The 45,820-nt window shown below is 69.6% G+C and carries 47 protein-coding genes and 1 pseudogene; 8 read left to right on the plus strand and 40 right to left on the minus strand.

The window, feature by feature from the left end; genetic code table 11:
* From AC5WS8_RS35995 to AC5WS8_RS36010, 4 genes and pseudogenes are all read right to left on the minus strand, one after another.
* Positions 1 to 997, minus strand: a pseudogene (locus AC5WS8_RS35995) (hypothetical protein); the annotation flags it as partial.
* The gene (locus AC5WS8_RS36000) at positions 994 to 1,638 is read right to left on the minus strand and encodes a WhiB family transcriptional regulator (RefSeq protein ID WP_496107705.1); all 645 of its coding nucleotides are present in this window, start codon (positions 1,636 to 1,638) and stop codon (positions 994 to 996) included. The pseudogene AC5WS8_RS35995 and the gene AC5WS8_RS36000, both read right to left, overlap by 4 nt.
* Before the next feature lie 154 nt (positions 1,639 to 1,792).
* Complete coding sequence (locus AC5WS8_RS36005; protein WP_496107706.1) at positions 1,793 to 2,518, minus strand: zinc finger domain-containing protein; 726 nt, start codon at positions 2,516 to 2,518, stop codon at positions 1,793 to 1,795.
* A 2-nt stretch (positions 2,519 to 2,520) separates the two neighbouring features.
* The gene (locus tag AC5WS8_RS36010) at positions 2,521 to 3,408 is read right to left on the minus strand and encodes a helix-turn-helix domain-containing protein (RefSeq protein ID WP_496107707.1); all 888 of its coding nucleotides are present in this window, start codon (positions 3,406 to 3,408) and stop codon (positions 2,521 to 2,523) included.
* Between the two features lie 849 nt (positions 3,409 to 4,257).
* Here AC5WS8_RS36010 and AC5WS8_RS36015 point away from each other — a divergent pair.
* Genes AC5WS8_RS36015 through AC5WS8_RS36030 form a run of 4 tightly spaced genes read left to right on the plus strand, consistent with a single transcriptional unit; the run spans position 4,258 to position 7,926 of the window.
* Entirely contained in the window at positions 4,258 to 4,728 is a 471-nt protein-coding gene (locus AC5WS8_RS36015; RefSeq protein ID WP_229924139.1) for an XRE family transcriptional regulator, read from the plus strand.
* 35 nt (positions 4,729 to 4,763) lie between these two features.
* Positions 4,764 to 5,276, plus strand: a complete 513-nt coding sequence (locus AC5WS8_RS36020) for a hypothetical protein (protein WP_496107708.1) — start codon at positions 4,764 to 4,766, stop codon at positions 5,274 to 5,276.
* Positions 5,273 to 6,481 carry an MAB_1171c family putative transporter gene (locus tag AC5WS8_RS36025; RefSeq protein WP_451546040.1) on the plus strand — a complete coding sequence of 403 codons (1,209 nt, stop codon included), beginning with the start codon at positions 5,273 to 5,275 and terminating at the stop codon, positions 6,479 to 6,481. Before AC5WS8_RS36020 ends, AC5WS8_RS36025 begins: the two co-directional genes overlap by 4 nt.
* Positions 6,478 to 7,926, plus strand: a complete 1,449-nt coding sequence (locus AC5WS8_RS36030; protein ID WP_496107709.1) for an amidase family protein — start codon at positions 6,478 to 6,480, stop codon at positions 7,924 to 7,926. Before AC5WS8_RS36025 ends, AC5WS8_RS36030 begins: the two co-directional genes overlap by 4 nt.
* On the opposite strand, the gene AC5WS8_RS36035 is transcribed toward AC5WS8_RS36030, so the two are convergent.
* The 16 genes from AC5WS8_RS36035 to AC5WS8_RS36110 form a co-directional block, all read right to left on the minus strand.
* The gene (locus tag AC5WS8_RS36035; protein WP_451531596.1) at positions 7,904 to 8,425 is read right to left on the minus strand and encodes a P-loop nucleotide/nucleoside kinase family protein; all 522 of its coding nucleotides are present in this window, start codon (positions 8,423 to 8,425) and stop codon (positions 7,904 to 7,906) included. The genes AC5WS8_RS36030 and AC5WS8_RS36035 overlap by 23 nt on opposite strands.
* A 35-nt stretch (positions 8,426 to 8,460) precedes the next feature.
* Positions 8,461 to 9,096, minus strand: a complete 636-nt coding sequence (locus tag AC5WS8_RS36040; RefSeq protein WP_496107710.1) for a M15 family metallopeptidase — start codon at positions 9,094 to 9,096, stop codon at positions 8,461 to 8,463.
* A gap of 278 nt (positions 9,097 to 9,374) precedes the next feature.
* Entirely contained in the window at positions 9,375 to 10,202 is an 828-nt protein-coding gene (locus tag AC5WS8_RS36045) for an NUDIX domain-containing protein (protein ID WP_365889059.1), read from the minus strand.
* Between the two features lie 132 nt (positions 10,203 to 10,334).
* Complete coding sequence (locus AC5WS8_RS36050) at positions 10,335 to 11,408, minus strand: NUDIX domain-containing protein (RefSeq protein ID WP_496107711.1); 1,074 nt, start codon at positions 11,406 to 11,408, stop codon at positions 10,335 to 10,337.
* Between the two features lie 374 nt (positions 11,409 to 11,782).
* Entirely contained in the window at positions 11,783 to 12,397 is a 615-nt protein-coding gene (locus tag AC5WS8_RS36055; RefSeq protein ID WP_451531550.1) for a GFA family protein, read from the minus strand.
* Positions 12,398 to 12,584: 187 nt separating this feature from the next.
* On the minus strand, positions 12,585 to 14,909 hold the full coding sequence (gene fxlM / locus AC5WS8_RS36060) for a methyltransferase, FxLD system (protein ID WP_496107712.1): 2,325 nt from the start codon (positions 14,907 to 14,909) through the stop codon (positions 12,585 to 12,587).
* A gap of 50 nt (positions 14,910 to 14,959) precedes the next feature.
* Complete coding sequence (locus AC5WS8_RS36065) at positions 14,960 to 16,336, minus strand: phosphotransferase (protein ID WP_496107713.1); 1,377 nt, start codon at positions 16,334 to 16,336, stop codon at positions 14,960 to 14,962.
* The gene (locus tag AC5WS8_RS36070; RefSeq protein WP_496107714.1) at positions 16,333 to 17,055 is read right to left on the minus strand and encodes a class I SAM-dependent methyltransferase; all 723 of its coding nucleotides are present in this window, start codon (positions 17,053 to 17,055) and stop codon (positions 16,333 to 16,335) included. Before AC5WS8_RS36070 ends, AC5WS8_RS36065 begins: the two co-directional genes overlap by 4 nt.
* Complete coding sequence (locus AC5WS8_RS36075; protein ID WP_496107715.1) at positions 17,052 to 17,699, minus strand: HIT family protein; 648 nt, start codon at positions 17,697 to 17,699, stop codon at positions 17,052 to 17,054. Before AC5WS8_RS36075 ends, AC5WS8_RS36070 begins: the two co-directional genes overlap by 4 nt.
* Positions 17,696 to 18,928, minus strand: coding sequence for a methyltransferase domain-containing protein (locus AC5WS8_RS36080; RefSeq protein WP_496107716.1), 1,233 nt, complete (start codon positions 18,926 to 18,928; stop codon positions 17,696 to 17,698). Before AC5WS8_RS36080 ends, AC5WS8_RS36075 begins: the two co-directional genes overlap by 4 nt.
* A 191-nt stretch (positions 18,929 to 19,119) precedes the next feature.
* On the minus strand, positions 19,120 to 19,569 hold the full coding sequence (locus AC5WS8_RS36085) for an NUDIX hydrolase (RefSeq protein WP_006143061.1): 450 nt from the start codon (positions 19,567 to 19,569) through the stop codon (positions 19,120 to 19,122).
* Positions 19,566 to 20,957, minus strand: a complete 1,392-nt coding sequence (locus AC5WS8_RS36090) for an MFS transporter (RefSeq protein WP_496107717.1) — start codon at positions 20,955 to 20,957, stop codon at positions 19,566 to 19,568. The genes AC5WS8_RS36085 and AC5WS8_RS36090 overlap by 4 nt, the downstream gene beginning before the upstream one ends.
* 276 nt (positions 20,958 to 21,233) lie before the next feature.
* The gene (locus AC5WS8_RS36095) at positions 21,234 to 23,102 is read right to left on the minus strand and encodes an ABC transporter ATP-binding protein (protein ID WP_496107718.1); all 1,869 of its coding nucleotides are present in this window, start codon (positions 23,100 to 23,102) and stop codon (positions 21,234 to 21,236) included.
* Between the two features lie 577 nt (positions 23,103 to 23,679).
* Positions 23,680 to 24,777 carry a DNA-3-methyladenine glycosylase family protein gene (locus AC5WS8_RS36100; protein ID WP_496107719.1) on the minus strand — a complete coding sequence of 366 codons (1,098 nt, stop codon included), beginning with the start codon at positions 24,775 to 24,777 and terminating at the stop codon, positions 23,680 to 23,682.
* On the minus strand, positions 24,774 to 25,241 hold the full coding sequence (locus AC5WS8_RS36105) for an NUDIX domain-containing protein (protein ID WP_496107720.1): 468 nt from the start codon (positions 25,239 to 25,241) through the stop codon (positions 24,774 to 24,776). The genes AC5WS8_RS36100 and AC5WS8_RS36105 overlap by 4 nt, the downstream gene beginning before the upstream one ends.
* Positions 25,242 to 25,712: 471 nt before the next feature.
* The gene (locus AC5WS8_RS36110; protein ID WP_496107721.1) at positions 25,713 to 26,921 is read right to left on the minus strand and encodes a hypothetical protein; all 1,209 of its coding nucleotides are present in this window, start codon (positions 26,919 to 26,921) and stop codon (positions 25,713 to 25,715) included.
* A gap of 142 nt (positions 26,922 to 27,063) precedes the next feature.
* Between AC5WS8_RS36110 and AC5WS8_RS36115 the strand changes: the two genes are divergently transcribed.
* Positions 27,064 to 27,594 carry an NUDIX domain-containing protein gene (locus tag AC5WS8_RS36115; RefSeq protein ID WP_259297237.1) on the plus strand — a complete coding sequence of 177 codons (531 nt, stop codon included), beginning with the start codon at positions 27,064 to 27,066 and terminating at the stop codon, positions 27,592 to 27,594.
* A gap of 20 nt (positions 27,595 to 27,614) precedes the next feature.
* Here the strand turns inward: AC5WS8_RS36115 and AC5WS8_RS36120 are convergent, their stop codons facing one another.
* The 20 genes from AC5WS8_RS36120 to AC5WS8_RS36215 form a co-directional block, all read right to left on the minus strand.
* The gene (locus AC5WS8_RS36120; RefSeq protein ID WP_496107722.1) at positions 27,615 to 28,160 is read right to left on the minus strand and encodes an NUDIX domain-containing protein; all 546 of its coding nucleotides are present in this window, start codon (positions 28,158 to 28,160) and stop codon (positions 27,615 to 27,617) included.
* Positions 28,157 to 29,002 carry a class I SAM-dependent methyltransferase gene (locus tag AC5WS8_RS36125; RefSeq protein WP_496107723.1) on the minus strand — a complete coding sequence of 282 codons (846 nt, stop codon included), beginning with the start codon at positions 29,000 to 29,002 and terminating at the stop codon, positions 28,157 to 28,159. The genes AC5WS8_RS36120 and AC5WS8_RS36125 overlap by 4 nt, the downstream gene beginning before the upstream one ends.
* Before the next feature lie 60 nt (positions 29,003 to 29,062).
* On the minus strand, positions 29,063 to 29,992 hold the full coding sequence (locus AC5WS8_RS36130; protein ID WP_496107724.1) for a DUF2797 domain-containing protein: 930 nt from the start codon (positions 29,990 to 29,992) through the stop codon (positions 29,063 to 29,065).
* Between the two features lie 36 nt (positions 29,993 to 30,028).
* Entirely contained in the window at positions 30,029 to 30,721 is a 693-nt protein-coding gene (locus AC5WS8_RS36135) for a dTMP kinase (RefSeq protein WP_006143029.1), read from the minus strand.
* A complete protein-coding gene (locus AC5WS8_RS36140; protein ID WP_496107725.1) occupies positions 30,718 to 31,797 on the minus strand; it encodes a hypothetical protein in 1,080 nt (359 codons plus the stop codon). The genes AC5WS8_RS36135 and AC5WS8_RS36140 overlap by 4 nt, the downstream gene beginning before the upstream one ends.
* Positions 31,794 to 32,621, minus strand: a complete 828-nt coding sequence (locus AC5WS8_RS36145) for a hypothetical protein (RefSeq protein WP_496107726.1) — start codon at positions 32,619 to 32,621, stop codon at positions 31,794 to 31,796. Before AC5WS8_RS36145 ends, AC5WS8_RS36140 begins: the two co-directional genes overlap by 4 nt.
* Positions 32,618 to 33,247 (minus strand): GTP cyclohydrolase I, encoded by a 630-nt coding sequence (gene folE, locus AC5WS8_RS36150; RefSeq protein ID WP_496107727.1) that lies wholly within the window; start codon positions 33,245 to 33,247, stop codon positions 32,618 to 32,620. Before folE ends, AC5WS8_RS36145 begins: the two co-directional genes overlap by 4 nt.
* A gap of 56 nt (positions 33,248 to 33,303) precedes the next feature.
* On the minus strand, positions 33,304 to 34,047 hold the full coding sequence (locus AC5WS8_RS36155; RefSeq protein ID WP_496107728.1) for a 7-carboxy-7-deazaguanine synthase QueE: 744 nt from the start codon (positions 34,045 to 34,047) through the stop codon (positions 33,304 to 33,306).
* On the minus strand, positions 34,044 to 34,454 hold the full coding sequence (locus AC5WS8_RS36160) for a 6-pyruvoyl trahydropterin synthase family protein (protein WP_496107729.1): 411 nt from the start codon (positions 34,452 to 34,454) through the stop codon (positions 34,044 to 34,046). Before AC5WS8_RS36160 ends, AC5WS8_RS36155 begins: the two co-directional genes overlap by 4 nt.
* A gap of 59 nt (positions 34,455 to 34,513) precedes the next feature.
* Positions 34,514 to 34,981, minus strand: a complete 468-nt coding sequence (locus tag AC5WS8_RS36165; protein WP_496107730.1) for a DUF6082 family protein — start codon at positions 34,979 to 34,981, stop codon at positions 34,514 to 34,516.
* A 73-nt stretch (positions 34,982 to 35,054) separates the two neighbouring features.
* Positions 35,055 to 35,630 carry a DUF6624 domain-containing protein gene (locus AC5WS8_RS36170; protein WP_397908930.1) on the minus strand — a complete coding sequence of 192 codons (576 nt, stop codon included), beginning with the start codon at positions 35,628 to 35,630 and terminating at the stop codon, positions 35,055 to 35,057.
* Positions 35,627 to 36,199, minus strand: a complete 573-nt coding sequence (locus tag AC5WS8_RS36175; protein WP_165684228.1) for a carbohydrate kinase family protein — start codon at positions 36,197 to 36,199, stop codon at positions 35,627 to 35,629. The genes AC5WS8_RS36170 and AC5WS8_RS36175 overlap by 4 nt, the downstream gene beginning before the upstream one ends.
* Before the next feature lie 74 nt (positions 36,200 to 36,273).
* Positions 36,274 to 36,765: a LuxR C-terminal-related transcriptional regulator gene (locus AC5WS8_RS36180; protein WP_313895710.1), complete on the minus strand. Its 492-nt coding sequence runs from the start codon at positions 36,763 to 36,765 to the stop codon at positions 36,274 to 36,276.
* 128 nt (positions 36,766 to 36,893) lie between these two features.
* The gene (locus AC5WS8_RS36185) at positions 36,894 to 38,147 is read right to left on the minus strand and encodes an acyl-CoA dehydrogenase family protein (protein ID WP_496107731.1); all 1,254 of its coding nucleotides are present in this window, start codon (positions 38,145 to 38,147) and stop codon (positions 36,894 to 36,896) included.
* Positions 38,148 to 38,234: 87 nt separating this feature from the next.
* Entirely contained in the window at positions 38,235 to 38,876 is a 642-nt protein-coding gene (locus tag AC5WS8_RS36190; protein WP_397908927.1) for a GAF domain-containing protein, read from the minus strand.
* Complete coding sequence (locus AC5WS8_RS36195) at positions 38,876 to 39,508, minus strand: GTP-binding protein (protein WP_496107732.1); 633 nt, start codon at positions 39,506 to 39,508, stop codon at positions 38,876 to 38,878. The genes AC5WS8_RS36190 and AC5WS8_RS36195 overlap by 1 nt, the downstream gene beginning before the upstream one ends.
* A 7-nt stretch (positions 39,509 to 39,515) precedes the next feature.
* Positions 39,516 to 39,920, minus strand: a complete 405-nt coding sequence (locus AC5WS8_RS36200; RefSeq protein ID WP_355152121.1) for a DUF742 domain-containing protein — start codon at positions 39,918 to 39,920, stop codon at positions 39,516 to 39,518.
* Positions 39,917 to 40,432 carry a roadblock/LC7 domain-containing protein gene (locus tag AC5WS8_RS36205; RefSeq protein WP_061916021.1) on the minus strand — a complete coding sequence of 172 codons (516 nt, stop codon included), beginning with the start codon at positions 40,430 to 40,432 and terminating at the stop codon, positions 39,917 to 39,919. The genes AC5WS8_RS36200 and AC5WS8_RS36205 overlap by 4 nt, the downstream gene beginning before the upstream one ends.
* A 70-nt stretch (positions 40,433 to 40,502) precedes the next feature.
* Positions 40,503 to 42,020, minus strand: a complete 1,518-nt coding sequence (locus tag AC5WS8_RS36210) for a sensor histidine kinase (protein WP_496107733.1) — start codon at positions 42,018 to 42,020, stop codon at positions 40,503 to 40,505.
* A 182-nt stretch (positions 42,021 to 42,202) separates the two neighbouring features.
* A complete protein-coding gene (locus AC5WS8_RS36215) occupies positions 42,203 to 42,595 on the minus strand; it encodes a DUF6415 family natural product biosynthesis protein (protein WP_040896748.1) in 393 nt (130 codons plus the stop codon).
* 390 nt (positions 42,596 to 42,985) lie between these two features.
* Between AC5WS8_RS36215 and AC5WS8_RS36220 the strand changes: the two genes are divergently transcribed.
* The 3 genes from AC5WS8_RS36220 (at position 42,986) to AC5WS8_RS36230 (ending at position 45,690) form a co-directional block, all read left to right on the plus strand.
* The gene (locus AC5WS8_RS36220; protein ID WP_040896747.1) at positions 42,986 to 43,768 is read left to right on the plus strand and encodes an aminotransferase class IV family protein; all 783 of its coding nucleotides are present in this window, start codon (positions 42,986 to 42,988) and stop codon (positions 43,766 to 43,768) included.
* Between the two features lie 9 nt (positions 43,769 to 43,777).
* Complete coding sequence (locus AC5WS8_RS36225) at positions 43,778 to 44,695, plus strand: SUMF1/EgtB/PvdO family nonheme iron enzyme (RefSeq protein WP_496107734.1); 918 nt, start codon at positions 43,778 to 43,780, stop codon at positions 44,693 to 44,695.
* 494 nt (positions 44,696 to 45,189) lie between these two features.
* Entirely contained in the window at positions 45,190 to 45,690 is a 501-nt protein-coding gene (locus tag AC5WS8_RS36230) for an SAM-dependent methyltransferase (RefSeq protein WP_093593298.1), read from the plus strand.
* The last annotated feature ends 130 nt before the right edge of the window (positions 45,691 to 45,820 follow it).

Here is a 45,820-nt window from a genome sequence, read left to right on the forward strand (position 1 = left end):
TAGAGTCCGCAATCTTGGGGACCGGTCCCCTCGGGGCGCTCGGTCCCCGGTCCCTGTACGACTCGTGGGGGCCGGGGGGATCGGCTGCGGGGACCGGCGCCGTCGAGGCCGGATGCGAGGGGACGGCGGCTGCCCTCGCGGTGATGTGCGCCGGGGACCAGGGCGAGGGAAGCGGGACCGTGGCGAGCGCGAGTGCGTGCCGGCGCGCGGCGAGCTGGTCGAGCAGCTGTGCGCGCTGGCGGGCGTCGGTCCCGACCGAGGCCCTGCCGACCGCCTTCGACAGGCGCCGCGTCAGCCGCCGGCCGCGTCGGCTCTGCTGCTGCTCGGGTGTGCGTTCGGCGAGGCGGACGGCGAGGGCGACTGCGCGGGCGGTGGCCCGGTCCCGGGTGATCTGTGCGGCGTCGCGGTCGCGTGCGGCGATCCCGAGGCGGGACAGCAGCCGCTCGCGTGCTTCCCGCCCCAGGACGGCGATCAGTCCGTGGGAGGCGGCACCCGGGGTGCGCAGGCGCAGCTCGATCCCCATGGCGAGGTGCCACAGCATCGCCGCCATGACCGGCCCGACGAAGGCCCTTACCGTGCCGCCGATAGGACCGCTCTCGGCATAGGCGGGGATCACCTGCACTCCGGTGATCACCCAGACCAACGTGCCCGGAAGGCCGGGGGCGCCCTCGGTGGCCAGGTTCTGCCGTGCCATTAGCGCCGTCGCGAAGAGCGCCAGCTCGGCTGCGGCGAACATGCCGGCCCGCTCGGCGGTGCCGGCCATGTCGAGGTAGTCGGCGGCGAACCGCCAGCTCGTGTCCGCGGAGTAGCAAGTACAGCCGAGGGCGGCAAGAGCAGCGACCTTGACCGCCGGACCGCTGAGACGTTTCTGCGGGCGCGCGCCCCGGCGCCGGATCGTCCAGGCGGTCAGCACCAGCACGACGGCGGCAGGCACCACGGCGGCGAGGAGGAGAGAGAGGTCCGGAGCGGCGCCGAGGGACAGGAAGGGGTGGGTCATGCGGCCTTTCCGAGAGAGGCGTGCGCCGGAGTCGACGCTGCCGGGCGGGCTGCTGGCTGCTGTGTGCCGGGTGCTGAGGCGGGCGGGGGGCCGCCTGCTGCTGGGGCGGTCTTCTTCCGCTTCTTCTTGGGCCGCGGCACGCCGTAGGTGCGGTCGCGGTCGAACACCTTGTTGGCCGCCTGCCGGAGCAGGTCACGGGCGTGCTTGTGGCTGATCTGCAGGGCGGTGGCGAGCCGGTCGGGCCGCCAGCCGCGTACGTAGGCGTGGTCGATGACGACCTGCCGCTCGGCCTCGGTCAGATGCACGTCGCGTCCCAGGAAGAAGGACGTGACGCGTCGGTAGTCGAGGCGCTGGTGCAGTCCGTCGTGCCAGGGACGCCGCTCGGCCTCGGTGAGGCCACCCCAGATGCCCTCCTTGAGAACGTTTTCCAGGGCGAAGTTGAGGCAGTCGCTGCGTACCGGGCACCAGCCGCACAGCTCCTTCGCCTCGGCTATGGCTTCGTGGTCCCGCGGGAGCGGGAAGAAGACGGCGTCAGCGTCCTCGACGTCCATGCCGTGGCACGCTCCCTGGGTGTGCCAGCTGGTGTCTCCGATGCTGCGCAGGCCGGTGGCCGGCGCGTCGTGGGTGGTGATGTGACGCAAGGGTGGTCTCCGATGTGCTGCCGCGTCGGCCGGCTGGGCGGGCGCTGGGCGCGGCGTCGGGTGCCGGCTACGGCGCGCGGGCGTGCGCCGCATCCGGGGCGGGACGGTGATGTTGGGGTGGCGGTGCGCCGGGAGGCACGCGCCGATGCGCCGGTCAGGCCAGCGCGGGCTGCTGGACCTGCTCGCTCTGCTCGCTCTGCTGGGTCTGCTGGGCGGCGGCGAGGTCGACGCGGCCGGGGTGCGGGGTGGCGCGCGGGGCGGTCGTGCGTACGCCGTCGTCGGGGCCGATCCGGCGGCGACGACACGGCTCGCCGGGCTGGGCCAGGCACCACTCGCACTTGACGCTCAGGGCGTCGGGCAGTCCCTGCGCGACGGCGGCCTCGCGGGCTGCGCGGGCGGGCCGGTAGGGGGCGAGGGCGGCGCGGGCGGCGGGCGGTATGCAGGAGCCGATCTGCCGCAGCCTCGCCTCCAGCCTCGGGTCGATCCGGGCGCGACCGCTGGTGATGGCTCTGGCCTGGGCGGGCTGCGCGGTGCCGGCGGCGACGGCGCGGCGGGTGCCGACCAGCTCGGCGGTCCAGGCTGCTTGGTCGTCCGGGTCGGCGGACGGCGTGGGATCGGAGTGCCGGGCCAGGCGGTCGCGCCGGTGGCTCTCCCAGGGGCGGGCCACGTCCGCGGGCAGGATCTGGTACGGCGAGACTCGGATGTGCTGTCGGGCGGCGACGCGGGCGTCCCAGCCGTGCGGAGTGGCCATCGGCACGTCGCCGAGCAGCTCGTGCCACTGGGCGAGCTGGTCGCGTGCCTCGCCCTGGTCGGTGCGGATGGTGCGGGGGTCGAGTCGGCCGATGTAGGCCAGCAGGGCGGCGATTTCGCGGCGGTCCACGGCTACTGCTCCGTTCCGGTCGGCTCGTTCAGGGCGGCGAGGAGGGCGGCGGTGTGGGCCTCTGCCCGCGTCATGCCGCCGGGTTGGCCGGGACCCGTGCCGGGCACGGCGTAGAGGTTCGGGCGGCCAGGGGGGTGCTCCCGGGCGACCCAGGAGCGCCAGTCGGCAGCCCAGGCAGCCGCCGGCCTCGGCTTGAAGCCGGCCCGGTGGGCACGCCACTTCGCGTCGGCCGCCTGCAGGCCCTGCTCGCCGAGGCGGTCGAGGTGTCCCTGCTGGCGGGCCCAGGTGTGGGTGGCTGGGTCGACCTGCCACTCGGCAGCCGAGAGGACGGCAGCACCACCACTGCTGTACCTCCGGTTCAAATCCGGTTCACTACGGTTCTGTGTGCCGGTTTCCGGTACATCGCTGTGCCGGTTTCCGGTACGTCGAGGTGCCGGTTTCCGTCGGGACCTGCCGGATTCCGGTACTGCCGGTTTCCGGGCCCTCGCAGGGGATTCCGGCACCTCACGCGGGCGGATGTTGTAGCGCCGCAGGGCCGAGATCCGGAGCGCCGGGGTGGCCTCGGTCCCCTCCGCCGGCGTCTGGTCGGGGACCTTGTCGTCCACGGTCTCCGCCAGGACCTTGGCGGCGAGGGGGAGGCGGTAGACGGTGCTGCGCTGCGGGCCGGTGAGGTCTTCGAGCTGCTCCAGCTCACCGGCGTCGACCAGACGGTCGATGGCTTCGCGGACCGTGGAGACGGAGGCGCGGGTGCGCTTGGCCAGGCTCGACAGGGAGGCCCAGGAGACGCACTGCTCGTCGCCCACCCGGTCGGCGATCGACAGCAGGACCAGACGCGCCGTCCCCCGGCTGCAGCTGTGCTCCCACACCCAGTCGCGAGCTTCGCTGCTCATCGGCAGCTCCCGACGAGCGGGCGGGTCCCGCAGCTCGGCGGGGCCATGAACGTGCGGTCCGGCTCGGGGCGCTGAGGCGCCGAGGCGGAGATGGCTGCCGCGCAGGCCAGGCGAAAGGGCCTTTTGCGCAGGGCAGGAGACATGCGATACTCCCCTTTGCAGTGTTGCCACGCTGACGCGCCCCTTGGAAGGACTCAGCGTGGTGATGGTGGGCAATCTCCGCCCTTGCCGGGGCGGGTATGCCGCTTAGCGTTCGGCGTCCGTGAGTTACCGCTCCCGGGCGCCGTCGCTGTTTGTGGACCTTCGCGGTCCGGTCCGTCCTCGTGCTCTCCTCATGTCCGTCGCTGCGGGCGGGCTGCCCGGGGACGACGAACATACGCACGGACCCGTATCAAGATCCAGACTTGGTTCTTAAACTCTGTACTGGTTGCAGAGAGTCATCGGATGATCGTGTGCCGCAAGTGTCCGTACGGCGCGACCTGGGGCGCACCCCCGCGTCGAAGCGCACCGTTGCCGCGGTTGCCTCGAACGCCGAGAGCGTGTCACTGTGTCCGATTTGGAACGGGTGTCTGTTATTCCCCGCAGTGGAAATGCGAGGCGGATGGGGTGTTTCCACTGCCGCCTCCGCACTTTCCGGTCGAAGATAAAATCCTGCGTGCCAGACGTGACCTATGTCGCTGGCTGAATGTGGCTTGTGCCACTCACCCGGCATACTCCTGCCGGTAGAAACGGACAGGCCGACCTGAAACAGGCGGTACGCGTCACACGGAAACGTGCTGGTGAGGAAGAACTTTCCATACAGTGGATCAGCTCGTCAACTCACGTTTATCGCGGGGTAGGGTGCTTGAAGTGACGACGAAGTCCACCCAGGAAAGGATCATGAAAGACTCGACCGAAGGCCAGGTGAGCCCCAAGGGGCTCATGGACCGCCTAAACCGCCTGTTCGACACAGTGCACCCGCCCGACCGCGGCCCCTTCAGCAACGCCGAGGTGGCCGAACTCATGGAGAAGCGCGGGCTGGGCAAACTGTCGGCCCAGTACCTCTGGCTCCTGCGAACCGGGCAGCGCGATAACCCGACGAAGCGTCACCTCGAAGCGCTAGCAGGGTTTTTCGGCGTGGACCCCGCATACTGGTTCGACGACGCCGTCGCCGAAAAGACCGTGCAGGAACTTGAGTTGCTCGCACTGCTTCGCGACACGAAGATCAAAAACGTGCTCCTTCGCCTGTCTGACGTTTCCGCAGACGGAAAGGATGCCGTCCTGGGAATCGTCGAGAGCGTACGAAAGTCCGAGGGGTTGCCGCCCTCAACTGGCTCGTAAAACGGCCGCGTTCAGTAAGTGATCAAGGAAAAGCAATGTGGTCCGCACGTAGGCTGCGCCGGCCTGACCTCTTGGCCGAGCTGCAGCTCCCGCACGTCACCAATATCCGCGACCTCAGCCACGAGGTCTCACGCCGCACGGGACGGAAGGTGGTCCTGGAGGCCCGTGAGCAGGCGCCCTCCGTGTGCGGGGCATGCGCCGTCACGGAGAGTGCCTTCCACGTGTACTACGACCCGCGGACCAGCTCCCTGCACCAGGACCACATCATCGCCCACGAGTTCAGCCACCTGCTGCTCGGCCACCACAAGAACCGCCCGGCGTCCGCGCTCTCCTCAACGATCTTCACCAGCGTGGGCTCGGCCACCGTCGAGATGATGTTGGGCCGTACCAAGTACGACGAGGACGAGGAGCGGGACACCGAGCTCCTCGCCTCGTTGATCCAGCGCCGGATCATCGACCGGTGGCTGCGCAGCGACGAGTCCTCCGGAGACGAAGTGCAGGACCGGGTCACGCACACGCTGCTGCGCCGACGGGAGGCCCGGCCGTGAAGGACCTGCTCCACCCGATCAGCCTCGTCGTCGCCACGCTCGGCTTCCTCTGCTTGCTGCGGGACGTGCCGACCCGCCGCCGAGACCCCGCCTTCACCGCGCTGGCCGCCGTCTTCCTGCTGTCAGGGCTGTCGTTCCTGTTCTCCATCACACTGATGTGGCAGTACCTCGACCATGTCCTGGGCGTGGTGAACCTCTCCGTACCCCTGGCGATGGGGTGCGTGGTCGCGCTGCTCGCCTGCCAGCAGATCGTCCTCACCTACTGGGGATCACCTCCCGAAGTTGCCCGCAGGAGGGCACGGGAGTGGCTAGCCGCAGGCTTCGCTGTGATCGCAGGGCTGCTGGTGCTGTTCGCCATGCTGACGCCGAACGCGCCGCGACCGATCAACTTCACGCTGTACTACGCGCATGATGGCTGGTACGCCGCGTATCTCACCCTGTACGTCACGGCCTACACCATCGGTGAACTGTCCCTAGCCCGTGCCTGCTGGCGCCTGGCCCACCGCAGCACACGCGGGTCCGTCCGTATCGGCCTGCGCATCGTCGCCCTCGGCGCGACCGTCACTCTCGGATACAGCGCCGTGCGCATCGGGAACGTGATCGCCGGTGCCTTCAACGCGTCGCTCGCAGAGTGGGAGGGCTTCGCGTGGACCTGCGGCGATGTCGGCGCCATGCTCACGCTCATCGGCTGGCTAGTGCCCACCATCAACGATCAGGCTCAGAGCCTCCAGTACCGGATCAAGCAATACCGCAGCTACTACGGCCTACGCCCTCTGTGGCTGGCGTTCTACAGCGAGGCGCCCGAGATCGCACTGCCGATCGACCGAGTCGACCCGGCCCAGAGGCGCCGTTTCCGCAGCATCTCGATCCGGCTCTACCGCCGAGCAGTCGAGATCAGAGACGGACGGTTCGTGATCCGTCAGTACCTTGATGCCGCAGTCCGCGAAGCCAGCGAAGCCCGCCACCGGGCCCGAGGGCTTCGCGGAGAAGAGCTGTCCGCGGCCGTCACCGCCGACCAGATCCTCGCCGGAATCGCCGCCCGGGCAGCCGGTACCCGCCCGGAGACCGACCAGCTCACCGAGTTCGCCGACTCCGAACGCCAGACCAGCAGGCCCATGGACGACATCGACGCTCTCCTCGACGTCGCGCGCCACCTGCCCCGCCAGCCCGCACGAGCCCCCCACCTTGAGCAGGTCTCTGCATGACGACCGACCTCACCCACCAGCCCGCCCACGTCCAGCTCCAGGCCCTGGATCGCCGCGAGATCTCCAGCCGCGAACTGCTCGACCTCCACCTGGCGCAGATCGACGCCAGCCAGATCAACGCTGTCGTCACCCGCGACGACAGCGCTGCCCGAGCCGTCGCACACGCAGCCGACGAACGCCGCGCCCGCAACGAGAGCACCGGCATCCTCGACGGCCTTCCCCTCACGATCAAGGACAGCTTCGAGACGGCCAGCCTGCGCACCACCAGCGGTGCCGAAGACCTCGCCGATCACGTTCCCGCACGCGACGCCGACGCCGTCGCCCGGCTCCGCCACCAAGGCGCCGTCATCATGGGCAAGACCAATACCCCGGCGTACTGCCAAGACCTGCACACCGACAACGTCCTGTTCGGTCCCACGCTTAACCCGCATGACCCCAAGCGCACTACCGGCGGCTCCTCCGGCGGCCCCGCCGCAGCAGTCGCCGCCCGTCTGACCCCCGCAGACCTCGGCAGCGACCTCGCCGGCTCCCTGCGGCTCCCCGCCCACTACTGCGGTGTCTACGGCCTGCGCCCCACGCAGGGACTCATCCCAGCCCGCGGCCACGTCCCTCGCCCGCCGGGGTGGATCACCAGCAGCGACATGGTCACCCCCGGCCCCCTGGCCCGCCACCCCCGAGACCTCGACCTGCTCCTCGCCGCACTGACGACACCGTCACCCGACGAGAACAACCCCTGGAGCGTCACGCTGCCCACAGTGCAACGCCCAATCGGCCAGCTCCGCGTGGCAGTGTGGGCCGACGACGCGAGCTGCCCAGTCGACCGCAACACCGCTGATGCTCTCGCCACCGTCGAACGGACGCTGACCTCCGCCGGCGCGAGTGTCCGCCACACCACGGGGCCGGTCGGCTTCGCTGACTCTCTGCGCCTCTTCGAGCAACTCCTTTACGCCACCACGACCGCAGCCACCGACGACGACGCCGGCGCCGCCGAACTCGCCGCTGCCCGTGACCTGCACACGGACGATGCGAGCCCTCGAGCCGCCTTCCTCCGCCACCGAACGCAGACACACCGTGTCTGGCTCCGCGCCAACGAGGAGCGCCTCCGGCTCCGGCAGACGTGGCACCGGTTCTTCGCCGACGCCCAGCACGATGTCCTCATTACGCCCGCCGCTCCTACTGCGGCGATCCCAGCCGGGAGCCGCTCTCTCATGGTCGACGGCGTCGAACGGAGCTTCTTCGACCAGACCGGCTGGGCCAACCTGACCAGCCACGTCGGTCTGCCCAGCCTGGTCATGCCTGCTGCGCGTAGCGCCGATGGCCTCCCGATTGGTGTGCAGTTGGTAGGACCGGCCTATTCGGAGCGGTCCTTGCTCGTGATGGCCGAGCACCTGGCGCCTCTGCTCGGCGGGACGGCCGGGGGCGTCATCGGATCATGGAGCGGATGACCTCTGCGTCGCCGTTGTAGGCGACGACGGCACCTTCATCGTCGGTAGGCGGTTCGAACCGAGCGAAGAAGTCGTCCAAGGCTTCGGGAGTCACGTTCAAGGCATTGGCGTCCTTGCGCTGATTGCGCGCGGCGAGGCGCCGCAGGAGCTCCTCCCTGGAGGCTGGCAGGTAGACGAGCAGCGGGAATCCGCCCGCGGCCTGGACTGTCTTCTTCCATTCCTCGCGATCGGAACGACGCCACAGGCCGTGATCGAGGACGACGGCACGGCCCGCGCGCAGGTGCTCCGTGAGCTGCGCACGTACGGTCTCGACCGCAGGAGCCTCGCGCTCGAAATACCCGTGCTCGGGGTAGTCGACCCCATACCGGCCGTGGAGGCGGTGGACCTCCTCGTCAACGCTGAGGCGGACAAGGCCCATCGCGGCGAGAGCCTGTGCAAGGTGCGTCTTGCCGGAGCCGGTGATCCCGATGAGTAGGACGGCGGTCGGCTTGCTTACGATGTCGCGCTCCCTCGCGGTGCTGCTGGTAGCTGCTGCTACGTACGGTCGCTTGGTCCGTAGATGGCGGCTGCCTGGCCAGTGTGGAGGGCCCAGTATCGGTCTCCGTAGCTGAAATGCCACCACTCCGTTGGATAGTTCACAAAACCGGCGGCTGACATGACGCGGCAGAGCGTGTCGCGATGGGCCCGGGCAGCGCCGCTGATCGAGTTCGCGTGGGTGTAGCAGGCACCGTCGCTTTCCTCTGGGGAGGCGTTCATCCTCGTCCCCATGTCCACCTCCTGGCCGTCCGAGGCGGCGAGGGTCAGGTCGACGGCCGCGCCGGCGCTGTGCGGCGCGATCTCAGGTGGGGAGGCGTAGCGGCTTGCGGCCTCGTGGACGCGACTGTCGCTCCAGTCAGGGTTTCCGCGACGCAGCTTGGTCGCGTACTCCTCGAAGTACGCCCGCTGGAGCGCCGGAGGCCGGTACCCCTCAACGACGAGCAGGCGGAACTCAGTGGGAAGCAGTCGCTGGGCGTGTTCCAGGCGCTCGATGAGCCCGTGCCGCAGGTGCGCGAAGTGGCCGTCGGAGTCCTGCTTGCGTTGATCGACGAGGAACAGGCCGGTCGCCCGTATGTCGATGAGTTCCTCGCCGCAGTCCTGAACAGGGATGGCGGCGACCCGAGGGTCGGACATCAGCACGATCTTCAACTACGTCTCCTTCGACAGTAAAAGATGAGCGGTGCCGCAGGCGTACGAGGGTGCTGGCGGTCAGGCCAGGCCGTCGCCCGGCATGGCCGCTGGCCCGGATGCGAAACGCGTGGAGTGCGCTGGTGAGTGGTCGATGGCCAAGTCGGGCCGCCATGCGGTGAGGATCTGGGCGCTGCACACGAACAGGCTGTCGGGGAGCTGATCGAGCGGGTGCCAAGCCCAGTCGCCGACGCTTTCGTCCGGCTGGGTGGGTGCTCTGGGGATCAGGTGTGCGTGGTGAGGTAGGCGGGGCCTTCGCCACGACGGGCCCGTTCGATGGCGTCGAGGCGAGCGAAGGCGCGTGGCGCCATCAGGCCCTGCCAGGTGGCGAGGTCGTGCACGGCCCACATGTCGTGCTCGGCGGGATCGAGTCGGATCCGACCGAGCTGCTCTGCGGTGAGCCGGCCTCCGTCGAAGATGAGCCCTACCTTGTTGAGCGGCAGGCGGGGCCCGGCGTGCAGGAAGTGCGTCAGGAGTAGCTTCGGCGTATCCAGGCCAAGTTCGAGGCCAGTCTCTTCGACCGCTTCGCGGCGAGCGGTTTGCAGCGGGTCCTCTCCTTGGGCGTCCAGGTTGCCGCCCGGGAACTGCCAGAGGCGCGAGCCGTAGACCGAGCGCAGTTGAACCGGCCGGTCGTGTTCGTCGCGGATGTACAGGCAGCCGTACACCGTATGGTGGGGGACGGTCTGCGCGTACTGCGCGGGCGTCATCGGCATCGGTCGGCCTGGCCGTGCAGGGCGGTGGTCGAATGCCAAGGCGAGGACGCCGAGGCCCTCCTTGGCTGGCGGGTAGATGCTGCGCAGGTTGGCGAGCAGTTCTCCGGGCGGCCCGTTCGGGTCAATGCGCGCAGGGTCCTCTGAACTGAGCAGATCCTCGAAGGAGGGGTACGGGGTGATCCGCTGCACGATGACGTCGAGCTCCCGGCCTGTGTCGCGGTCGTGGAAGACGACCGTGTCGCCGACGGCAACGGCGCGCTTCTGCGGGGTGGCCACCCTCACTTCGATCGTCTTGCGCCCTGCCTCTACTTGACGGTAGTACCGCGGGAGCAGGTGCATGTGGTGCTCCCGCGGTCCACCTCCTGTCGCCGGGTTCGGGACGGATGAGATCGCCTGTTGGGTGTCGTCCGGCACACGTGCCTCCGATCGATGGTCTGGCTGGTCCAGAGTTGAGAAGGGCGGTCGTTCGTGTCAGCTCAGCCGCATCCCCTTCGCAGGGACTTCGTCGATTGCGGTGGGGCGAGCGGTGGGCAGGCCCCAACGCTCTCGGGCTGTCTCAGCGGCGAGTCGGGCTTGCCGCGCTCCTGGCGGGCCCCATCCCAGAAGGGCGGCTGCCTGGGCGGGGGTTGCGAGCAGGCGTGCGAAGGGGCGGCCGGTGGCGGGGTCGACGGTCGCCGGCCCGATATCGGTGACCCGTGCGGCTAGGCGGAGCCGGGCGTTGGGGCCCACTCCGCCGTAGACCTCGCCGGTCTCGTCCAGCACCCAGCCCAGTCGCACCGGGTCGGTCAGGGTGAGCTGGGCTTCCTCGGCGGCTTCGCGGTGGAGGGTGTCCTCGGGTGTCGTGTCGGTCCTTTCCACAGTGCCGCCTGGCAGCATGGGCAGGGCGCCCCGGGGGCTTGGGTCGGCGACGAGGACGACCCGGCCGTCGGGCACGAAGCACCACGCCCAGGCTTGCTGCACGGGGAGCCGTTCAGGGACAGGGTCACGGTTGAGGGGGCTGTCCCACAGGGGCCGGTAGCGGACGTGGACGTCATGGCGGTCCAGGGGTGGGACATCGAGGATGTGCTGGCCGTCGGCGAGGTGGGCGGTGGCGGTGTTCCCGAGGCGGGCGCGGTAGGCGGCGAGCATGATCTGCCCGTCCACGGGGCGCAGCCGCTGCATCGCGTCCCGCGTTTCGAGGAAGGCGTACTCGGATAGTTCCTTGCGCGGCAGGCGGATCGCTTTCGCCTGGTCAGGGGTGAGGGTTCCGCCGTCGAAGACGTAGCGGATCTCTCCGGGGCATGGGATGCCGCGCCGGATGGCGGCGTGGTGTGACGAGAGGGAGTGGACGGCGAGCACGCTCGCAAGGGGCAGGTTCGGCAGATTCAGTTCTTCGGTGATCTCGCGTCGGCAGGCGTCGTGCGGGTGTTCGCCGGGTTCAACGACTCCTCCGGGCAACAGCCACCGGTCGTCCTCATGGTAGGTGGGGTGTACCAGCAGGACGCGGCCGACCTGGTCGGTGACGATCGCGGCGGCGCCGAGCCACACCGCGTGCCGGGAGGACACGGCGTACTGCGCTGCCGAGAGGGCAGCCCGAGGTGCAACGCGATCCGAAGGGGAAGCGGGGGAGGTCACGTGGCTCTGCCTTTCAGGACGGTGGGCGGGCGTGTCATGGCGCGGACGGGGGAGCGTGGATCAGGCGGCGCCGCCGCTCCGTCGCTACAGCTCTCACTGGGACTGGAACAGCCTCGGTTCCTGGGTGAGTTGGTCGTAGGTGCTTTCCTGGATGATCTGTCCTTCGTCCAGGACGCCGATCCGGTTGCTGATGGCCACGTTGGTGAGTCGCGTTGGCGGCAGGGGTGTGGACTGTGCTGCCGATCGGCGTCCGCGAGCGGACGACCGGCATGCCTGGGCCGGCTTCGGCAGCCCGGCGACGGACATCAGCCGCTCGGCGTGCGGGCTGGTGATGAACCGCACGGTAGCGTGGCCGCGGACCGGGGCGGTTCTGGGGCGAGAGTGATCTTCATCCACGGAACGGCGTTCTCTCGGAAGGAATGCCCGACGGGCTCGATACCGCGTTGGTGGGGGAGGTCGAGACTGAAGCCGGTCACCATGATCATGTCTGTGGAGTCAGCGACGGAGATCAGGTGGGTGCCGCATCGGGGGCAGAACCCGCGGCGAAGGTCTGGCCATGTCGAGTACCAGGTTGGTTCACCGCCGGGGCCTGTCCAGGCCAGCCCGTTCTTGTGGAAGCCGACCCAGAGTACGGCTGGACCGCCGGAGATCCGGGTTTCGTGAGGACATGAGCACAGATGGGGATCATCCGGGAGGCCGCTTACCTCGTATGCGATGTCACCGCACTGGCATCGGCCGGTTCGGATCTCTGGGGCCAGGAGGGTGACAGCCTGTTTGGTGGCTTCGGATCCGTCGGCTTGCTGGCTCTCGGACACCAGGCGGGGCGGTGTGTGCACCAGCACCGGGTCACCGGAAGGACTGCGTGTGGTGTTGCAGATTTCGCGCTCGGTTTGTTCGGAGGGGCGGGTCGTCTCGGCCATGGATCTCCTCGGGGAAATGGGATGCGGACGGCAGGGTCGTGGAGGCTTCTAGCAGGTGCAGGGATCGATGGGTGGGACTCGACGCCCGTGAGCCGGGGTTCCGTCGGGCTCACGTATGCCGGACATAGCAGGCCGTCCTGGTCCGGCGCGCTTCAGCGTCAGCCCCATGTCTTTCGTCCGGCCGGGTCTACGGCGACGGCACACGGCCCGGCCACTGGAACACGAGGCGGCTGTGGGGCTTGTCCAGGACGTCGCCGGCGGGTAGCTGGCGGTCGGGGGTGCTAGCCGGGTGAACGGTCAGGACAGGGTCGTTTTGCTTGCCGTCGTTCGTGCGTACGTCGCGGTCCCAGGCTCTCACCGTGGCCGCCAGCTGCTCGGCGAGCTGCGGGCCGTGCTGGCCGAAGGCGTGGACGACCCACTCCCACTCCTTTTCGGCAGGGCTGTCACCGTGCCGGGTCTGGACGTGGATGAGGTAGGCCAGTGAGGCGTCGCCGAGGATCGCCGGCGCATCGCCGTCCTTCGCGATCTGGGTGACACCCGTGCCTTTGTCCCGGTGGGCGGACAGACGGACGAAGCCTGGCAATGTGGTGGCCGCGTAGAGCTGCAGCGAGCCGAAGTAGAAGGCCGCCCCCATGGTGACCCCGGTGGCGACCTGGTGGCGCGGCCCGCGCAGCGCCTCTTCCAATCCCTTCGTCGAGGCGGGGGTGCCGTCTTCGAATCGGAGCTTCAGCTCGCCGTCGAGGAGGTCCACGGCCGGGATAGGGCGGGCGTGTTCGCCCTGGGCGCGGAGGAATCCGCAGTGCGTGAACTTCCGCGCATGCAGTACCTCGCAGCGTCGCTCGAACGCGATCGCCCGGGTGTATCCGTGGATTTCGAGGGGCAGGACTAGGCGCCCGCCCTCAGCTACCTGCTCCCGCCAGGAGGGGGAGATGTCCCAGGAGTTGTAGGTGATCACGATTGCGTCGAAGCCGCCGCGCGGTACGAGGTGTGAGGGGGCGCCGAGTGCCGCATCGCCCTGGAACGCGGTGACACGGCCGCTGCCGGCCTCCGTGGTCAACCGCCGGGTGCGGTGTACGACGTAGGGGTCGATGTCGCCGGTGACCACCCTGCCCGTGGGGCCGGCCACATGGGCGATGAGCTCGGCGTTGTAGCCGCCGGATCCCGCCTCGAACACGATCGCTCCCGGCTTCAGGCACAGGCTTTGGAGCATGTCGGCCTGGAGCCAGGCAGCGGACACCGAACTGGTCGCCTTCCCCGTCTCGTCGCGGCGGGTGACGACGGCCCGGTCGCCGCCGTCGTACGCGGTCTTCAGGGCTTTCTCGGGGACGAAGCGGTGCCGGGGCACCGTGCGCAGCGCCTGCTGTACCGGTTCGGAGGGCGCCCAGCCGCCGTCGATGACCGTCTGGGTCATCTGCTGGCGCAGCCGGACAGCTTCGGCCGGTTCGCCGGGCACGGGCGGCTGGTCGATCGCGAGCGGATAGGAGTGGACCGGTGCAAGGCCAGGAATAACCCCGGGCCAGGTCGCGCCCAGGGCCTGCGCGGCTGGAGCGAACACGGGACCGAGGCAGGCCACGGCGTGCAGGTCATGCCACTCCCACCGGTCGAACAACTGCCGTTCTCGGTTGGCGAGGGTGCCGGACCATGCGGTGATACGGACGACCGCGGTGAGCCGCGGCACGCCGTGGCTGTCGTCGGCCAGCATCGTGACCACGTGTGCGTCCGAGGCCGAGGCGGTCAGGCCCGTCTCCTCGGCCAGTTCCCGAACCGCCGCCGCTTCGAAGGACTCCGCACCACTGGTCTTCCCGCCGGGAAGTTCCCACATGCCCCGGCGCGAGCGGCCGAGCAGGACCCGGCCGGCCTCGTCGGTGACGACCGCAAGGGCGCCTGTCACAGCCAGACCGGAGGGCGGTCGCTGCCGCTCCACCGCCCGGGTGCCGGTGTGGCACGGGCCGCGCAGGACCAGGACAGCGAGCTGGTCCGCCTCCAGCCGCTCGACGGTCTCCCAGCCTTCGGCGAGCAGGCGGACCTCGTCCTCGTCGAGGGCGATGTCCCGTCGTTCGGCCGGGGTGTGCTCGACCACGGGGGTGATGGCCACAAGCGTGCCGCCGGGCCGCAGTCGTTCACCGAGCCCGTGCAGGACGCGGCTGCGATCGCGCAGGAAGGGGTACATCAGCCGCATGGTGACCAGGTCGTAGCCGTCCTCGTGCAGATCTGCCGGGTCGTCGCGCTCGATGTCCAGGCAGATCCAGCGCACCCGCTCGACGTCGGCGTGTTCGTCCCGGGCCCGGGCGAGAGCACTGTCGGCGAAGTCGACGGCGTCCACCGTGTAGCCGAGGGAGGAAAGGTAGGCGGCCAGGCTGCCGGTGCCGCAGCCCACATCGAGCGCCCGTCCGCCGCCATCGGGAACGGGAGCGTGCTCGGCGAGCAGGGCCCGCTCGCGCTCACCGAGTTCCCGGAACCCCTTGCCGTCGGCATAGTGCTGCTGCCACTGGTCACGGACGACGTACGCCACGGGCGTGCTCCTCAACTGCTCTTCAGCTGGTGGGTGGTGTGGTGTGCTGGTCAAAGACGGTTCGTTGCGCGGAGCCGGGCCAGGGTGCGGCCTCGCTCGACGAGTTCCGGATCGCCGTGGGCGGCGCCGTATTGGATGCCGGAGACGGCATCCAATACGGACAGGACGACCAGGTGCTCTTCTTCGGCGAGGGACAGGGGGCGGCCGTATCCGGTCATCAGGGCCTCGTGCAGGTCCGGCCGTCCGTCCCAGGCGTCGGACAAGCGGACGAAGTCCCTGACGGCCGAACCGCCTTCGCTTCTTTCGAAGTCGATCACGTACAAGATGCCCGTCGACTGCTCCCAGCGAAGGTTCCGCCGCTGGAAGTCACCGTGCGTGGGAACCCTCTCCAGGGCCGGCAGACCAGCGGCCCCCTTTGCGGTGGCACGGATGAACGCCTCGTCCCCGGGCTCCAAGTAGGCGCGTGCGCGGTCGAGGTGCCGTTCCAGCTTCTCGAGCGGCAGAGAGTCGGGGAGGGGCGGCAGTGCCGGGGCGCTGCGGTGAATGGTTGCCGCGAGCTGCCCGATGCAGTGGAAGATCCGCCGCTCCTGGTCGGGCGGGTGGACGGCGCCGTGCAGGGAGCGGCCTGGCACCGTGGTGATGACGATGGCCCGCAGTGATTCGTCGGCGGCCACCAGACGGGGTGCCAGCGGGCCCAGACGGGGAACCCAGCTGCGGTATGCGGCCAACTCGCGCTGGTGGAAGCGGTCGTTCTGGTGGATCTTGACAAACCACACCCAATCCTCGGCATCGCGTGCCCGCCACACCTGACTGCCCTTGCGTGCCCAGGAGACATCCGTCCAGCCGGTGATCCTGCCGACCGCCCGCTCGACGAAGTCCCGCACCGCGTCCTCAGGGACCGTGCTGCTTGGACCGGCGTCGGGCACGAGGCGCAGCCGGTCGACGGCCGGGGCGTAGGCGATGGGATCGCCGGGTTCCTGGAAATGCAGGGCCATCCGGGCTCCGGCCCGGTAGGCGTCCAGCCCGGCCCGGCAGTAGGCCACCATGGGCTGCGGCAGCGCGTCGAGCGGGAACCAGCCCATAGCGTCGCACCGGTCCGGCTCCATGACGCGGGGGTTGCCGCGCCAGTGCCGGACCTCGAAGAAGAACCCGACGCGTGCGCCCCCGCCGGGGGAGCGGTGGTGCATGGTGACGGCCGCGCGGATATCAGCGGGGTCGACGATGACGCTGGTCTCCTCGCTGGTCTCCCGCACGAGCGCGGTGACGACATCCTCTCCGGGGTCGAGGTGACCAGATGGGAGATGCCACAGTCCTGTCGCGTAGACGTCGCCGGCCCGCCGGGACAGGAGCACTTCGGGGCCGGCCGCGGTATCGCGGACCGCGACCAGGTGCACGTCCAGCGGCTCGGTGTGCCGCCCCCCGCTCACCGGTCACCGCCGGGGCGGCGCGCGAGCAGCATGGTGAACACGGCGTCCTCGACGAGCCGTTCGCCTCGGGCGTGTTCCTCCAGCAGCAAGTGGGCCTCCTGCTCGAACCGTGCGTGCTGATCGCCGAAGAGTGCCGGGCGGGCGAAGCTCGTGCTGCGTAGATAACCGACCACGGCTGCGGGTGTCCACGTGCGGCGGACCGGGATCCGGTGCTCGCTGACGTCGCTGAACGCGGACTCGGCGAGGTCGTCCTCGTAGCGGCGCCCCGGCTCGGTGTACGCCCCAGCGGTGCCGGCCCGCCGCTCGGGGCCGAGGTAGGACTGGATGAGCCGCTGCAGATCTGCCGTCCACTGCGCTTGGTAGGTCCAGAGGCTGCCATCCCCCATGATCGCCACGCCGGCCCCGGGAGCGGTGACGCGGTCGGCCATCGTGAGGACCGCGGGGCGGGGCATCCAGTGAAACGCCCGCGCGCAGGTGACCAGGTCCGCTCGGTAGCCGTCGAACGGCGGCGTGAAGTCCTCGGCCCGCACGCAGTGGAAGCCAGCGGGACTGTCACCCAGGAGCGGGGCGAGGGTTTCAGTGGCCTCGCGGAGCATCCCTGGGTCCGGATCCACTAGGTCCAGGCGGGCCTCATGCGCAAGAGCGGGGAGCAGCGCAGCTGCAACCTGCCCGGTCCCGGAGCCGAGATCGAGCACGACAGGCCGAGCGACACCTCTCACTGTGCCGACGAGTAGGCGGACCGCTTCGGACGGGATGCCCGGCCGGTATCGGGCGTAATCGGCCGCCGCAGAGGCGAACAGGTCCCCGGACTCTTCATCCGGGCGGCCCCTCTTGCCTGCTCCAGCAGCGCGCGCAGCGCGGCGGCGTCCGCCTGGAGCTGTACTTCGTCCGGGCGGTTTGTATCTAGGGCCGTCCACGGGAGCGGCCCGCCTGGCGCCGGGTCGGCGTGGTCGGCGTAGCGGGGAACGATGTGGGTGTGGAGGTGGGGCACCACGTTGCCGAGGGTGGAGTAGTTCATCTTCATCGGCTGGTAGAACGCCGTCAGGGCCTTGCCGAGCGTGAGGGTGTCGGCCCAGTACGCGGCGGCGTGGGCGTCTGAGAGGTCGGTGGGCTCGGCGACGTGCGGTGCGCCGCGGTGAATGAGTACGCAGTAGCCCCGGACCTGGCCCGAGCGCCACAGGTAGGCGTTGGCCACTTCGCCCTGGTGGAGCAGGATGCCCCAGCCGATGTCTTCGGCGGCGAAGTCGTTGTCACACATGGGGCAGCCCTGGCCGTCGCGGTGGCGGAGGAATTCCTCGGACCACCCAGCCGGTCGACTGGGGCCGTCGGCGGGCGGGGGAACGGGGTGCCGTTGCTGGGTCATGGACAACTCCCGAGCGATGGAGACGTCTGGTGGGGGACGGCGGCGAGCGGGGGCAGCGTCCAGGTGAGGGTCATCCGGCCGGGACCGGAGGCGACGCGCTGCGGGCCCCCGCCGTCCGGAATATCGACCCGGTACGTGTCCGGACGGCCCGCCCGCTCCCAAGCGTCGTGGACGTTTTCGAGTTCGGCCCACACATCACGCGGCCCGTGCACGCGGACCGTGCCGTCGCCGGGGCCGACCACCGCCCAGGAATCCTCCTCCGGGGCGACGATGGTCATCGTGTCGGCCTGGAAATCCCTGACCAAGCCCGGTGCCAGGTACGCGGCGGCGATCCAGAAGCCGTGGGCGTCATCGTCGGGCGGCGCGAGCCGGGTTGGGCGCGGTCGGCCGGGGTCAGCCTTGACCTTGGGCCGGTGGGTCACGGCGGTGAGCCACTCGTAGCCGAGCAGGGGCCGGTGGCCGCGCGGCCTGCCCGTCAGCACCGCCTGAAGCCTGCCCTTCATCGTGCGAGTGGCGCGCATCTGACCTGGCCAGCTGGGCGTTCTGGTCACGAGCGTGGTCAGCAGCGTTCCGCCGGGGGCGAGCTGCTCCACCCAGGCCAGCGGGATGCAGGGCACGCCGGTGCCGGAATGGATCCGGTCATACGGTGCCCCGGTGGCGTGTCCGTTGAGCGCGTCACCTTCGACGACCGTCGCTCCCAGTCCTAGCCGGTCCAGGTTCCGCTGGGCGAACACGCTCATGTGCGGATCGCGTTCGACCCCGGTGGCACGGCCAGGGCCCGTGATGGCAGCGGCGAGCGCCAGGGAGATCCCCGGACCCGAACCAAGGTCCAGGAACCGCTGCCCGCAATCCAGTTGGAGGCATTGCAACACCTCGACGGTGGCAGGGGCGTAGGTGCTCATGGAGGTCATGTGGCCGCCGGTCACCGGTCCTCGGCGAAGGGCGTCCAGCGGCTCGCCGTCGCGCTGGAGCAGGACGGAGTCGCCGCTGTGGACGAGGTCGAGCCACTCCGCTTGGTCGTCGGGGTGCGAGCCGTCGAGGAGCCGCCAGTCGATCGGATCCGCGCCTGGGCCGCTGACCCGGACGTATGCGTGGGGGAGAAGGACTTCCCGCCGCACACGTAGGAGGGCATCGCGCAGCCGCGGGTCGGTCAGCACGCCGTCGGCGACGAGGCGGTCGACCATCGCGGTGCGGGCGGCGGCTGTTGCGGCGAGCAGGTCAGCGGACATCCTTGGACGGTGTGACGTGCTCGATGCAGAACCCTCTCCTCCTTCCTGACCGGATGGGCCTACGGCCGTTCTTGCAGTGCTTGCACCGCAAGGCGCGGGTGTATCCGGGATCTGTGCGCGGTGTTTGCAAGAGGAGTCCGGCTGTTGGGCGGCTTCAGGACCAGGCCGGTGCGTGTCCATCTCCGGGGCGCTCACTTCCGCCGCTCCCAACCGATCTCGGTATACAGCCGGCCGGCACGAATCCCCTCGATGGCCGCTCGGGTGTAGGGAACGGTCGGCTCCGGCAGGCCGTCGACAGGCCACCAGGCCCAACGCAGGCACTTGTCCGGCTCCAGCACGCGGGGCTCGCCCTCCCACCGGCTGGCCCGGAAGAAGAAGCCCACGCGCGGGACGGCGTCCTCGTGGTCGAGGAGGTGCACCGTATGCACGAGGACGAGGTCCTCCTCGGCGACGACCAGCTTCGCCTCCTCCCGCGCCTCCCGTGCCACGCAGGTCCGGGCCGGTTCTCGTTCCACATGGCCTGCCAGCAGATGCCACTGGCCGCCCGCGTATGCCGAATCCGGGTGCCGCTGCCCGAGCAGTACCATGCCGTCCCGCTCCAGGTACAGGTGGCCGCCGATCACGTTCAGTTCCGCGCTCACGCCGTACCACCTCCGCCCACCGCGGGATTGTGCTGTCCGTCGCCGACGGGGGCGGCGCCGGGTGAAGGTGAGGGGGAGGGGGCGGGTGGTTGCATGAGTGGATCTCCTGGAGGGGAGGGGACGGGCTGGGCTTCGGGCATCTGGAGGAGGCCGCGTAGTGGGGAGCGGTAGAGGACCACGAGGGGGACGAGGAGCAGGCAGGTGCCGACGAACAGGGTGGGCCGTACCCCGATCTGTGTCCCGAGGCTGCCCGCGACCAGGGCGGCCACCGGCCGGGCGCCTGAGGTGAGCCAGGTACTCACGGCCTGCATGCGGGCCTGCATGTCATCGGCGGTGACGACCTGACGAATGGAGCGCTGGGTGGTTCCCGCCGCTGCGGCAAAGGCCAGCTGGAGAAACAGGGCGGCGCCGATGCCGGTCTGCCAGGCCACGGTTGGGGACGCGAGCAGCAGCGGGATCTGGGTGAGCGGGGTGAGCGCGAGCGCGACGAGCATCATCGGCCCGGGCCCGTACCGTCGCGCGAGCGCCGGGGCGGCAAGCGCTCCTGCCGCCGCGCCGAGGGCTCCCAGCCCCAGGACCACGCCGAAGGCGGTCGGGCTCATCGAAAGGGACTTGAGCAGGTACAGGGCCCACAGGGTGTTGAGGAGTGCCAGGGCGGCCGAGGTGGTCGCGTTGACCAGGGTCAGCGTGCGCAGCCGGTGGTCACGGCGTACGTACCGCAGGCCCTCACCGATCTCGGTGTGCAGACGGTGGCTTCCCGCTCGCGCCCGGGTGGTCTCGCGTGTCTGGATGCGGGCGGTGCACCAGGCGCTGACGAGGTAGGAGCCGACGTCACCGAGCAGTGCCCGGGCCGGTCCGAGGAGCGCGGTCAGGGTGGCGCCGAGGTTGCTGCCGGCGGTGGCGGCGACGGCGAACAGGGCGCCGATACGGCTGTTGCTCCGTTGGATCAGGGACCGGTCGACCAAGCTGGGCAGGAGACTGATCGCGGCGGCATCATGCAGCACCCCTGCCGCACCATGCACCGCAGCGACCACCATGAGCTGGACCAGGGACAGCCTGTCCAGCGCCGCCGCTGCGGGCACGCTGGCCAGCGCGGCGGCGCTGACCAGATCTCCGGTGATCATCTGCTTCCGTTTGGAGCGCCGATCGGCCAGCCCTCCGGCGTGCAACGCCAGTAGCGCGGGCGGGAGTTGGCCCATGAACGTGATCCAGGCAACCTGAGCAGGGCTGGCATCCAGTTGAAGAACGGCCAGCACGGGCAGAGCCATCGAGCTGATCGAGCTGCCGGCCACACTGGCGGCCTGGCCGGTCAGGTACCGACGGAAGTCCTGGTGCCGCCACAGCGACGTCCGCCCGGCCGACGAGACGGGGTCACACGAGGAGGACATGACGTACCCCCTCGGATCCCGTCGGGCGCACGCCCGGCACGACCGTGGCTGCGTGATCGCGTTGCTCGGGCATCCCAGGCATCGCAGTGTCCACGGCCGGGTCGCTGCCCCGGATACAGCCGCGGAGCAGAACCCCCTTCCGCCGCAGAAGGGGGGTGTCACATGGTTGGGCGCCGGTCAGCACATCGGCATCCGGACGGGCCGGCATGACGGTGTGCTGTGTGCTCACGACGGCGGACAGGTCTGTGAACACGATGCTCTTCCGCGGGCGTGTGCTCATGCGGATGCCTGCCGCTGTGCGCCATCGTCCCGGGCATCCGAGGAGACCTGGCACGACAGCAGCTGCCGGAACAGACCCGGTTGCTCGGCCAGCTCTTTGTAGGTGCCCTCCTGCACGACCCTGCCCTCGTCGAGAACGACGATCCGGTCGGCCACGGCGACACTGGTGATGCGGTGGGTCACCAGCAGTACCACCCGGTCCCGGGCAAGCCCCCGTAGCCGCTGGAAAATCCGGTACTCGGCAAGCGGATCGAGGTTCGCGGTCGGCTCGTCAAGGACCAAAAGCCCCGCCTGGCGGAAGAACGCCCGTCCGAGAGCAATGCGCTGCCACTGGCCCCCGCTCAGTTCCTCCCCGTTGAGCCACTCGCGGGCGAGAAGGGTGTCCAGGCCGGCGCCGAGCTTGTCCACGACCTCGTCGGCGCCGGCGGCCTCACACGCCTCACGTACCGCCGCGTCGCCACGCGCCGTGGGCTGTCCGAGGGTGATGTTCTCCCGCACCGTCAACGGCCAGCGCGCGTAGGTCTGAGGTACCAGGGCCACCTGCTGCCAGAGCGCCTGCGGCTCGGCGTCGCCGGTGGGAACGCCGTCCCACAGCACCTGACCCTCGGTGGGCAGGTACAGGCCACTGATCAATTTCGACAGCGTCGACTTACCCGAGCCGTTGAAGCCGACAAGGGCGGTGACCTCGCCCTGGCGCAGGGTGAGCGTGACGTCGGACAGAGCGTCTTGGCTCTTGCCCGCGTACCGGTGTGTGACCGACTTGATCTCGATCTTCTTCGGCGGCCCCGGGCGATGCGCACCCCGGCGCATGCGGAACCCTCCGGCCTTGTCCAGGAAGCCGCTCCAGTCGTCCATGTACAGGCCGGTGCGCACGGCGCGCGCCCCTACCGAGACCAGACCGCGGACCGACTGGCCCACCGTCTGCAAGGCGAAAACAGCCGTCCCGGCGTGTCCGACGCTGATGCGGCCGGTGGCCAGCAGCCACACGACCGCTGCCCATACGACCGCCGAACCCACGCCGCCGCACAGCGCGCCGATCAGGGACATGCGGGCCCCCTTATCGGCGGCGGCGCGGTCCTCGCGGTTGATCCGAGCGACCGTCTGCCGGTACTGGCCGGAGAGGAAACCGGCCATGGTGCCGGCACGGATCTGGTCGGCGGCCTCCTTGGTGTAGATGTGCCAGCGCAGGATCGACAGCATCCGCAGGTCGCCGTTGCTGCGCAGATTCGCCAGGTATCGCACCCGTGCGGCGCTGACCTGGGCCAGGGCCTGCGGCAGGCTGGCCGCGATCAGAAGGGGGAGAAGGACCCAGTGCACGCCGGCCAGCACGATCGCTCCAGCGACGAAGGAGGCCGACGAGGCGATCAGGTCCTGCCCCTCGTCGATCAGGTCCCCGGTGACCTGCGCCCCGCGGTCGGCGGCTTCGCGGTCGTGGTTGAAGTCGGGCTCGTCATAGGCGCACAGCTCCACCTCGGCGCAGCCGGTGAGGAGCATCTGCTCGGCCTCGCGCGACATCAGCGGGCCCAACCGGGAAGACAACCAGGAGACGGTGATCCCCAGAAGGGCGCGTACGCCGGCGGTGCCCGCCAGCAGGGCCACAGAAGGCCACGCCTGAAGAAGCCGCTGGTAGACGTCTCCACTGGTCAGCAGGGCGGTCAGGGTGCCGCTGATGGCGACCAGGCCGAGGGCTTGCATCACGCCGGTGACGGCCTGGCAGAGCAGGAGACCGATGGTCGCTCGGCGGTCGACCCGCCACGCGAGAGCCAGTGACCGGCGTACCAACTGCGGCAGCCGCCGGGCCATATCGCGCATCCTGATCGAACGGCCGGCCGCTTCACGGCTGCCCGTCAGATCGACGTACCGCATCTGCGGCTCCCTGGCAGCCGTTTCCGATGGCTCATCCGGCTCGGCTGTAGAGGACGCGTCGGGCCCGGTCGTCGGTCCGGGAGGCAACGAAGAGGGTGTGGACTCCAGCGGGGCGGTGCGCGGCCCCGGGATGTTGTCGGGTGATGCATCGGTGGGCTCACTCATGCTGCCCACCTCGTATCCGGTCGTGCTGCGCGCTGGGCGGCGGCGTCAACTTGCCGCCCGGATCGTACGGAGCGCGGGACAGCCGGCATAGGACGTTCGAATGCGGCGAAGGGATTCGCAGGGACGGGCACAGGGTTCACGGAGTCCTCCGGATGGACGCACGAGGGGTACTGGTGCTCTAACAACGGCCCCCGGACGGGTCTGTCACGGGCAGATCTGGGGCAGATAGTGGACGGATGTTCTATTGGATTGCAGGGGTCAAGCGGGCCTTGTCGTGGGTCGCGCCTGTGTCGCTCGAACAGTTGGGATCACCCTTTCGAGGTGTTGCGGGGGGTCCCGTCGGGCGCGGTGCGGGCATGGCAACCAGGAGCAGCGGCGGCGGTGGCGTCCGCTGCTCTCGACCTGGAGTGGGTCAGGTTCCGGTCTGCTCCAGCGCCGCGTTCCATGCGGTGAGGGCGTCGGGGCCGGAACGCAGGAGCGGGGCGACAGGATTGGTCAGGTACTCGTGCTCGACGAGGTAGAGGCCGGCGGTGCCGGCGTAGCCGGGAAACAGTTCGTTGAGGCGGGTCATCACGGTCTCCGGCGGGGCGTCGTCAGCGTCGAGGAGGCTGCGCGCAAGGATCTTGCGGTTCCACACGTCGATGCCGAAGACGGCAGGGTCGCGGGAAGCGTGGGAGGCAATTACCGCGGCGGTGTAGGGGCCCACTCCTTTGATTTCCTGGACGGCCTCCATCAGGTTTCCGGCGGCCTTGAGGTCCTCGGTGCTGTGGTCGCGGAAGTAGGCCGCGTAATGCGGAAGGCTTTTGGCGCGAAAGCCCAGCCGGTCCCGTTCCTTCAGCGTCTCCGGCGAGACGTGGGCGATCTCGTCTGGGGTGAACCAGGCCCGCAGCGTGATCCCGTCGAAGTGGACGAGACGGCCGTAGTGGACCAGCAGGTTGCGGGTCATCTGGGCGGTGCGGCCGATGGTGACGTTCTGCAGCAGCAGGGCGATCACGGCGATCTCGAAGTGGTCCTCCGGGCACGACTGCCGCATCCCGCCCAGGGCTGCGAGTGCCTCGCGCATTGCGGGCACGCGAGACGCGAGTTCCGCGAACGCCGCCTGGTCTTCGTCCAACCCGTATGAAGAGATGAGCCGACGCGTCAGCTCCTCGCGGTAGGCGGGCTTGAAGTCACCGTCGGTGTAGATGTCGGCGATCACGGTGCGGTCCTCGGCATGCAGCCGGACTCCGACCACGAGGTCGCTGACTCGGAAGGTACGCCAGCTGCAGGACTCGGTGTGTGCTTCGAGGCCGGTGGCGTAGTGGGACGGCTTCCAGAAGGTGTGCAGGGCGTTGAATGGACCGTCGCCGGTGACGGGCAGTTCGAAGGTGTCGGTGTGGTCGAGGGTGCGGGGGTTCACGTCATGCTCCTGGGTGGCGGCCGTGGGTCGCAGGGGGCCGCCGAACAGCTCGTGTTCGGCGTCGGAGACCTGCGGATCGGCCATCGTGACCGGGCCGAAGAATCTCTTCACCGGGCGCCTCCCGCAGGCCAGTTGATGGCCCGGTAGGACGGGTCGTGGGTGAGCATGTGGAAGATGGTGGCGGTGTAGGGGTGACAGTCCGGCGACGGTCGTTCCATCGGCACCCAGAAGAGCCCTTCGTGCTTGTGTGGCTCGGCGTTGTACGGCTCACCCGTCCAGGACTGCGCCACGAACACGGCGGTGATCCGGTCCAGGCCATTGTCGGAGTCGTGGTGGTGGATGAGCCCGCAGAACTCCTGCTGCTCAGCAGTGATAAGGACCCCCACCTCCTCCATGGCCTCGCGTCGCGCAGCATGGTCGAGTGGTTCGCCGACTTCCAGGTGGCCGCCCACGACAGTGAGCTGTCCCGGTGCGAGGGCGGCGTCCAGTGCGCGGCGTACGCACAGGGCGGTGCCGTTCGTACGGAGCAGGACCTGTGCCACGTCGGCGATCAGCTGGTGAGGCGAGTCGCTCACGGGCGGCCCTCCTGTACCAGGCGTTCTACGGGTGTGCCGATCATTGGTCACGAGGGCACCGCCGTGCCGAAAGCTATAGGTGAGGACGGAGGACGGGAGAGGTGTGGGCTGCGTCATGCCAGGTACCTCGTATCCGGTCGTGACCCGTCGGCGAGCAGAGATGCGCGACCGGAGGTGAGGCGAAGGCTGGCGCCCGAGGAGGTAACGGCATTTTCGAACGCAGGATGAACGAGTCCAGGACGGCGTACGGGATGCATGGGGACTCCTCGGGGCGAGATGCGGACAGGTGATCGGGTAACGGCGGTCCTGCTGTAGCCGTAACGGGTGGAGGGGGGCGAAATCTAGAACGCGATTTCGAATACCGGGCTCTCTCCTTGTGCGGTCGGGTGGGGCGGGCTGTGATGCAGTGTTCGATCACTCATGTGGGTTGCGGTACCTCCTGCGGGGGATTGCCGGGGGGCGCTTGGTCAGTCATCGCGTGGCGAGGTCCGGGCGGAGGGCGATGGCGTCGCGAAGGAAGCTGCGCTTGGAGTAGAAGGTGTGCTCGGCGGCCCAACCGTGACTGGCGAGGTACTCGCAGAGCCAGCTGTCGATCCGCTTCATCTCGATGAGGATCTCGTCCTGGTCGTGGTCGAGGATGCTGCGTGAGCGGAGGTACTCCAGCTCGCACTGGGAGAGCACCACGTCGGGGGCCGCCAGGAGGGCGCAGCGGTCGAGGAAGATGCCGTAGACGTGTCCGGTGCGCAGCGACTCGCACTGGATGTCGTAGCGGACGCGCTGGAAGGGCGGCATGGCCCGGACCTGGAGGTTCAGGTCTTCGCGCAGGAACGTCTCGAAGCGGTCGGGGGTGATGTCGAGGCCAGGGGTGAGTTCCTCGCGGCGAGCGAAGGCGTCCTCGGTGAACCACTTTCGCTTGAGCACGTGCCCGGCGGTGACGGTGGGGATGAAGGAGGCGTAGCCGATCTCGGGCTCGGGGCCGGTGACGTCGAACAGATGGTTCTCGGTGTGGTGGATCTGGAACTCTTCCCGGTACTCCGGACGGCAGCCTTCCAGCTTGCCGTCGCGCAGGGCCTTGAGCAGTTCCATGGACGCGGACCAGATGTCCGGTGCCGGGTCGAGGGTGTACTTGATCTCCAGCTCGGTGCCGGAGAAGTGCTTGCGGAAGTACCGCAGATGGTTGTTGAGCGCCGTGCTCGACTCTGCGTGCGCCGTCAGCACGGGGTCGAACCAGCGCAGTTCCTCGACCGGGCCGTGGCCTACTGGGTCCCGGGTGGTGCGGACGAAGCAGGCGTCCTCGGGGTGGAAGCGGATCTGCGCGTACGCGTGGTAGCCGCCGCCGGGGTGTTCGGCCAGGTAGCACAGCGGCACCAGGCCGGGGGCGGCCTCGCTGCCGACCAGGCCGCGCAGGGCGGGGCCGGCGATGGCGTCGGGGAACAGTTCGCCGCCGTCGATCCTGGCCGCCCCGAGCCGGGTGCCGCCGGGGTGCAGCGCTTCGGCCGGGCAGGGCCCCAGCGCGTTCCAGCGGACGACCACGGTGGTGGCCGGTCGGCATACCTCCTGCGGTGGCACCCGTACGAGCACGATCGGATCGTCTGGTCGCCGTGGCGCGGTGCGGTTGAGGAGGTGGACGCCGCCGAGGACGACCCAGGCTCCCCGGTCCGAGGGCTGCTTATTGGGCACGCTGGTCTCCTTCGTGTGAAGCGGGTGCCACGGGTGATCGCCCTGCAGCCCGAAGGGGCCACCGGGTCGGCCGGACATCCCCGGATGGCTGCCTGCTCGTCGCTGCGACGTCCGGCCGGTTTGTCGGCCTAGGGTGGGGCGGGTGAGTCATGGTGAAGTCGGTCAGGTGATTTTGGACGAGGCTGTTGCGGATGCCCGCCTCGCCGCATGGGAGTTCGACGGTGCACGGGCCTGGCTGGAGGAAGCCCGCCGGCATCCCATGGAGCCGTTGGCGGCCGAGGTGTGGGTCACCGACCCTGCTTTCGAGCACGTCCTGCTGGTCAAGCACCGCGTGCGCGGATGGGTGCCGCCAGGCGGCAAGGTGGAGCCGGGCGAGGCGCCGCGTGCGGCGGCGGCACGAGAGCTGCTGGAGGAGACCGGCCTGCGCTGCGAGCTGCTGCCCGAGCCCGCAGCCGTGGCGGTGCGTTCCTACCGGGCCGACTGGACTCCGACGCTGGGCCTGTCCTACGCGGCGATCGTCGGACGCGACGTTCCGCTCGCCGGGGAGCAGAACCAGCCGGCGGCATGGTTCCGTCTGGACACAGGCTGGGACAGCGTCTTCCCCGAGGACCGCGAGCGGATCCGTGCGCACGCTCGCCGTCTGGCAGCGGGCCGGGCGGTCGGCTCCCGCTGAGGCAGGCCCCTGGCCGCCGTTCACAGGATGGCCTCGATCCGCTCGAGGTCGGCCGAGGGCAGGGTGACGAGCTCAAGGTCGTGCAGGAAGCGGCACCACACCGGCTCCAGGCCGGGTTCGCGCTGGAACTCCTCACGGTCCAGGCATCCGTTGGCGTGCGCGGCGGTCCGCAGCGCGTGCTGCTGCAGCTGGGCCGGGTGGATCCACTGAGGGGTGCGGACCTCCCGGGGCGAGGGGCACAGCGATCCGGAAACCTCGGCCTGGAAGATCCACCAGTGGTGGCCGACCGGACCGCTGGGCGTGCGGTGGCAGTGGTTGGGCCGCCACTGGTCCAGCAGCAGGTGCAGGTGGGTGACGGTAAGACCGACCTCTTCGGTGACTTCGTCGCGGGCGGCCTGCTCGGGGCCGCCATGCTCGTCGACGTGGCCGGCGACCGGGGCGATTCCGGCCGGAGGAATCGCCCGCTCGAAGACCAGCAGGCCGCTCGGGGAGGAGATCAGTACCCCGACGCTTGCGTGGTCACAGAGGGGGGCCCCGCCGTCGGGAGCCGGGGCGGCCGGGGTCATGCGGTGGCCTCCGGCCGTTGGGCGACGACGACGAGCCAGCTGGTCACGGCCGGGGCGTCGGGGGTTGTCATGGCGTAGGCGGTGTCGAGGATCTGCATCCGCTGGGCGTGGGTGAAGTCGCCCTCGGGCCGCGCGAAGATGGGGATGGACAGCCACGCCTTCTTCTCGGCCATGGTGCTGTGCTGGGCGGTGACCTCTGTGCCGACGACCGTCAGTCCGGCTGAAGTCAGCTGCTCGGTGACGGTTTTCAGCGGCAGCTTCGGCGGCCTGTCCGCGTCGCGCGGCGGTGGGGTGTATCCGTGGGTCTCAGCGGCGACTTGGCGGATGAGGGCGTTCAGGGTAGGTCCGGTGCGGGTGGACAGTTCGTCGGGGTGCCGGACGCCGGCGAAGCCACCGCCGATGTTGAAGACGAAGCGCCCGCCTGGGCGCAGGATGTGGGCGACGGCCGCGAACACTGCGGCGGTGTCGGTCTTCCAGATCGCGGAGTTGCACACCACGGCGTCGGCGCTGCTGGCGTGCAGGTGGTCGGCGAGCCGTTCGGCCGGGGAGGTGATCCAGGTCAGGCGGGCGTCGGTCAGGGTGCGGCGACCGACACGCTGCATTGCGGCGGCGTTGTCGACGGAGACGACCCGAGCGCGGGCCGGGATCAGGTCGAGGATCGCGCGGGCGGTCGCGCCGGCGCCGCCGCACAGGTCGACCACCAGGCTGGCGTTGGCCAGATGGCCTCGGCGGGCAAGGTCGCGGCTGGTCGCGTCGTACATGGGGTGGGCGCGGGTGAAGGCGTCGTACGCCTCGGCGTTGCTGTCCTCGTCCCAGCCGAGGATGGCGTCCTGGGGTGCCATGTTGCTGTGGCCTCGCTTCTCAGAGCGGCCCGGCAGTGCAGGCCGGGTGTTCGGGCAGGGTCAAAAGAGCGCGGACTGTACGGCGGCGGGCGGTGAGGAGAACTGTGCGCCGAGGACGATGCGCCGGCCCTTGAGGGTGCCGAGGTCGAGCAGGTAGGGCAGTTGTTCACCGTCGCCGTCGAGGGTGGCGAGGACCTGGGAGCCGAGGCAGGAGAGCACCGTCAGCCCGTGCTCACCGAAGCGTGGGTCGTGCGGGTACAAGGCGCGCCCGGTCTTCGGCGTCCGCAGCAGTTCGCCTTCGCCGGGCGGCGTCCACGGCTCCGGTGTGGCCGGGACGTTCAGGCCGCTCAGGGCCGCGGTGGCGCGGTCGAGGTGCTGATGGTGGGCGGCACCGGCCGGGGCGAGGTCGCGCAGCTCGGCCAGGGCCGTCAGCTTGGCCGCGGCTCGCACGGTCTGCGTCAGGCCGAGGTGGCGCGTGAGGGCATCCTCCAGGAACCGCACGGCGCGGCCGTCAGCACTTCGGGCGAGGTAGGTAGCGATCAGGGCACCCTGTTCGTCGAGGCGGGAGCGCTTACGGGGTTCGGCCGCGGTGCCGATCTTGGTGGTGCCGTCGGCGAACGTCGCCAGGTACAGCCAGTGCGGCTGGGCCATGTACGCCGCCAGGGCGTCGGGAACATGCCCGCCGGAGTGGAACCGGTGGGCGAAGCGGAAGTCGTCCCGCCCGGCGCAGGCCGGGCACTGTCCGCCGGCCTCGGCCGGGGCCCGGTCAGGGCAGGCGACCGCCTCGACGCGGACGCGGTCGGCGAACCGGTACCGGCCGGTGCACCACCGGCCGGTACCGCTCACCTGGTAACTCAGGCGCCTGCCCATGACCGGGGCGTAGACGAGTGGTCCGCCGGTCACGGGGGCGAGCAGAAGACGGGGGTCTGCGCTCGCCCAGGTGATGCCGTGACAGACGTATGTCCCGCTGGCGGGCAGGGCCTTGTCCATGGTGCGTTCCTTGTCGATCGGGGAGGGAGGGCCGGTTTAGACGGTCAGGCGCAGACGGTCGGCCAGGGCAGCGGCGGCGGCCTTGAAGACCTGGTCGCGGTCCAACTGGGCGACGTCCAGCGTCAGCCAGGCGCCGCGCTCCGCCTGTTCGCGCATCTGGTCCAGGACGGTGTCCTGGTAGCGGATGAAGTCCTCGTCACCGCCGCCAGCGTGGCCGGCCTCCAGGGAAGTGAACGAGCCTTTGCGGACGAGAGCCTCGCGGGCACCGATGTTCAGGAAGAACACCAGGTCCGGCTTTGTGAGATGCGCGAAGACCTGCTCGCACAGGCGGGGGGAGACCTCGGGGTTGACCGCGTACCGAGCGAGGATCTTGTGGTGCGCGTTGTCGAGGATCACGTGGGTTCCCGCGGCGAGGGCCGGCTGGATGACGAGCCGGTCCTGCAGGGTGTACCAGGAGGCCAGGGCAAGCAGCCAGTAGTGGTCGCCGCATGCCTGGGCGACGCCGGCGTCGCGCCGGTAGACCAGCTCGTTGAGGCGGTCGAGGTAGGCGGACAGCTCCGGGTCCCGGCGGACGTCGGTGCTGTGCTTGCCGATGAGGACTGCCGTGTGGCCGGCGTCGTTGAGGGCCTGGTGCAGGCGGGCGGCGAGGGTGGACTTGCCGGCCCCGTCACCACCGACGAAGGTGATCAGCTTCCCGGCTGCGGTGGTGGTCGGCGCGTTCGCCGTCATCGGGATTCTCCCAGGGGGTGGGTCGGGCTGGCGGTCAGGCGGCCGGTGATGATGGTGCGGATGCGGTCCACCAGGACGGCGCGCTGGCGCAGGACGTCGCTGTGACGCTCATTGGACAGGTCGGCGGGATAGTGCGTGGCGAGGTTGTTGGAAATGACGTGGAGGTAACCGAATCTGATCCCCGCCTGGCGCGCCGCCGCCCCCATGGGGCCGATCTCCGGGTCGACGAAGGCGTACGAGGCGGTGTGCTGGGCCAGCCAGTCGCGGTTCTCCAGCAGGATCGACGGGGAGGACACGTGCAGGCCGCTGCGCACCCCATCGTGGGCGGCGGCGTAGTCGCCGAAGAAGTCGTCCCAGCTCACCATCGCCCCGCGTACCAGGCTGGTGTTGCCGGTCGCCAGCCAGGCGTTCGGTTCGACGCCGGGGGTCAGCGAGCCGACCTTGCCGACGTAGACGACGTCGCCTGCACCGAGTTCGGCAAGGCGCGTGACGACGCGTCCGGCCACGTCTCCCCAGATGCTGTGGAGGAACCCGAGGTAGACCACGCGACGGCCGGCGACGTCGAGGCGCTGCCAGGCGTAGCCGGGTCCGCGGGTCCACACTCCGTTCTCGGGAGCGAGGTACTGAAGGCCCCAGCCGACGATCACCAGGTCGCCGTCCAGTTCCAGGTCGAGCGCGTCGAGCGCCGTTCGGCACTCCTCCTGCTCGGGCGGCTGATAGGTGACGGTGCCGACGGGGCGGCCGGTCATGGCCAGATACGTGGCGATGATCAGGGCGTAGTGCTGGACGTAGTCGGCTCCGGGGAACGCCTTGACGACGAGGTCACGGCCGTGGATCTCTGCGGTGGGCCGTTCGATGTTGAACAGCTTCCCGGTCTTCTCGTACCGGGAGACCACCGCCGTGCGGTCGTAGCCGCCGATGACGCGGATGCTGTCCCAGTCCTGGTCCTGGATGAGGTGGTGGACCTTGATCTCCAGGTAGCGCAGCAGCCTCGCGTGGGTCATGGTGTGCCCGGCCGGCTCGATCGGGGCGGCGCGCAGGAGTCCGGGGGTCCGGTCGGCGAGTAAGGGCGTCATCGGTGCTCCTCGGCAATCGTCACGGTGCTGCCGGCCGCCGCGCGAACGACGGAGATGTTCTTCCGGATGAGGTCGAACCGGTCTTCGGGGATCGGGCCGAGCTTCTCGATGCGGGGCGTGGAGGGCTTCTCGTACGGCCCTTCGGGCAGCAGGGCGACGCCCATCGCGCCGAGGATGACCGGGGCTGCGCCGTCCACGGAGGAGATCCACTCGTGCTCGCGCTGCTCGATCAGCTCCAGGTGCCCGGTCCGGCCCAGACCGAGCAGCCGGTAGATGAGCAGATCGTCGACCAGGCCGCGATCCTGCAGGTAGGCGGTCGCCAACCAGCGGGTGCGGCACAGTTGCTCGTCGGGATCCGGTCGACGCGAGGCCGGCAGGGCGATGGCCCCGGCCCAGCCGCTGGTCACGAAGGCGTCGTAGGTGCGCAGCCACTCGTCGTCGTCCGCGGCGTGCAGGACCGCGCACAGCCGGAATGCGTCGCCGGACAGCTTCCCGATCTCTCGCGCGGCCTTCTCGCTCGCCTTCAAGGTCGCGGCCCCGTCCCGCATGACGTCCGGCAGGATGATCTCCCTCGCGGACACCGCCAGCGCGGCTTCGACGAGGCTTTCCGCCGGCAGGGCGTAGCCGAGGTCGAAGAGCCCGTTGTCGACGATGATCTCGGCGCCGCGCTCGGCCTCGCGAGCGAAGAAGGCCCGGTAGCTCTCGTCGGACAGCACGTGCTGGGCGGCCACGTGGTGGACGCGGGCCGGCTCCTGGGCGACGAAGTTCTTCAGGTAGGCAGGCGGAGCGATGACGGAGAAGTCGATGGCCGCCGTGGTGATCACGACGCCCCCCACAGGCCGGTGGTGAGGGTGAGGAACTGCTGGGAAAGGACGGGGTCGGTGCCGAAGCGCCCGCCCGAGTGCACCGTGGTGGTGCGAGCCTCCTCCATCCGTACGCCCCGCATGCTCATGCACAGGTGCACGCCGCGCACGGCGACGGCGATGTCCTCGTGTCCGATCACGCCGTTGAGGTATTCGGCGACCTGGCGGGTGAAGCGTTCCTGGACCTGCAGTCGGCCGGCGAAGTGCTGGGCGATCCGCCCGAACTTCGACAGGCCCACCACCTCGCCACCCGGCACGTATCCAGCCGTGACCTGCAAGTTCATGGGCAGCATGTGGTGCTCGCAGAGCGACCACACGCTCATGCCGCCCACGATGACCAGCTGACCACCCAGCTGGGACTCGGTGAAGCAGGTGGCCGTTTCGGCGCCGTCCGGGGACAGGAAGGCTCTCCACCAGGCCGCGACGCGGTCCGGGGTGCCGGTCAGCCCCTCGCGGGCGGGGTTCTCGCCCAGCTCGACCAAGAGCTGGTGGATCAGGCCGGCGACCCGGCCGGTGTCGATGACCGTAGCGGGCCCGGCGACGGCAGCCGTCGGCGCCGCCGCAGGGCTGGCGATAGAGGTCGTCATGGGCGTCTCTCGTTTCCGGGGACTGGGGAACGGATGGGGCGTGGAGTCGCGTGCGGTCAGCGGCCTCGGGCGTCCGCGAAGGCCAACACGTGAAGGCGGGTGGTGAAGTGCCAGTGCCGGGCCGCGACCCCGTCCGCGAGGACCCGGGTAGTCGCGGTGATCACCTCGGGGGTGGTGCCCTCCGGCATCACCCACACCGGCGTGAGCCGGTGGGCGTCGGCCAGCTCGGCGACCCGGTCGAGGTCGTCCACCGTGGAAGCGACGAACTTGAACGCCGCCCGCCCGGAGGCCACAAACGCATCCAGCGCGGCTGGCACGATGCTCTTGGTCTCCTTCACGCCGAAGCTGGCAAGCTTGGGCGAGACGTTGAACCGGACCCCGTCGGCCACCAGCTCGGGAGTGGGCGCGATGGTGCCGTTCGTCTCGAACTCGATCCGCTTGCCAGCTGCTATCAGTCCCCGGACGAGAGGCACCAGTCGCGCCTGCTGGATCAACGGCTCGCCGCCGGTGATCACGACCAGCTCGACCGGTGAAGACGTGGCCCAGGCCACCAGGCCCGCGACGGATTGCCTCGTCGACTCCTCGTGCGGGTCGAAACGAGACCAGTCCCAGGTGTACTTCGTGTCGCATCTCGTGCAAGTGAGGTTGCACCGGGACAGGCGGATGAACAGGGCCGGGTGTCCGCAGCTTGGGCCCTCGCCCTGAAACGTCGGCACCTCGGTACCGAAGCACTCCGCGACGATCAGGGATTCGCCTTCGGCAGCTTCCGGTTCGAGGTTGAGCGGCTTGGTTGTGGTCATTGGCCCACCACATCGAAGCGGGCCCAGCTGCTTGCGGTCTCGCGGACTAGGACGGCGACAAGGCGGCCGGGGATCTCCGACTGGAGGTTCTGAACGAACCAGCCGGCCAGGAACTGGGCCAGGCGCTCCGAGGTGGGCTCGAAGGGCAGGATCTCGTGCAGGTTGTGGTGGTCGAGCTCGGTGTCCAGGAACGACTTGAACGGGGCGAGCGCACCGAAGTCCGTGACAAAGCCGGGATCCTCCAGCGCGGATGCAGCGAGGATGACCTCAACCTCGTAGCTGTGCCCGTGCTGGCGGGAGCACTTGTGCTCATGCGGCAGCCGGGGAAGCCGATGGCCAGCCTCGAAGCCGAACTTCTTACCGATGGTGAAATTGCCGGGCGGTAGTGGAACAGCAGTGAAGCCCATTCGATTTCTCCGAGAGGTGAGGGTGTGGCTGATTCGGGCGGGGTGGGGCAGCCGCCTCTTCAGGCGGCTACGGGCTGTGCCCCCAGGTGGTTCTTCGCGGCCTTGTCCAGCACCTTGGTGAAGTGCTCGTCGCGCTCGTCGCCCTCGGCCTCCTGAGCGCGGAGGCCCCCAAAACGGGCCCAGTACCGCCGGCAGACGTCCCTCTCCATCAGCTTCGAGGCGTAGAACGGCAGACGCCCGTCCCGGACGAAGCCGAGGCGGTCGCGCAGGCTGAGCATGCAGATGAGCTGGTTGGCCTTCAGCAGGTGCATGTACTCCTCGACATCCAGGTCCTCGGGCGTCCAGAGCTTGGCGAGGTCACGGTTGGCGGACATCTGCGTCAGCCAGTCGAGTTGGTTGCGCGCGACGGTCGCCTCATTTCGTTCGGCCTGGTGCCGCGCGTCCTGCCTCAGCCGGGCGGCTCCGACCACGACGGTGGCGAGGGAAACTGCGGCGCCGGCAGCGAGGACGGCGGTGGTGAGCTTCATGCTTTAACGGTCCTTTCACGCAAAGTGATCTGGGGCGAGGGCGGGTCTGTGGAAGCCTGCGGGGCTCGCTGCGTCATGCGACCCCCGCTAGCACGACGGCCGGTGAGCCGCCGTCAATGCGATCCAGGGCGTACCGGCGGCGCACAGTGTCCAAAGCGACGGCGATCGGCGGCAGTCCGACGGCGGCCCTTCGCTGGTCCAGCAACTGCGGCACACGCAGTGGGCACAGCTCCACCCCTGCTGCGCTGAGGACGAGTTGCGTCCCGAACTCTTGGGGTCGCCCGCTGTTGACCAGGGCGCGGTCGTGAAGGTGGGCCCAGTGCCGGATGCGCGCATCGCCGTCCTGGACCGCACGTTTCAAAAGGGTGGTGGCCGCCCGCTGGAAGTCGGGTTCGTCGTCGGCGTGAAGAGCGATGCTCCAGGCGGCACGTGCTGCGTCGGGGCCCACGAGACGGTGGCCGGGCCAGTCATGTTCGGCCAGGATGCGGCGCAGCACTTTGGTGTCGGCGTGCTCAGCGTGACGGTCCTGGCCGAGGTCGACGGCGTCGAGCTGGTTGCGTACGCGTCTGGCCCGGCGTGCTGCCGACTGTGCGGCGCGGGCGATGAGTTCGCGGGCGAGGTCCGGCCGCAGCGGTTCCGCGGTCCTCACGCGATACTCCGCTGGTCGGCGGCGGACTGCGGCTCGTGAACCTGGCAGCCGATGAGCGCGCTCAGCCCAGGCCGAAGCTCGGCGGTGAGTTCGAGACGCGCGACTCGGTCATGGTGCTGTCCGGTGCCCGATCCGCGGACGTCCCAGCCCATGTCGGTGAGCCGACGAAGGAATGTGGCGATCGGATCGACGTCGAGAGGATGGCGGGCCATGGCCTCTGCCCGCACAAGCGGTACCTCGAGCCGGGCGGCGAAGTCGGAGGCCCACAGAGTGATCAGCCGGACGGTGTCATCGGAGTGACCGGGCAGGGTGTGGACGCAGTCCAGGAAGAGGCACGGGCCTTCGCCCCATCCGAGGTCGGGCCCGCGTTGAGGGATCACGCAGGCCAGAAGCAGCCCGTCCTCGAACAGTCCAGCCGGCTTCACCTGCGGGGCACGGAACAGGGCCGGGATATCGGACCGGGCGGGTGTAGGCACGCCGCGCATGGCGAGCCAGCGCTGACGGTCCTGGACGAGGGCCGCGGCCTCGTCCCGTTCGGCGTCGGTGCGCAACGACCGCATCTCGTACACGGCCGGTAACCCTGTCGCGCACTGGCTTCGAGGCGCGGGGGAGGACTCGATGGCCGCAGAAGCGGGTGAGGCATTCACTGGCTAGCTCCGCTCTCCATCGTGGTGGCCCGCCTGGCGCCCAGCAGGCCCCACGCGTGGGCCCAGACGACAAGTTGGGTGGTGTTGGCCGCCCCGGTCTTGTCGAGCAGTTCGTCATGTGCGGCTCGCACGTCGGCGGGCGCGATCTTGGCTATGGCAGCAATGTCGCTGGGATTGCTGTGCTCAGCGACCGCCCGCAGCAACAGTTGCTGCTCTGGACTGAGTTCCGGCATTGGCCTGTCCGTTGTGGGCGGAGCGACCTGCCGGGCGTTGCACAGGAAGTGCACGATCACCGGGGGCTTGCAGCGGGGCGGGCAGTGGAGGCTCTCCCGGATGTCGCGTACGTACTGGCGGACGGTCACGGCCGACAGCCCGGTCCTCGCGGCGATCTCTTGAGGGCCGAGGCCGTCCACGAGGTGCTGGGCGACGCGCTGCTGGGTCGGGGTCAGGGGGGTGATCGGTGCGCTGGTCGTCATGCGCGGGGTCACGGGTGTCTCTTTCGCGGCTGGGTTGAGGGATATCGGGTGGGGTGTCGCCGGACCCCGCGGGGACCGGGGGCCGGCGACACGGGCCCGTGCGCGGCGGTCTGGATTCACGGGGCGCCGCACACGGGGGCTCATGCGGCTGTCGGGTCGGGGCGGGCCCACGCCGCTTCGGCGGCGAGACGTTCTGACCACTGGATGTGGGCCTCGTCGAAGGCGGCGTCGGCGAGGCGTATGCGCTGGACTTCTCCGGTTCCGGCCGGTGGGTAGGTGAACTGGATGTCGCGCCACAGGCGCTGGAGGATGTAGTCGCCGTTGAGGGCGTGGGCGCCGTGCAGCTCCATGGCGTCCTGGGTTGACTGCATCGCCCACTGGTGGCCGAGGTACTTAGCGTTGATCAGGTCGGTGTCGCAGGGCAGGCCCTGGTCGAGGAGGTGCACGGACTGATAGGCCAGGATTCGCCCGGCGCGCAGGCGGGCCTCCATGTCACCGATGCGGTCCCGCAGAACCGGCAGATCGGAGAGGGCGCCCCGGTAGCGGGAGCGCGCCTTGAGGTAAGCGGTCGAGGCGGCCACGACTGCCTCGTGTATTCCCAGGCTGACTGCGGCCAGGTTGGGACGGCCGTACAGGATGCTGCTGCTCTGCGCTACGCCCAGCCCCTGACCGATCTCTCCGACCACGTTTTCCTCGGGGACGCGGACGTGATCGAGGTCGAGGCGGCCGGCGGAGAAGCCGTGCAGGCCGAGGCCGGGACGGTGGTCGGCGACTGAGAGCCCTCGGCGCTTGGATTCGACCATGAACGCGGTCAGCGCCTGGGAGGTGCTCACGCCTGCCTTGGCGGTCCGGGCGACCACGAGGTGGGCTCCCGCGAGGTGGCTATTCCCGATGTGGATCTTGCTGCCGGTGATCACCCATTCGTTGCCGACGTGCTCGGCGATGGTCTCGATGCCGCCGATGTGTCCGCCGGCTCGCGGTTCGGTCACGGCGATCGACAAGAGCAGTGAACCGTCCGCTACGCGGGGCAGCCAGCGGCCCTTCTGCTCATAGGTGGCGAAGTGCAGCAGGGCGCCGACGGGGATCAGCGTGGCCTGGAGGATGGCCGCCGCAGCCGCCGAGACGCGGGCAATGCGGTGGACGAGGATTGTCTTGGCCACGTGTCCGGCGTCCAGCCCGCCGAAGGAGGACGGGACGGTGACGGCGAACCAGCGTCGTGCGGCCATCAGGTCGGCGACCTTGCGCTCCACCCTGCCGGGGGCGGCCTCCATGCGTGCGGCGCGCGGCGCGATGTGCTCGGCCGCGAAGGCGTCCGCCTCGTCCCACAGCAGTTCGTGGCGGGCGTTGAGATAGGGGCGCAGCGCCGGCGGCGGCGTGGTGGGTGTGGCGGGCATGGTCCTCTCCCTCTCCCTGGATGAAGGTCGCACGGTGGAGCGGCCGGGGATCGCCTGCGGCTCCCGGGTGGGGGGTCGTGCAACGGACTAGCGGACGGGCGCGCGGGCGATGTGGTCCATCACCCGGACGCCGGCGTTGATGACGATGTCTCTCAGCCGTCGGGCCTCGCTCAGGGGCCGCTTCTCGGGGTCGATGACGCACACCGTGCCCAGCACGGTGCCGCTGTCGTGGATGAGCGGGGCACCGAAGTAGGAGCGGATCCCGACCGCGTCGACCACGGGGTTGCCGCTGAAGCGCGGGCTGGCGTGCACGTCATGCAGCGGAAGGGCCTTCTTGCGGGCCATGACCTCCGGGCACCAGCCGTGGTCGCGGCTCATGGTGCGGCCGACGATGACGTACCCGCTGTCCGCGGGCGGCTGGTGCAACCCGACGAAGGTCTGCTCCTCCAGGAAGAGGTTGACGAAGCCGTACAGGAACCCGGCTTGTGTGGCCATGTCGCGGGCCAGTTCGTCGAAGTCCTCGCTGGCAGCGGTGGGCACGCCTAGGCGATCCAGCAGCTCGTATCGCTGCGCCAGCTCGCTCGCCTGCTGGGCCTGCGGGACGGGGACGGCGGCGCCGGCGGGGAGGGATGGCCCATGGGTGACCTCCCGCATGGTGCGTCGCGGCAGCGACTGCGTGAGGGGGGCGGTCTGCCGCGCGCGGTAGGAGTCGTTGGGCTGATACGACATCAGGCGTCCTGAAAGGTGGTAGTGGATGCGGGGCGAGCGAGGCTTGCCGATGCGCTCTTCAAGGCGTGGCCAACGAGGGTCAGCAGGACGCCAGCGACGTGGTTCGGATCGCGGGCGTCGCAGGTGACCACCGGCACAGAGGCGGGCAGTTCGAGGGCGGTGCGGACCTCATCGGGGTGGTAGCGATGTGCTCCGTCGAACTGGTTCACCGCGACGACGAAGGGCAGGCCGATGTCCTCGAAGAAACCGACGGGGGTGAAGCTGCTTTCCAGGCGGCGGGTGTCGACCAGGACGACCGCGCCGACGGCTCCGCGACAGAGGTCGTACCAGAGGTCGACGAACCGGTCCTGGCCGGGCGTGCCGAACAGGAACAATTCCAGGGGCACGGGCGCGTCGGGCAGGTTGAGGCGACCGAAGTCGAAGGCGACCGTGGTGGTCTGCTTGGCCTCGACGCCCGCCAGGCTGTCCACGTCCGCGCTCGCCTCGGTCAGGTACTCCTCCGTGCTCAGCGGCGTGATCTCACTGACGGCACCCACGGCGGTGGTCTTGCCCGCGCCGAAACCGCCAGCGATCACGACCTTCAGCACGGTCGGTGCACCGGTACGCGGGCGCGACGACGGCCGCAGCACCACGGCCGGGTCACCCGGCCTGGGGGTAGGCGATGGCATCGGGCCACTTCCTCTTCAGGCCCGCAGATAGGGCCGCCAGCAGTTGTGTAGAGGGACGTGCATGCGCGTCGGACGCGGCATAGGCGGTGACGGGGACGACCAGGGCGTCGGCGTCCAGGAGGTCGGAGATAAGGATCTTGACGGCGGTTACGGGACGGCCGAGTCGGCCCGCCAGCTCGGTCACCGAACGCCGGTGCTCCCGGCACAGGGCGAGGATCTCTGCGCATTCTTCGGCCTGGCCCGGGCCGGGCCGCCCGGGTCCGGCGTCCAGCACCGTGTCCAGGCCGAGCAGATGCCGTGGCCGGGTGCGACCGCGCGTCAGGGTGTAGGTCCGCACGAACGTCGAATCCTCGGCCGCGCTCCCGTGTGCGGTCACCGGACCTCATCACCCGTGCCGACCCGGACGGGGATCTGCATGTAGGGGGCGAACTTCTGCACCAGGCGCCCCATCTCGAACCCGACGGTGCCGGCATCGGCGTCCATGGTCGCGATCACCGCGAGGACCGTGTCCACCACTCCCCGTTCGTTGCCGGGATGGCCCTCGAAGGCCGCGCTGCGACCGGAACTCTGGACGAAGATCAGACAGTCGTCTCGCTCGATGACGACCTGCCTCGCCGGCCTCTTCTTGTGGGTGGGACCGGTGATGTTCGCCGCGAGTGAGGCCACTCCGCTGATGGCGGCCGACAGTTCGTCCGCCCAGTCCTTGTCGACGTCGCTGTCCAGCAGCCGCAGTCCGTCCCGCGAGAGCAGGACGGCGTGCGTGACGCCCGTCGTGTCGGAGGCGAACTGCCGCAGCAGCCACGCCATGTTGTCCCGCTGTCCGCTTGCCGTTGTCTCCGTTGCGGGTGCGTCGCCGGTCACGTTGTTCATCGCGGGGTGGGTACTCATAGGGATCGCTCCAGAAAGGGGGGAAGGGCCAGCGGATGTAACGGCCACCGGGAACGTGGAGGGACGAGGTTCAGGGCCTTGGGTGCTCTGTCGAAGCGGTGGGAGAACCGGCTTGCCCGCCGGCCTGGATGCCGGTGCGGAAGGCGGCTGCGAGCCCTGGCGTCGCCTCGGTCACGGGGGCTTGCTCCCGCTCGTGTGGCGGACGGAACGTGCCGGCCTGGCGTCTACGCGTGGGAAGCGCGGGTGGATCAGCAGGGTGACCTGCCTGTGCGGCTTCCGGCGCCCCTGAGGCACCGGGGCGTGGGACCTGCCCCGGCCTCGGGGTGGCTGGAGTCGCGGCAACCTGCTGCGGTTGCGGCGCCAAGGGGCGGGCGTCCTGGGGCAGCGCGCTCGCATCGTCGACGGAGGGAATCGCTACTAGGAGCCGTGCCGGGATGACCACCAGGGCGGTGGTGCCTCCCGTCACGTTCTCCTGCAGGAGAACGGACAGCCCGTGCGACTGGGCGATCTTCGCTGCGACCAGCAAGCCGAGCTGCCCCGCTCGCACCTGGCCGCTGACGTCGACCTCGTCGGGGGCCTGGAGCAGGTGGTTCATCTGCGCCCGCGTCTGAGGATGCATGGGGATGGCCCGGTCCTCGACCTCGACCGCCAGCCCGTTCGCCACCCGCTGCGCACGCACCATCACCTTCGTAGCCGGATCGGAACACTCACAGGCGTTCTCGATCAGCTCAGCCAGTAGGTGCGTCAGGTCCGGACCCACATGGCCGGGGAGGCCCAGCTCCGCGCCCACGGATCCGGCCGCAACCGCCACCCGCGGGTACTGCACGACCTCGGAGACGGCGCCGCGCAGCACGCTCTTGACGGGAACGGGCCGACGCACGCTGCGCAGGGACTGCCCGCCCAGCACCGCCGTGCTCTCGACCTGGCGACGCATCCGTGTCACGAGGTGATCGATCTCGAAGATCTTGGCGAGCAACTCCGGGTCGTCGGTCAGCATCTCCAGCTGGCTCAGTGCCTCAAGCGCCTTGCCGACCAGCGCGTGCTCGCGCATGGCCAGGCGACGCAGCACTTCCAGGAGGACGACGGACTGGGACTCGTCGTGCACCCGTATCAGCGACGCGATGGCCTGCACCTGGAGGGCACTCAACGCCTTGTTGATCTCGGCGTTCGGACTGGCCGATGGTGGCACCAGCAGGTCCGGCAGCGGCGGTCGTCCCCCGCGGCACAGCTCGTCTGCCGACCACTGCACCGACTTTTCGACGGCCGCCGCTGCTCCTGCGACCGCTGCCAATGCCGCTGCCTGGGCATGCTCCGCAGCCGTCTGCACGGCCCCTGCAGCCGTTCGCGCTCTGCGAGCCGCCAGCGTGGCGACCCCCGCCAGTCCGCAGACCAGGCCGGCGAGGAGCCAGCCGGGGCCCACCGCGGACACCGACCAGAGGATGAAGGCGGCACCCAGCAGTGCGGCAAGGAGCACTAGGGGCAGTGCGACGGCGCGGTGGACATGGTGCAGCGTGAACGCGTCGATCTGAGGCCGCCGTCGGCGGTGGCCGGTGGCGGCCGGCCCTGCCGCAAAGGCGCTGTCAGGCATGGGAATCCTCGTCAGGGTGGGGGTGGCTAGGCGTGCTGCGGCGTCAGGTCTGCGCAGGTCTGGTGTGTGCTGCGTGGGGTCGAGCTCCCGTGGAGCGATGCAGCCGCTTACTCGATCACCACGAAGAGCCAGCCACGCCATGGGACCGAGAATCAGCGCGATCAGAACTGCCCCGGCGGCGGTCATGTCCGGGGCACCGACGCGGCCAGAACCACGCAGGCGAGGGCGAGAGCGAAGACCGCGCCGCGCAGCACGTTGATCGGCGGCTTCCACCAGCGCCGTCTCTGGACCGGCTTCGCAGGGGGCACGTCGTGGGCCTGCACGGCAGCGATGAGGTCTTGGGTTGCCTCGGCCAGCCTGACCAGATGGACCCTGCTGGGCATGTAGCCCTCGGGGATGCCCGCCGAGGCGAGTTGCTGCGCGCGGCGCAGTACGGGTGCTTCCGGGGGCACAACCAGCCCGAGCTGGCTGACGTGACCGCGAAGGCGGCACGCGAGTTCCTCCACGTCGGCGGCGCTCTCCGGCAGCGGCGACTCCTCGTCCAGCACGAGCGCCACCGTCTCCGCTGCGGCCATCGACCGATCGCGGTCAGGGCCTGGTTCGGCACCGACAGCGCCCTGTCCGCCCGGGCCAACGCGCTGGCTGGCGTCCCGGCGGAAAGTCAGCCGACGACGCATGAGACAACTCCTGTTCGCATGAGGCCAACTCGGCTTGGCCGTGGTCGGTGAGACGCCTGGTGTCGGGCGCAACCGTGTCCTCCCCGGCGGGTGGCACACGGGAGCGCGGCATGCGGCGTCGTGACATCGCGCAGCGCTGATCACCTCGCCGATCACTCGACGTGATTGCGCGGTGACTAGAGAACACCTCGCGGTGAAGCCTGGGGAATGACTTTCAGATGACGTTGACTCGTCAGTAACCCTGTTTGGGGTGCCGCCGGAGCAAAGGGGCCTGACATGCTGGGCGCCATGGTGACTCTCGATGGAACGCCCGTATCCGTAGACGACCTGCTTCCCTTGGCGCTCACAAACGTCGGCCACTTCACGTCCATGCGCGTCGACTCCGACGGCACCATCCGCGGCCTGACGCTGCACATGGAACGCCTCGCACGGGACTGCAAGATCGTGTGGCATGCGGCTTTGGACACCGACCGCGTGCGCGAGTACGTCCGCCAGGCCCTGGAGGCACAGCCCCATCCGTGCGTCGTCCGTGTCACGATCTACGACCCGAAGGTCGAGCTGGGCCACCCGGCCGACGCCAACGAACCGCACGTTCTCGTGTCCGTGCGCGGAGCCGGCGCCCTGCCGCCGGCTCCGCTGCGCGCCCAGAGCCTGGTCTACGAGCGTGACCTCCCCGAGGTGAAGCACGTCGGCCTCTTCGGCGCATTGCACATCAGGGGCGCGGCCCAGCGAGCGGGCTTCGACGACGCCTTGTTCGTCGGCCGCGACGGCTTCGTCTCCGAGGGCGGTACTTGGAACGTGGCCTTCATCGACCAGGAAGGCACCGTGGTGTGGCCCGACGCCCCCGTACTGCCCGGCGTCACCATGACCCTGCTCCAGCAGCAAGTCGAACACCGCACCGCCACCGTTACGTTGGAACAGGCGAAGGGCATGGCTGCGGCCTTTGCCACGAACACCTCGATCGGCGTCCGCCCCTTGGCCGCGATCGACGACACCCAGCTCCCCGTCGAACACCCCGTCTTGACGCGGCTCCAGGAGGCGTACCTGTCGATCCCCGGCGAGACGCTGTAAAGCAGCACCATGGCGGGGGTGACTAGGTGGACCGGCCGTGAAGCCGAGCTGCTGCGCAAGGCCATGCGGAAAACACAGAAGGAGTTCGCTGAACTGGTGGGAGTCAACCCCCGTCAGATCCCTCGCTGGAAGAGCCGGGCGGAGACCATCGAACTCGAGCTCGACAACCAGGCAGCCCTGGATACTCTCCTGGCCCAAGCCGAGCCCGACGTCCAGCAGCGGTTCGCCACGCTCCTGACCGAACGTGCCGCTGCTGAGCATGATGAACGCGCCGAGGAACTGCTGCGAAAGGACCCGAGCACCCGCCGGCACTCGAGCGACGGGAAGGTCATGATCCTCGTCGAAGAGGGCATCTACCTCTCCGGCCCCGACAACCGCGCGGTGTGGCTGGAGCCGTTCTTCATCGACGTCTACCCGACGACCAACGAGGACTACGCGAAGTTCGTGCAGGCCACCAATCACCGGCCACCCCAGCACTGGCCTGACGGCCGCTGCCCCGCCGCCCTGGCCACCCACCCCGTGGTGTGGGTGACGTGGCACGACGCGACCGCCTACGCCCGCTGGGCAAGCAAAGCTCTGCCGACCGCTCGGCAGTGGGAGAAGGCGGCTCGCGGACCGCGCGGGCGCATCTACCCCTGGGGCAACGAACCGACCGCCGCGAAGGCGAACACGGCCGAGGCCGGCATCGACGCGACGACCCCCGTCTCCCGTTACCAATCCGGCGTCAGCCCATTCGGCATCTTCGACATGTGCGGCAACGTCTGGGAGTGGTGCTCCACCGAAGAGGAGCCCGGCAACGGGCGGTACTACCTGAAAGGCTCGGCGTTCACGTCCCCGATCGAACGGGCTGCGCCGTCCTTGATGAACACTGCCGCTGCCTCGATGAAGGACAACGACACTGGATTCCGCTGTGCTATGCCAGCGTGATTCGGGAGCCGTGAGCGACCAGTCGATCCTGCATCGGTTGCCGTGAGAGACGGCTCCGGCCATCAGGGCGCTGCCCGCATCAGGCGATGACGGGGCGCACCTCGTACTGCGGTTGCTTGTCATCAGCTTGCCGCCAATCTCAGCTCACACCATGTGATGGCGTCGGCGTCCTCGACCCGGCCAGGCCCCTCGTCCCTCTTGGGTGAGCGACTGCACGAGCACCAGGCAGCGGCCGTTCTCGTCGGCGTCACGAAGGGCTTCCTGCCGGGCGCGGCCATGACAGATGTCCAGCGCAGTCCGGTCGTGCCCGCGACGGCATCGTCCGCATTCAGAGCGAGCTGCCGCCTGACCGGCAACGCCTCGGTCGCCACTTCACCGAACTGGACCACCGGGCGCGGAACATGCTGCGGGACATAGGCTGACCGCGACACGGGCTCAGGGCCCCGTACGGCAGCTCGTGGATCCGCGTCTCCAAGGGGGAGGACCCAGTACCGGTGACGACGTACGAGGTCGAATCGATCGCAACGGTCGTTGGCGGCCACACCTGCGTTCAGGATGACTACCAGGGTGGGGTCGAGTCGGTCATCCGACTCAACGACGCATACCCCCTGGAAACCCTCCAGGGCATCGATGAGTTCTCCCACCTGACGGTGACGTGGCGCTTCCATCTGGCGCGACCCGAAGACGTCCAGCTCCACGCGCGCAGCCCCCGCGGGAATCCGGACTGGCCGCCGACCGGTACCTTCGTCCACCGCAACCATCGGCGTCCCAATCAACTGGCGATCAGCTACCCGCGGCTGCTCAAGGTCGAGGGGCGGGACCTGTTGGTCACCGATCTCGACGCTGTAGACGGAACGCCCGTGATCGACTTGGCACCGTACTTCGAACAGATGGGGCCTCGTGGCCCGATCCGTCAGCCCGCCTGGCCCGGCGAGATGCTCGAACCGAATTACTGGGCGAAGGCAAGCGAACGGCCCTCGGAGCGCCCTGTATGACAGAAGCGACTGAGCTGCCCGGCTTGCCATTTGCATCGTCGGGAACCAACTGGAGGTCTGGCTCAAGCTGCAGCCCTCGCGTCTCGGAACTCACACCACGTCTCCTCACCGCTGCTCTCCCATACATCTG

This window comes from Streptomyces sp. PTL18, from assembly GCF_059510295.1.

What these genes read in the sequence shown, in the direction of transcription:
- AC5WS8_RS36010 (WP_496107707.1), bottom strand. Translation starts at nt 3,408, where the DNA reads ATGAGCAGCGAAGCTCGCGACTGGGTGTGGGAGCACAGCTGCAGCCGG.
- AC5WS8_RS36020 (WP_496107708.1), top strand. Translation starts at nt 4,764, where the DNA reads ATGTGGTCCGCACGTAGGCTGCGCCGGCCTGACCTCTTGGCCGAGCTG.
- AC5WS8_RS36030 (WP_496107709.1), top strand. Translation starts at nt 6,478, where the DNA reads ATGACGACCGACCTCACCCACCAGCCCGCCCACGTCCAGCTCCAGGCC.
- AC5WS8_RS36040 (WP_496107710.1), bottom strand. Translation starts at nt 9,096, where the DNA reads ATGTCCGACCCTCGGGTCGCCGCCATCCCTGTTCAGGACTGCGGCGAG.
- AC5WS8_RS36045 (WP_365889059.1), bottom strand. Translation starts at nt 10,202, where the DNA reads ATGCACCTGCTCCCGCGGTACTACCGTCAAGTAGAGGCAGGGCGCAAG.
- AC5WS8_RS36055 (WP_451531550.1), bottom strand. Translation starts at nt 12,397, where the DNA reads ATGGCCGAGACGACCCGCCCCTCCGAACAAACCGAGCGCGAAATCTGC.
- AC5WS8_RS36075 (WP_496107715.1), bottom strand. Translation starts at nt 17,699, where the DNA reads ATGACCCAGCAACGGCACCCCGTTCCCCCGCCCGCCGACGGCCCCAGT.
- AC5WS8_RS36080 (WP_496107716.1), bottom strand. Translation starts at nt 18,928, where the DNA reads ATGTCCGCTGACCTGCTCGCCGCAACAGCCGCCGCCCGCACCGCGATG.
- AC5WS8_RS36090 (WP_496107717.1), bottom strand. Translation starts at nt 20,957, where the DNA reads ATGTCCTCCTCGTGTGACCCCGTCTCGTCGGCCGGGCGGACGTCGCTG.
- AC5WS8_RS36095 (WP_496107718.1), bottom strand. Translation starts at nt 23,102, where the DNA reads ATGCGGTACGTCGATCTGACGGGCAGCCGTGAAGCGGCCGGCCGTTCG.
- AC5WS8_RS36120 (WP_496107722.1), bottom strand. Translation starts at nt 28,160, where the DNA reads ATGACCCCGGCCGCCCCGGCTCCCGACGGCGGGGCCCCCCTCTGTGAC.
- AC5WS8_RS36125 (WP_496107723.1), bottom strand. Translation starts at nt 29,002, where the DNA reads ATGGCACCCCAGGACGCCATCCTCGGCTGGGACGAGGACAGCAACGCC.
- AC5WS8_RS36130 (WP_496107724.1), bottom strand. Translation starts at nt 29,992, where the DNA reads ATGGACAAGGCCCTGCCCGCCAGCGGGACATACGTCTGTCACGGCATC.
- AC5WS8_RS36135 (WP_006143029.1), bottom strand. Translation starts at nt 30,721, where the DNA reads ATGACGGCGAACGCGCCGACCACCACCGCAGCCGGGAAGCTGATCACC.
- AC5WS8_RS36140 (WP_496107725.1), bottom strand. Translation starts at nt 31,797, where the DNA reads ATGACGCCCTTACTCGCCGACCGGACCCCCGGACTCCTGCGCGCCGCC.
- folE (WP_496107727.1), bottom strand. Translation starts at nt 33,247, where the DNA reads ATGACGACCTCTATCGCCAGCCCTGCGGCGGCGCCGACGGCTGCCGTC.
- AC5WS8_RS36155 (WP_496107728.1), bottom strand. Translation starts at nt 34,047, where the DNA reads ATGACCACAACCAAGCCGCTCAACCTCGAACCGGAAGCTGCCGAAGGC.
- AC5WS8_RS36160 (WP_496107729.1), bottom strand. Translation starts at nt 34,454, where the DNA reads ATGGGCTTCACTGCTGTTCCACTACCGCCCGGCAATTTCACCATCGGT.
- AC5WS8_RS36165 (WP_496107730.1), bottom strand. Translation starts at nt 34,981, where the DNA reads ATGAAGCTCACCACCGCCGTCCTCGCTGCCGGCGCCGCAGTTTCCCTC.
- AC5WS8_RS36185 (WP_496107731.1), bottom strand. Translation starts at nt 38,147, where the DNA reads ATGCCCGCCACACCCACCACGCCGCCGCCGGCGCTGCGCCCCTATCTC.
- AC5WS8_RS36190 (WP_397908927.1), bottom strand. Translation starts at nt 38,876, where the DNA reads ATGTCGTATCAGCCCAACGACTCCTACCGCGCGCGGCAGACCGCCCCC.
- AC5WS8_RS36205 (WP_061916021.1), bottom strand. Translation starts at nt 40,432, where the DNA reads ATGAGTACCCACCCCGCGATGAACAACGTGACCGGCGACGCACCCGCA.
- AC5WS8_RS36210 (WP_496107733.1), bottom strand. Translation starts at nt 42,020, where the DNA reads ATGCCTGACAGCGCCTTTGCGGCAGGGCCGGCCGCCACCGGCCACCGC.
- AC5WS8_RS36215 (WP_040896748.1), bottom strand. Translation starts at nt 42,595, where the DNA reads ATGGCCGCAGCGGAGACGGTGGCGCTCGTGCTGGACGAGGAGTCGCCG.
- AC5WS8_RS36220 (WP_040896747.1), top strand. Translation starts at nt 42,986, where the DNA reads ATGGTGACTCTCGATGGAACGCCCGTATCCGTAGACGACCTGCTTCCC.
- AC5WS8_RS36225 (WP_496107734.1), top strand. Translation starts at nt 43,778, where the DNA reads ATGGCGGGGGTGACTAGGTGGACCGGCCGTGAAGCCGAGCTGCTGCGC.